Genomic DNA, 42,744 nt, shown 5'->3' with positions numbered 1-42,744 from the left:
ACGTTGTGTTGTGTTTGGGCCTGACGGCCCAACTCCGGCCTGACGGCCGGAAGGTGACGGAACGTCATGCCTGACGGCATGACTGTGGGTTGAGTTGATGTGGAGTTTGCCCCTGACGGGGCAAACGTTGTGTTGTGTTTGGGCCTGACGGCCCAACTCCGGCCTGACGGCCGGAAGGTGACGGAACGTCATGCCTGACGGCATGACTGTGGGTTGAGTCGGCTCCTTTCCCTGGCGGGAAGGTGGGGTGTGTCGGCGCCTGCCGGCGCCACTGATGTCGTACAGGTTTGTTGGGCAGAGGTTTGATTGGGTGTCCTCCCCTGTCGGGGAGGGGCGCTGCCGCTACTGCCGCAGCGGTGTGGGAATTGAGCTATGTGGTTGGTTGCCTGACGGCTTGAAAGGCTAGTAGTACGGCTAACGCGCGAGCGTCACGGTTCCATCGATCGAGTGTCGGCTTGGGTTTCATACCGGGGCTACGCCCCACGGTCGTGGAAACTATCGGTCTCCTGCCTCATCTTGGCGGATTCGTGTGCAGCGCCAGGGATTTGGCTCCAGCCTCCTGCCCTCTCGTTCCTCCTTCGAGCTGCCCTCGGTGACGTGTGGCCGAGGGCACTCTCTTCTTCCTCGAACAGGAGCATCCTCATGTCCCTTGTCCATCCTGAATCGACCGCCCGTGGCTCCTGTCCTCCCGCGCTCGCCGCTACGCGGCGTGCCACCTACGAGGGTCGGCCATCCGCTTCTCCCCGCCTCACCAGCCGGGGCCTCCATGTGGCCCATGAGCTGCCGGGTGTGGGAAGCACTGTGGGGGGCAGTGCTGCGCATCGACGATGGCCAGTGGGTTGTCGGCCTCTCCTCAAACCTGGACGCCGGTGATCACGAGCGGTCGCATGGGGGGTGTGCGGCGCTGGACCGCGCCTGCGCGGTCAACTCTGCTCGGTCACGCTGAGATTCTGAGGGACACAAGCGGACACTCATGAACTCAGTGACCGCCCATGCCACCGTCCTGGCTGCGACGTTGCCGCGCTATCTGCTGAGTCCCTTTCCCTCTTATCGGCGGTGCCGAAGACGTAGACGTCTTTGTACGCGGAAAGAATGAGTCGTCCGTCGGGGGCGAACTCCAGGGCGTTGATCGCAACCTGATCGGGCACGGTGAACATGTCAACGGCGGGGCCAGGGGAAGTCAGCGGCCACACCTTGCCGTCCGTCTCCCAGACCATCACCTGTCCAACGCCATTGCCGGTCGCCAGCAGCAGGCGACCCTTGACGATCCGCCCCGCGAGCGTCTTGATCCCAGGCGCCTGCTCAGCGAGGACAATGTCCGTGAGACCGTCCCAGGCTCTGACGGTGCTGTCGTCGCATGCAATCAGGGCGACGGAACGCTCGCCGAGGCGGACGCAGGCCACTGCAGTCGCCGTCCAAGTGCCGCGCAAGATCCTGCCGGGGTCGTTCGTACCGAGACGCCACAGTCCTACGGTTCCGTCCGATCGGGCGGCGGCGACGTCCAGAGGGCCCCCTTGGGGCGCGCAGGCCAAGGCCGTCACCCGCCCTGCGGCTCTGGTCAGGTCGTGCAGCGAGGTGCCACTGATCATGTCCCATACCTGGAGGCAGTGCGCGTAGTCCACCGTCACCGCGACGGGACGGCCTTTGTGGTGACCGACCGCAACCGCCATGCCCCAGCGAGGTCGCTGCCGGTCCATTGTGGTGCCGCTCGTCAGGTCCCACACTTCTGCCGGCCGGTTAGCGGCCAAGGTCAGAGCGAGGGTACGACCGTCGACCGTAGCGGAGACGACTCCTGTGAACCCTGAGACCTCATCAGTAATGGGGGGCAGGGCGGGAGCCCCAGTGTCCATCCGCCAGATCCGTATGGTCGTGTCGCTGCCTGCTGTCACCACCACCGGCTGGTCCCGGTGACTTGCGCAGGCAGCGGCGACGATGGCCCGGCTGTGGCCATCGTTCGACGTCCCGGGCGGCGGGGTGAGGTCGCACACCTGCACGGATCCGTCGGACGTGCCAAGGACGGCAGTGGCGGCGCCGTCGCCGGAGACGTACGTGTGCAGTGAGGTGAACGACCGCTGCAGATGGGGAAGGCTCGAAGTCGTGGCGTCGGTCGGTTGCCGGGGCGCTGATGAGGCGACGAGACGGCGGCTCTCCAGATCGAGCATGTGCACTGAGCCGTCCACGCAGGCCAGGGCGGCGGTGGGTCGACCGCCCGGCGTGGTACAGGAGACGGCGGTCGCTGGGGACGGCAGGGCGAGCGCGCCCACTTCACGTGGCGCACGCAGACGTCGCAGAGACCAGATGCGAACAGCCTTTCGGTCAGCGGTGACGGCAACTGGAACCCCGTGCATGACAGCACAGCCGACTGCGTCCAGTGGCGGAAGGCGCGGATCGGCCGGGGAGGCCACGGTCTTCCCACGAGCCACGTCCCAGATGTGCAGGGAGCCGTGGTGGCCGCCGGCGACGATCACTTCCCGGCCCCGTCGCCCGACCTCGTTGGGTGCGTTAGGGTCCGCGTCCACGGTGACCGTCGCCAGGCCGCCGGGGCAGCCGTCCGGCAGGAGTAGCCGGTGCGGCAGTGGGGTCGCGTCTGCGAGATCCCACGCCTGCTGGGCGCCGTCCTGGGTGGCACTCACCGCGATCCTGCGGCCCCCCAGGTCGAGCGTGACGAGGTGTGTCACCGGCGAGGAATCTGCGGGGGCAGGATGGCCAGCTTCCCTTGTGCGTCCGGTGGTGAGGTCGTGGACGTGCACGGCACCGGTAGCGGTGCCAGTTATAAGGAGGTCGTGACCAGCGGAGGTAGTAGTGGTCAGCGAGGTGAAGGCTGTACTGCAGGCGGGGGCGGGCAGGTCGACCGGGCGCCCGGTCGCCATGGCCCAGGCACGGAGCTTTCCGCCATCGGTTGCAGCGACAATGTCTCGTCCCTCGACGCTGATGCGGCTGGCCGCGGTAATCGGTCCCAGGCCGTCAGCGAGACGTTGCACGGAGAGGGTGGAACGGGAGCTGCCAGCCGCTGCCCACAAGGGACGCCACCGGCCGGCCCGGCCCCCGATGTTCAGCTGGTCGAGCAGCGCGGTGTGCCGGTGCCGGGCGGCATCGCAGGCGAGGATGTGACGGCGGTCTTCCGGGCTCATCCGCTGGTGCAGGTCCAGATGGTCACGGTAGACGGCGGCGGACGACCGAGCTTCCTCCGTGCGCAGCCCGTGCAGCAGGGGGGCCAGCCCCGAGGGGTATGCATGGATCAGGAACTCGCCGTCTGTGACCAGTTCGTCGAGGCGTCCGGCTGCGGCGGCCTTGGCGGGCAGGTGACGCAGGACGTATGCGTCGGCCTCACGCCACGACAGGGCTCCGTCGGTCGCACGCGGGACCGTGCCCCGAAGCCGCCGGTACCAGCGGTCCTCGGCGTCCCGAGGTGCGTCGTGGCGGCGCAGGTCGTCGGCGAGTGCCTGGTGGTAGAGCCGGTAAACCGAGCGCCCGTCCTCGTCGAGGGTTTCGACGAGGTAGGGCCCGACGGCGTCGTTGCGCAGGAGGTCGAGGAGCCGCTCGGCGGTAGGTCCGGTCTGGTGCGGGTGGGGTGCCGCGAGAGCTGCCCAGATGTGTGGGAGGGGCATGCCCTGACCTTCGGCATACGCCAGAGGCAGCAGCAGCGACCTGACCTCCGCCGCCTCCGAGAAGGTGAGCTGCTGTGTGAGGGCCCAGCGGAAGGCACGGCCGATCGCGGTCGCGGGGCTGTCTGATGGATCGAGTGCGGGGAGGATGAGCGGCGAAGCGCTGTGGCCGATCGCGGCATTGGCCGTGGCACGGGCAACGAGACGAGCCACCAGATAGAGGGGATGAGCGGCTAGGGCGATCTCGCCGGCGGCGTGGGCGACGAAGGAGTCGGGCAGGTTCCTGCCGCTGTTGGGGCCGAGCGGCGCTCGCAGCAGGTGCTCGGAGTAGGTTACGAGGTCTTCGATATCGGTCCAGGTAGGTTCCGCGAGGTCCATGATTCGCACCTGCGGTGTCCTCCGCGCGATGGCGCTCACATTATGAGGCCTGGTGCCGATCAGGAGGCGCAGCCGGGGGAATGCGTCCGCCAGGTCGGCGAGGAAGCGGGCGATGCGGCGCTCTTCGTTGTGGGCGACGCCTGACTCGTCGAGCGCGTCGATGACGAAGGTGGCGAAGGAGCCCAGAGAGGCGAGACGTTCCCGTAGGCCGGGCACGGTCGGCTCCGGGGCTCCGACCGCGGCGGCGAGGGCGGCAACGATCTGGTCCAGGGTCAGGGCCCGCGCATGCAGGGCGACCGTGATGGCTCCGGTCGGTGGTTGCGTACCCGGTGCGACGGTGTCGGCGGGGATAGTGTCACGTGTGCCCTCGTCGGACAGAGCGACGAGTCGGCCAAGAACTGCTGACTTGCCTACGCCGGGCGGGCCGGTCACGACGAAGACGCGGGCGTCGTGGTCGTTCTGGCCCCGAAGCCAGCCGGCGAGCCGGCGCAGGGCGCGGGCTCGGCCTGTGAAGTAGTGGCCAATCTCCCTGGCCGTCTGCCGGCCAGTGCCCCGCGGGGAGAAATGCTCGCTCAGGTCGACGTAGCGGCGGCGCTGTTCAGCGATCTCGAAGGCGGAGGCGGCGCCTAGGCTGCGTACGAAGTGGCGCTGTTCGGCGACATCGAGATCGCGTCCGGCCAGGCGTAGTTCGGGTACGTAGTAGGGGTTGGGGAAGAACCCGGTCGCCGGGTCGCCTTGGATGGTGTCGTCGAACAGCTGCGCCCAGTCCGCCTTCTGGTCGACGTCGCGCCGCCGGAACTCAGCGTTGAGCGCGGCAACGAGTTCGGGTAGCGAGATGTGGCTGGCGTGATGGCCGAGCCGGGCCTCGTCAGTGAGGACGTGGGCGAGTGCAGCGCTGAACGCGCCGTCGTGTGCCTCCTCGGTGATCCGGGCGGCGCTGAGTACCCCGAAGGACTTCAGGAAGCGATGGTCTGCGCCTGGTGCGTGGGCGAGCGTGAGCTTGGCTCGTACAGCCTGGTCCATGGCGTCCACCGCGCCGCGGCCGGCATAGCAAGCGTCGAGGACGAGCAGCAAGCGTTGGACGCCCTTGAGGGCTGGGAGTTCCACGAGTTGGTGGGCGGCTAGCCCGCTGAGGCGGACCTCGGCCGGCCCCGGCTCGGAGTCGGAGCACATCAGGTAGTGGGCCGCGCCCTCCTCCTGGCCGTGGCCGCTGTAGTAGATGAGAAGCGTGTCGCCGTCCTGGAAGTCGTTGGTGAGCCAGCGCAGCAAAGGCCGCAGGACGTCGTCGGGGGCAGGGGGGTCCAGCTTTCCGTCGGGGAAGACGGGCACCGGTTCGTATCCGACGCCGGTGAGGGATCCGAGGATGCTCGGCAGGTCCTCGGCAACGCCGGGCAACGCGGGGAGTTCCTCGTGCGTGTAGTGCGCGGCGCCGAAGGCCAGCGCGTACCGTCTCGGCGTCGCCTCTCCCATTAGCCCGCCGCGAGCCCCTCGCCGATCGCCGCTCCGGACTCCCTGGCGGTCAGATGGCGCAGCAGGTCGTGGACCTTCCAGCCGTTGTCGACAGGCACGTCCCGAAGCGCGGGACGGCTGGCGCCGACGGCGGCCTCGGTAATCTGGCCCGCCGCGGTCGCGTGGCCGGTGGGGAGAGGGCTCGGGTGGCGAGGACTGAACAGGTCGGCCAGCTCCTTCACCGACGCAACCACATCGTGCCGGTCGGCGAGATTGGTCCAGCGTTCCAGGCCACCCGGCCACTGCCCGCGCCCTGCGGCCGGAGCCGGGCGCAGCCGGTCGAAAACGAGCGAGGGCATGCCGAGCGGAGAGCCCATAGTCACCAAGGTGCGGACAGGCCACTCAGGGTGCGTGCACAGGGTTTCGTACGCGATGACGGAGCCGAGCGAGTGGCCGACGAGCACGGTCGTGTCGGGGCCGATGCGGGCACCGACGGCCTCGGCGGCACGGGCCCGCACAGCGTCCTCGGTGAAGTAGCGGCGCACCTGCCGCAGGACACCCAGCAGGAACCGCTCAGCCACCGGCCCGGGCAGGAACGGCGAACGCAGCAGGGCGTTCATGGCGCGCTGGAGCGTGCGCGGGGTGGGGGCCTTCGTCGGGTCGGAATCCGCTTTCGTGGGGTCCGGTGCGGCAGCCGCCGCCCAGGCTTCGAGAAGGGCCTGCTCGTACGGGTCGGCGAGGTCGGCGGCGCTACGCGGCGCGGGCTGCGCGCCTTTGGTGCCGGGGGCGCGGAAGACGTCTCCGTAGAAAGCGACGTCGATGTCGTCCGGCGCCGGGGCGGGGCCACCGACGTCCCCGGCAGCAACGGCGATCTCTACTCCGTCGGCAAGTGCGGCGGCGATGGGATCCCGCAAAGACCGTCGCCCCAGGTACTCCTGCCCGACTCCGTGCACCACCACGACACGCGCCATGCTGCCCCCTCGATCATCTTTGGTCGATGACACCATGATCCCCCAAGCGCGTTGCGGGGAACGCCTTTTGAGCCATCGCGTAGATCGTGCTGACTGAACCGGTCCCGCAGTTGCGGTGTAGGCCTACTGCCGGAACTGGCTCTACGGAGGATGGCTCCTGCTGCACGGGATTGTCGCCCGGCTTCCAGCCCGATGACATGCCCGTGTCCCTCACTGGGGCCTGGGATGCTTGCCGGTGTCGGCTCATACAGTCACTACAACGTTGAAGGACCCAAACGTAGCTAAAGAGCGTGACCGAGGCGGTCGCCTCCTTCTCGCTCAACTGCACCATCGCCCGGATTATCGACCCGTCGGGAAGCCTGCCACCGGCCGTATCAAGTCCGGCTTCCTGAGCCACGACAAGGTCGGTTCGGCGATGACCCGCGCTGACATTGCTGCCTTCCTCGTCTCCCAGCTCACCGACACCCGCTACAGCCGGGTCATGCCCGCCATCAGCCACTGACCCCTCGGTCGCCCACCTCGGCCTGTCCGTCGGTGCAGCCACTGATGGAGAGCTCTTTCGCCTGGCAGGCGTGGAGAAGTACGTCCGGGAGGTTACCTCTGGTGAGTTCACCGTCTGCTGCAGTGTGCATAGGCCGAAGCCGTTCGGTGGTGCGGACGAGTAACGCGGCGAGCGCTGGCCGCTCTGCCGCATGCCGTCGCTTTGGTCGTGTGGTGGTGGGCCGCTGCGGCCCCGCGGAGCTGGATCCTCATTTTGGTCGTGTATTGGCGGTCCCCTCGACAGAGTCAACGCGTTGGTGAGAATGGAAGGCCACGTCACGCAATGGGGGCAGCGTGTCAGCGTATCTTCGGCTCGACGGCAGTTGGACTCGGGGCTGGTTGAGGTACCTGACAGCTGTGGGGGTCGGTGGCTCCGCCGTGGCTCTCGCAGCCACGTGGACGTCCGGTCCGCTGGCCACTGGCATCGGTGCGGCCGTCACGACCGTCTACACCCTTGTTACCGACCGCATGCGGCCGCAGCTTACCGACCCGAACAGTGCCGCACTCTTTCGGAATGCGTCGGGCAGCATTCCCAGGGTTGACCAGTTGGACCGTCCTGAACTGGCTGGTGTTCACCCCGCGGACGGACACCGTGATCACCGGTTGGCGCCGCCCTACGTGGAACGCGATGTCGAGCCCCTGCTGCGGCAGGCATTGGAGGAGGACGGTTTCGTACTCATCGTCGGTGAATCGACTGCTGGCAAGACCCGTCTGGCGTATGAGGTTGCGCGGTCCCGTTTTCCTCGCCATGCGTTCGTGCGTCCCATAGCAAGGACAGCACTCCCCCATGCCATTGAGGTTGCCCGGCACCGCCGCCGCGCTGTGCTGTGGCTGGACGATCTCGAGAACTATCTGGGTGCCGACGGGGTGACCGCGTCCGCGCTGGCCGAGCTACTTCAGGGCCGGCCCGGCCGTGTCGTGGTACTGGCGACGATGCGGTCGGAGGAATTCCGCCGCTACGACGCCCGGGAGGAGAGCAGGCTGACAGGGTCGGACCGGGACGCCTGGCGGGTTCAGCGGGAGGTGCTGCACATAGCGGTGAAGATCCGTCTGGAACGCCACTGGTCCATGGCAGAACAGCAGCGTGCTGCCGCACACCGGGGGGATCCGCGGATACGGCTGGCCCTGGACAGCTGCGACCGGTTCGGACTCGCAGAAGTGGTCGCAGCAGGGCCGGAGTTGTTGGCCGCGTGGGAGAACGCCTGGGCACCGGGAGCCAATCCGCGGGGCGCGGCCATTGTCGCGGCAGCCGTCGACTGCCGCCGGTCGGGACTACGGCGGCCGGCGAGCAGGCAGTGGCTCCAAGACCTCCATCTGCCCTATCTCGCTGAGCGTGGCGGGCCGGACCTGCAGCCCGAGCCTTTTGCCGAGGCGATGCAGTGGGCGTGCAAGGCCGCCTACGCCACGAGCGGACTCCTGATCGGGAACTACAGTCAGGGCTATGTCGCCTTCGACTACCTGCTGAACACCCCGAGACTGCCTCCGGTGCCGGACCATCTGTGGGAGGCGCTTCTGTCCCGTGTCGAGCCCGCTGATGCCTACGACATGGGGCTTCTCGCCCATCAGGCAAGTCAGCTGTCGCGGGCGACCACGGCACTCGAACGGGCCCGCGCAGGGGGCGTCTCGGGAGCGGATTTCTTGCTGGCAATAGCGGTCGGCGACCGCGGCCGGCCGCGCCAGGCGGTCAGGGAACTCGAAAGCATCGTTCGGCGCAGACAGGCCGAACTCGGCCCGCATCACCCCGATACGCTGGCTTCCTTCCACCAATGGGCGTTCTTCACAGGCGAAGCCGGCAATGCGCAGGCAGCCTCCACTGCATTTGGTGAACTGGTCATCGAGACCACCGCGGCCCTGGGCCCCGAACACGCCGACACGCTCGCCGCTCGGCACCAGCAGGCCTACTTCACCGGGGAAGCAGGCGACACCCATTCGGCCGTCCAGCAGCTGAGCGTCCTCCTGGAGGACCGGTTACGGCTGGAAGGGCCCGGCCACCCGCAAGTCCTCGCTGTCCGGCGGAGCCTTATCTGGTTCTCCGGCCTGAACGGCAATCTCGCAGATGCCGAACGGCAGCTGCAGCAGCTCCTAGCGGACGCCCAGCAAACCCTGGGGCCGGACGACCCTCACATACTCGCCATCCGCAGTACCCAGGCGAGCTTCGCCGCCCGGGCCGGCCGGACCCTCGAAGCGACCGCAGTGTTCACAGAGCTGGTGGTCGAACGAAGCCGCGTCCTCGGACACGACCACCCTCATACCATTCACACCCGCCTGCAACGAGCCCAGGGCCTGGTGACAGCGGGCCGCAGCGAGCAGGCAAGACAAGAGCTGACGCAGATCGTCGACGACGCGCAGCCTGTCCTCGAGCCCAGCCACCGACACCTCGTCCTCGCGCGCAGCATGCTCAACCAGCTGCAGCCGCAATGACGGACGGCAGTCCACGCGGACTCGCCAGATCTGGGGCTGGTGACTCACTGTACTTGCGGCCCTGCCCGCCTCATTCCCATGCCTGCAGTGAGGCGGACGGAAACCGTTGGGCCGGGGACAACAGCGGTTTCTCCGTGCTGATGGTCCTGGCCGTATAGCGCTGTTCTGACTGTGCCGCGTCGTCCTCAGGCTGCTGGAAGCCGCGGTGATGCGGTAAGGGGGTGGAGTGGAGCCCGGACCTTGGGTGGCGTGGCGTGGTGGTCTGCGGCCTGGACGCGGCCGGGTGCACGGGAGCACGGCTCTGCTAGGCCCTGTCCTGAGTTGTGATCAAGGTGTGGGGCGGAGACTGCGTATCCAGATCACCGCCCCGCGCAGGTGTAGGCCGGCGAGGTAGCTCTCGGGTGTCTTGTCGTAGCGGGTCGCGAGGCCGCGCCACGCCTGACGTTGATCGAAGCGCCGTCGTCCATACCCATCCGTTCCTGGTCACCGTGGGAGGAGCGTAGTGCCGGCCACTGACACTGAGGCGGTGGCCTTGGTAAGAAGGCGGGTATTCGGCGGGTCCTCAGCGGCTGGTGCCCGATGACTTCTGCGATGTGGTTCTCACGCGCTGTCCCGAGATGTCAACGCACGATGCGGAACGCCTGCGGGCGAAGGTAGACGAAGCGCTCGAGGGGCACCCCACGGAAGAGTGGACGGTGAGGTTCGCCGACGCGATCATCGACCACCAGTGCGAACCGTTCGCGAAGCCGTTCTTCGACCGGTCCGTCGCGCGCGGGCTGCGCGGGCTGCTCGCGGGTAGCGTCTGGGCGCGGAGGAAACTGCATCCCCGGGCCTCACCTGTGGCACATGGGGAAGATCGTTCGACTGAAGTCCCATGGAGTCCTCCGCCGAGAGCGACCGGCTTCCGCTTCAAGCTCTTTCACGGCCCCGGCCGGCCGGGGCCACTCCTGCTCCAGCACCGTCACCGTCACCGTCACCGAACTAGCGAAAGCCTCCCGTTCGGTTGGGCCCTATGACGACGAGTGTGTCGCTTGCAAGGAATCTATGGACAGGGCGCAGTAGCGCCTTTGAATCTCAGACGTCGGGGCGCAGTGGTGCCTTCGATTGTCTGTCCTGGGTGCTTCGCGCCGGCCTGGCCGACCCGAGCATGTCTGCAGAGGCGCGAGTGGTGGACGTCCATACGGCAGGAGCCACGCTGTGAACCACCCGCAGGCGACCATCGCGAGGCTTTCAGTCCTGGGCCGGCCGGACCGCGCCCCGAGCGGCGAGGGCGCTCGGAGGGCGGGAAGGGTCGGTCGTGCGACTTCCAAGAAATTCATTTGAACCATCCGAGGGCGCGGCGCCTTACCGGAGTGAAGGCAGTCAACAGACACTCCTGGAGCGGACATGGTCTTTGAAGGAATCCAAACAGCGCTGTCGGTCGCGGGCGGCACTCTGAGGGGGCGTACGGGCGGGCTGTGGCACACGATCACGGCTTGGCTTGGGGGGAGAAACGCCGCGAAGTTCGAACGTGAGCGGCGTACGACGCTGCTCACGGTTCCAACGGCTCTTCAGCAGGGCGGCAGGATCTATGATCAGCGGGCTGACGGCAGTGTTCTGGAGATCAGTGTTCCTGCCCCAGGGCATTCGGCTGGTGTCATCATGGGTGGGCTGGCCCGGGAGCGCCTCACCGCTGCGCCTCTGGCTCCTCCCGGTGTCCGGCAGGCCATCGGCCGTGGCACCGAGGAGCAGTGATTCATGTCTGTCTTTCCCCCTCCGCCACGGCATCTGGGCGGGCAGGCTCTGCAAGTTCCCGCGGGCACTCCGCTCCACAGGGTCCACCACGAAAGGCGCGCTTCGACCGCCTTCAATCCTCTGCTCGCGAGTCCCTTCTCGGGCGGGCGTTTCGACGCGACCCCTGAGGACCCCTACCCCTTCCTCTATGCAGCGTTCGCCCCTGCGGTGGCTCTCGCAGAGGCAGTGGTGCGCACCCTTCCCTTCAGCGAGAGTGGTGCACGCATAATCCCCCTGGCAGCAATTCACGGACGCCGCCTGTCCCAGTTGCGGACCACTGAGCCACTGGCTCTCCTTGACCTGACCAATGCCTTCGCTCTCGCGAGCGTGGGGGCGTCAAGTGAGCTCGTCATGTCCGACGGAGGTGCTCCCTCGCGGGCCTGGGCTGCGTTGCTTCGCCGGGACAACCCCTGGGCACAGGGGTTCGTGTGGCCTTCTCGATACGGTCACCCGGAGAACCTGGTTGTCCTGTTCGAGGACCGCTGCTCTTCCGGCCTCCTGGCCGAGGCCGAGTCCTCACCGCTCACGCCGTCGCTCACCAACAGCCTCCTGGAATCGTTCCGCTGTGCCGTCGGCATCCCGGATACACAAGAACCCCTCAGCGTGGCTCCGGAGAAGCCCCGCGACGTGGCCCCGGAAGTCGACGAGCCGCCGCCCCCGCATGCGGAAGTGGGAGATGATTTCGCCCTCTTCTTCAAGACGCACTTTCCATCCGTCTGCCGCATCCTCAACGCACGAGCAAATGACTGGGAGCTGGCGCAGGACGCTGCCAGCCATGCCTTCGAGATGGCCCTCCGCAGCTGGCCAGATCTCTGTGAACACCCCAATCCGGTGGGCTGGGTAGTTCTCACCGGTCGGCGCGTCGTCATCAAGGCACAGCGGATCCAGGCCAAGCGCTCGGCAGGGCCTCTGGGGCCTGCTGCCCTGGATGTGCCATGCGAGGACCTGAACCCGGCGACCGCGACGGTGGAGAAGGTGGCCGTCCACGCCGCCATAGGGAACCTGACCAGGGACAAGCGCGAGTGCTTCGTCATGCACTACGTCCTTCAGCACTCCGTGGCGTACATCGCAGATGTCTTGCAGATCCCACCCGGAACAGTGAAGAGCCGACTCAGTGCCGCACGTAGGGATCTTAAGGACGCGCTCGGTCACGATTTTCGCGAGGGAGGCACACGATGAGGCCCAACGCCGGAGCCCACATCGACGCATACGACTTCGACCGGGACATCTCAGAAGAGGATGTGCTCGTCCATCTCGCCAATCTCAGCCGTCGTGCCGCTACGCGTACGCCGATCCTCGACGATGACGACTACGAAGCAGCCATCGACGAAGCGGCCCACGAGATCGCCGGAGGCTAGCCCGGCGCTGGGAATACAGATCAGGCCTCCGTTGGCAGGTCGGCCCGCGGAGGCCTGGCGCCATGCCGTCCTTCTCGTCATCGCCCAGCCTCGGAATCGGGCTTGGCGGGATCTCCCGCGACCGTCCCGAAGCCGCATGATGCTATGGATTTACTGCCTGGCAGGCTCGATGACCTCGTGCGGATCGCGGAGCCAGACCTGCTGTCCCTGAACGGTCACGGTCAGCCCGAACTGTTCGGCATCCGGGTGCCCGAGTGCCGCGTACTCCAGCCAAGCCTGCTCGATCTCCTCCCACAAGAACCCTGGGCCGTACTGCCAGACGTCTTCCCCGGTGGATGCGGTGGCGGCGGCGCCGTCCTCGCGGCTCGCCCATACCTGTACACCGGCAGAGGTGTCCGTGTGTGTAAGGCGCATGCCGGGCAGTCGGCCCCGGCGTAGAGCGCGAACCCGAGGGAGAGACTCTGTGCCGGGTCCAGCCCTGCGCTGCGAGTGGTGTCTGCCGCCGGGTCGACCTGGTGGGGGCCGACTGTGCGGTGCGAGCGCATCGGCATGTACGAGGCGCCGCCGCGGAAGGTGCCGGCCGCGGTGCCGTCGTCCCGGACGTGGAGCTCGACCAGAGCGCCGGACCAGAAGTCCCGGGCCGGATCATGCCGAAGTCCAGCGATCCAGGGGCGGCACCGAGGTGCTCGTGCAGTCGTGTCCAGGAGCGGGCCATGCCCGGCAGCCTAGAGGCCGGCACCGACAGCACCGGTCGAGCGCAGAGGCCCGGGCTCCACTGGTACAACCAGCCGCTGGCACTCGGTAGCCTGCGGCACCGAGCCGCACTTGCTGAGACACCGGGCACCACCGACCTCGCAGTCGAAAGCGTCATCGCCACAGCCTGGGGCGTGGCTGGGCTGCGTTGAGCATCGTTCTCGGTACAGGTTGGTGTGGCCGGGGAGACGTGCTCATCGGGTGATGATCAGCCCGATGGCCATGCCCATCAGTGTCACGCCCCCCAGGGCGACGACCAACGGCTCGGCCCATGCCGGGTGGTGGTGCACGAGGTAGGCGAGGCCGACGAAGACAATGAGGCCGACCAGCACGAGCAGCAGGACAACGAGAAGCGTGAGCGTGGACACGAGGTGCTCTCCAACGGGTCAGGACCGTGCGGCCCACGCCCGGGATGATCCTGGGCGGTGTCGGCTGGTGCCGGTGTGGGCCGTTGCCCCAGACAGACGACGAAGCCCACCGTCTCGTTACACTCCGGCCCTCTTGAACTGGGCGGCCGTAGATCGTCTCGGGCTCCGCTCAAACTTCGTCACCCGGCGGTGTAACAACCGGGGACCGTGGCGCGTCCACTCCGTATGAGCGGGTCCGAGCGGGCTCCTCCTGCGTGCCCTTCGCGCAGCCGGACCGAGCAACAGATGACGGAGCCAGGGAGCTGTGAGCAATGGAGCGCCAGGGAGGCCCGATGAGTTCGCCGCTTTTTTTCGAGCTTCCTACAACAGGACCCTGCGCCGTCTGATGAGGAAGACAGGCGTTTCGCGGCCGGACGCCGAAGATGTTCTGTCCGTCGCCTACACGGAGACATCCCAGAAGTGGGACGAGATCGAGGATCCGGAGGGCTTCCTCTGGGACCGGGTCTGCAAGCGGTTCCTTGACCACCTACGCCGGGAGAAGAAGCGCGCTCAGGAACTCCTTTGCGACCCTTCAGAGCAGATGGCACATTTGCCGGCCCCGGCACGCGGAGAGCCGGAGAGCGGCGTAGGGCTCGCCCGGATGACCGAACTGATCGCCCAATTGTCGCCGGATGACCAGAAAGTCATCGTCATGGACGCGTGTGGAGAAAGTAGCCAGGACCAGGCCGTCGCGCTCCGTACGTCCCCGGGAGCGGTGCGGGTCCGGCTCAGCCGTGCGAAGAGGAAGCTGGACATCCTGGTGAAGAAGGACGCGGAGGAGCAGTGATGGGCGAGACCTTCATCAACTTCAGGGGCGACGATCAGCCTGGCGGCGTCGGCTACGGAAAAACAGTTGAGTCTGGCTTCCTCCTGTGGCAGCGCCTTCAGTCGGCAGACGACGGTGAAGCGTTTGCCGCGGCCGACGAGCTCGTCACGGACGACGAGCTGGAAGAGCGCCTCGCAGCGCTGGAAGAGGTGACGGTTCCGCCGCTTCCGGACGATATCGAGGGCCTGAGCGACAGCAGCCGGTTCCTGCGTGACGGCAACAACCGGGCCTCTGCCCGTGAGGGTCTGGACCCGGCCGACGTACGGCCCGCGGGTACTGGGATCCGACAGGGATACTTCGCAGCTCTCCCCCGCGAGTTCGCCCAGTTCCACGAGCGGCGGCAGGATTCGTGGGCCTGGTACGCCGAACTGGACCTGCGTGACCCCCACGCCGCGGTACGGGCGGCATTGAGTTCAGCCCAGGAGTTCATCGCCGGCACATCGTACGACGAGTTGCAGTGCCCGAAGGTCCGAACGGCTGCCCGCAGCGCCGGGCGGGCATCGAGTGATCACTCCTTCTGGGTAGTGCCCTGGCGGCAGGAAGAAGGACTACGCAGAAAGAACCGTGCCAAAAAGTGGCGCGAAGTCCCACAGTCGTGCAGTGCCTGGACGGAGCAGCGACCGTACCTCTTCGTGATCTTCGTTAGTCAACTCGCGGGATCAGAACCGGGTGAGACGGGGCCGGTGACGTCGTGGCTGGACTGCTCGGGTCCGTCGATGCGGGAAGTGCCCGCACCTGACGCCATCCGAGGGCACGGGGCGATCGTCGTGAGTTCGGGCTGCAATGTGGAGCGCGACCAAAGTATGGCTATCCGCATTGCAGCCATACAATTGCCTGCAAATCTGTACCCCGTAACTGCTCACAGCGAGGAGCTTCGTCGATCCTGGGAAGAAATGTGGCGTCCCGGGATACTGCAATTCGTGGAGCAGCTTGATTAGTCAAAGCTGAGGAAGCTTCACCGTGCCTGGCAGGCGCGGCTCCTTGCCATATGTTCGGCGACACAGTGCGAGCGAGCAACGAGGAGTGGCTGGGGCCGCCGGGTAAGAACATCTAACGAAATGAGTGGCGGGGAACGTTAGGCTCGGTGGTCATGAGTCAAAGTGGTTCGCAAGCGGCAGCATTCTTCCGAGACGTCCGCCAGAGCCGAGTGGTCTGGCTTGTCCGGGACGACGACGGAAGCCCAACTTCCCTCTCCGCGGACGGCACGCGAAGTCTTCCCTTCTGGTCGACCTCGCCCCGCGCCCAGAGGGCAGCGAAGATCTGGGGGCGTGGGCTCCGCATTGAGTCCATGCCCTTGGACACCTGGTGCGCTCGTGTACTGCCCGATGCCGCCCGAGATGGACTCGTGATCGGCATCAACTGGAGCGGGCCGCGCCTGGTCGGCTGGAGCTTCACCCCCAAGGAAGTTCTTAACCGGCTAGCGGCGGCTAACTAGCCCACGGTATCGGTCCGCAGAGCGCGCAGTCGACGCCAGCAGATGAGTGCGCATCCGAGGGTGAGGAAGGCTTCGTGGATGTCGTCGCGGATCTCCCAGCGGATCCGCAGTCGGCGGAACCAGTGCAGGTGGGCGAACGCGCGCTCTACAACCCAGCGTTGCTTGCCCAGGCCGGTGCCGTGCTCGATGCCGCGGCGGGCGATTAGCGGCTTCACGCCGAGGCCCCAGACGAGACGGCGGCACTTGTCATGGTCGTAGCCGCGATCACCCAGCACCACGTCGGGGCGGCAACGGGGCCGGCCCCGCTTGCCCCGTACGGGCGGCACGGCCTGGAGCAGTGGGATCAGCTGGGTGACGTCGTTGCGGTTGCCGCCGGTCAAGGTGGCGGCGAGCGGGATGCCGGTGGCATCGGTGATCAGATGGTGCTTGCTGCCCGCTCTGCCCCGGTCAACAGGGCTTCGTCCGGTCTTGTGGCCCCTTTTAACGCCCGGATATGGGAGCCGTCGACCGCCGCCCGGGAGAAGTCCAGGGCGTTCGCCCTGCGGAGCCTGACGAGGAGGGCCTCGTGCAGCCGGGGCCACACACCGGCCTCGGTCCACTCGGCCAGCCGCCGCCAACAGGTCATGCCCGAGCCGAAGCCGAGCTCCTGCGGCAGATGTTCCCAGGCGATCCCGGTGTGCAGCACGAACAGGATGCCCTGGAACACAAGCCGGTCCGGATGCCGCTTGCGCCCCGGGTGCCGGGTCCGACGCTCGACCTTGGGCAACAGCGGCTCGATCACCGCCCACAACTCGTCATCGACCTCCCACGGCTTCGGCCGAGCCACCCCACACCCCCGGATCACCAGTCCCGGAATGATCCAACCACCTCGAAGATCATTTCGTTAGGAGTTCTTAGCGAACCACGGACCGATCCTGACGTTCTCGCCGTCCACGGTGATCGTCTCCCGAGCGGTCGGAGCACTACGTTCGCGTTAAAGGAAGCGCTTGAGGAGTTGGGCGGTTGGCAAGAGCCAGCAGATGAGTGGGGCGGGTGATCCCCACGAAGAGCAGCTGAGCCGCTTTGCGCAGGGTGGGCGAGACATCGGCCACGTCTTTCGACTGCGCCACCAGTGCGAGTGTCTCGTACACGTCGTACTTGCGTCCGCGGCTGTCGAGGCATTCGAGGCATTCGAGGATGAGGGTTGCTGCGTGCGTCTCGTCCTTGGCGCGCTGGATGGAGGTGGCCACCGACATCATCGGGGCTGCAGCGTCCATGGCTGGTTCTGCTGGCGGGGCGGGCCGTGGGATGTGGCGCAGGAGGTCGTCAAGGCGGCGCGAAGAGGCGGGCGGAACCTCTGCGAGCTGCGGCACTACCTCTCGCAGGCGCTCCGTCAGAGCATTCCATTCTGCCGGGTCGTCAATGTCGACTCTGAGCAGGTCGTGCAAAAGGATACGCATCCGCAGACCAGTCGATGTGGCGCCGCGTTCGATGCGCTGAATTGCCGGCAGGGCGCCGCCTGCACTTTGCCGGAATGCTCTGCGCACGGCGTCCCACGTCTGGACGGTTGCGGTGCGCCGGCCGCCGGCCGCCAGCCGCCAGGTGGGTACGGGCTGCGCGCACGGTTGTGATCAGTTCAGGGGTGGCTTGTGCGACGGATGGAGAGGTGAAGGTGGGCAGGTAGCAGGTGAGCGACTGTGGGAATGCCTTTAGCTGTTCCTGGGATCAGTCGTGATGCCAGGACGCGTGGTGGCGCTGTGGCCAGTAGATGGTCGGGGACGGTTTCGCGGGCCAGGCGTTCGAAGGCGGGCACGACTCCGGGGACGCAGTCGTCGTCGAAGAGCAGCAGTGCGACGGCTCCCTGGGGGCCGGCGAAGGGGCCAATCCTGACGTGTTCGCCGTCGACGGTGATCGTCTCGCGGGCTGTAGGCGCGCGGCGTTCGGGAAGTGTCTAAGTCAATGACGAGATCTACTGGTCAAGCGTCGGAATTCGGACGTGCTTGGCTGTTCGGAAGCGGACCCGGAGCGCTACTGGAAGACTTGCTGCGTCAGTCAGCCGGTCGGTTCGGGGGATGTGGAGCTGTGGCACAGCAGCGCAAGGGGTACTACCGGGCAGCTCACTATGTGAAGCCATCCTCGGCCTCGAGCCGGTGGAAGAAGCCGTCCGCGGGCGTGATCCTGGTGCTCTGCATCGTGGCCATCGCCGGGTGGAACACCCTGGTCGGGAACGACTCCGACGACACACAGAAAGCCCCTCAGCCCCGCCCGTCGGGAGTTTCGGCTTCGGCTGATCCTGGTCAGTGACCGCGGCCGCGCCAGAAACCAGAGAGCCGCTGCCGTGCCTTTCCGGGTGCAGCGTTGTCTTCGGCGGGCGCTTTGGCACGCGTCTCCTGGGTTGTGGCCGGGTTGCGGCGCAGTTCCTGCCAGGCGCTGTGCCATTGCCGGATCTGGTCGTCGGGTACGCCGCAGGCGGACAGGTAAGCGGCTGTGGTGGTCCAGGTGGCGGGGAGCGTGTCGCGGTTGACCAGTCTGCTGACGGTGCCTGTGGAGATGTGTCCGGCTGAGCGGCGGCTGACCTCCTGCTGGGTTAGCCCGCTTGCCTCTCGCACGCCCGCGAGGCTTGTGAAGAAGCCCGTGACGGTGCGGATCGAGGTTGGGTCGGGCCATAGGCGGTGGTCGGGCTCGGGGCCGGCTGCCGCAGGGACCGGGGCGGCGGGAAGGTCTGCGTGGTTTCGCGCGAGCGCTACCCGGGCGCCGCTGTTGCGGTTCCTGGCCTGAGGAACAGGATGTCCCCGAGCTTCCAGGGTCAGGCGCAGGTGGTGGTAGACGGTCTCCAAGTCGAGCAGCGGCGGGCCGCCGGGGATGCCGTGGCGCAGCGTGTCGAGCAGTGCACTGGTGAAGGCTGTGTGGGTGTCGCCGATTGGTGCCAGGGCAGTGCGGGTCTCGGCGGAGGCTGCGAGGAGGAAGGTGCCTTCGACTGCGGCATGGTCGGCGAGTCCTTGGGATCCGCTCATCCTGCCGAGGGCGAGGCCGCTATAGCAGCAGTCGAGGAGGACGATGTGCCGCTGTGCCCGGGAGTTCAGGAGGATCTGGCGCAGCCAGTCGTAGTTCAGGCTGGTCTCGATCCGGTCCGGCTGCGTGTGCGGCATGGCCAGAGCGAGCGTGTCGTGGGGGTCGATGAGGCCGTGGCCGGCGTAGTAGACGAGCAGCGTGTCGGTGGCCTCGGCAGCCGCCTGGCGCAGCGGGTCCATCACCGTGGCCGGGGCGGGCGGGTTCTCGACGACGGTCACGTGCGAGGCGGGCATGCGCAGGGACAGCGGGCCGGTCAGGAGGCTGGCGAGGGCGGTCAGGTTGTTCGAGACGGCCGGCAGCTGCTCCAGGTGCTCGTAGCGGCTCGTGCCGATCAGGACCGCCCGTGAGGCCCCCGGGTCGGGCAGGACACTCACGCGTCCCGGTCCTCGTCCGCGGCGGTGTCCAGCGCTCGGGTAGCCCGCTCGATCTCCTCGGGCGAGCAGTCGCTGAGGACGATGACCGTGTCACCACGGCGGATCTCCACCTGCGGCCGCTGCGGCCGGGTCTGCCGCCACGCCACCAGCGCCAGCACGAACGATGCCGCGCTCCACCCGTTCCCCGTCACCAACTGCAGCACGTCGAGTGCCGTGCCCATCTCCCCCGGCCGCGGCGTACTCCCCTGCACCTCGGTCACAGCGGACCTGCGCACATCCGGATCCGACCGCAGCCAGCCCTGCAACGAACGCAGCTCCCCCGCACCCGACTCCAAGTGCACCTCTAACCGCATCCAGGCCTCCCTGCCTACGAGCAGAGCCGTCACGTTGACGACCGCCGATGGCTATCGTCCTCTATCAGCACGGCACTTCGCGGCACACTCCGCAAGATCGCGTGCCAAGCACGCCGACACCGCGAAGGCTCCCAACCAGCATTTCCTGCAGCCACCAGGAAAGAAACCGTGAACAGGCCCCCTCCACGCCCGCCCTGCCCTCGTGATGCACGCCAGAGGCGTCCACGTGACTGTCTTCGGCATCGACCCCGTCCGCCCCGCCAGGCCTTCTCGCAGGGCCTCGCCGTCGCTCCCAGCGCGAGCACGCTGACCGGGGCTGTCCTCCAGCGAGCGCCCCACGGCACGCACCGGGGGCGGGCTGCAGATCAGCGGCCTGCCCGGTCGATGTGCGATGGGCTCCCGGGCGGGCTCCGCTTTCCATGCTGCCCCGAGCCCTCCCGTTTCGCGGTGGCAGCGCGGCGGGGCGGGGCGGGGCCTGTCGGCGTACACGTCGAAGTGCCCAGGAAGGCACACGCGAACATGCTCACCGCGTCGCACACCATGACAATCCAGGGCCCCGCCTTGGTCGGCGAAGCCAGGCCTGCCGTCCTACGCCTCCGGCGGTGTGGCTGGCGCGTGAAGGTCGACAACGCGGGCAAGAGCGGCTGTGACGGCAGCGCAGTAGCCAGGCAGGTGCCTGGAGGCCCAATCGGCCGCCAGCGCTAGGAAGTCGGCCAGGTCGCGCTCGGCACCGGCGAGCAGGTTGCGGAGCTCGGCGACGGACAGCTCGATCACCGGACTGTCGCTCTGCTCGGCGTTGACAGTGAGCCGGACGGTGTCGCCGAAGTGCTCCGCAACCGGTGACACGGGGTCGTGGCCGAAACCGAGCAGGCTGCCGTCGTCGATGAACTGGTGCCAGTCGCGCCAGTCCTCCAGTCCATCACAGCAGCCAGGCAGGAAGGTGACGCCTGTGGAGTTGTCGGTGACCCGCAGGCCGCCGGCGGCGAAGAGGTTGTCGAACGTCAGCAGTCCGTGAAGGAACGAATCAAGTGCGTCGGCCGGACGAGGCGGGCGGTTGCCGTCGGGGTCGATGTCATTGCAGCTGGCGATGCGCATCACCGCCGACCCGACCTCAGCGGGTGAGAGCTCACCGCTGAGAGGCAGAAAGCCAAACGACTCGACCTCGGAGACAGGCCAGAGGTCGAAGCCGTCAGGTGCGTATATCTCCAAGACGGGCTGCATCACGATCACCCGGCGAAGTGTTCCGCATCCCCCGCCCGTGTCGCCTCCCGATAAGTAACTGCCCGGTCAGGCGTCGATAGGCAGGAGCTGGACCAAGCCGACCCGGTTCTCCTCATCCGCCTCGGTGTGGACGGCGCGGACCCTCCAACGGCCCGTGGGCAGCGGGATTGGTGCCTGAGCGGGCATCCCACCACCGGGATACTCAACGGTCAACTCGGCTCCCGCCTCTGTGGAGTCCATGAGCACGGCCGGGCCGTCCGACACCCATACGCCGCACTCCTCCCACTTGGTGGCGGGGTCCGCAAGGACAGCCTCGGCGGCTGCCTTCAGCCCGTCCTCTGAGATCCCCGGTGGTCACCGGACGGTGGCCGATTCGCGCTCTGTCCGGCACTTGCTGCCAGGTGGTGGGCTGGGCGTTGTGTCGGGGATCATCGCGGCGGCTATCGCCGTCATCGGAACGCTGCTTGGTGCCGTTGTCGCGCACCGCTACCAGGAGAAAACCGGAGCCCGCGCCGACCGCGAGCGAAGCCACCAGCGTCTCCTGGACGCGTGTGCTGACTTCATTGCCTTGGCGGAGGATTATCGACGGGCACAGTATGACCGGTGGACAAGCCATCATGCGGTCCCCGAATCCGAGGCGACCCTCGCAACCCGGGCCGAGTCGTACCGGCTCTACGTTGAGGTCCGCAGCAGCGCCTTCCGGCTCCGCCTCGTCGCCCTCGGCCCGCAGGCGCAGCGCCTCGGCGAGCAGGCTGCTGAGGTCCAGGCGAAGACCCGAGAGATCTTCTTCGCTGCTGATAAGGCCGACATGCTCGCCCGAGGTGAAGTAGCGGAGCAGGCCTGTGATGCCTTCGTGGCCCGCGCCAGAGAGGTGCTTCGTGGGACGGCCGGGCATTCCTGAAGCGGCGAAGTGAGAAATGCTTCTCCGTAGCCGGACCGGAATCCGCGCTGCCTCGTCCGCTGGCTGGCTCTTCCCCGAGGCAAAGACAGCGGATGGCCCCGCTGGAGACCTGCGGGGCCAGGTTGAGGGTGTTGGGGCCAACGGGTCGAGCAGTGAGGTGCACAGCTCGGTCCAGGGCTGGCAGCAGGTCCGGCCGCCATCCGGTGCGCGGGATGTCGTAGCTCGTCCCGTTGCTCGCCAGTGCCGACTCCTCGTGGCTGGACGTCAGCAACGTTGCAGCGCAACGGTCCAGCAACGAGCAGGTCCGCCACGGCCTTGATCAGCCAGAACGCCCATGGCCGGGTCGGACGGAGCGGTGGCAACAGGAAGCGCTGTTGCTTCTGTTCCCTGTTTACAGGCTGCAACGGTTCCCAGGTCCGTCATCCTGTGATTCCCCTCTTGCAATCCGCTGGATGGGTGATAAGTCCCGTTGCTGTGCGGCGGGTTGGATGAATGGAGGTCTTGGTGGACCGGCCGCTGCTGTCGCTGAGAACGACCCTGGTGTTCCTGCTCGCATTACTCGCCGGCGTGACGGCGGGCGGGCTGACCGCACTCGCGGGTGAAGGCACGCCTCGCGGCCTGCTCGCGGGCCTTGCCGCCACAGGACTGGCGGTTCCCTTCTTCAACCGCCTCATCGACACCGAGAGCAGCGGGAGCCAGCAACGCGAGCACGCGGGTGCCGACGGCGGGGAGGGGGAGGGAAATGGGTGACCTGCGACCGTTGGGGGACGATCTCACGGATGCTTCCCGCGCTCTCGCCCAGGCCCTGCGGGAGCTGTTCGAGGGGATGGAGGTGTCTGTGCGCCGGTACGCGGCCCGGCGCCAGCGTGATCCGGGGACGTTCTCGCGCTACCTGAACGGCACCCGTTTACCCCCGTGGCAGGTGATCACGGACCTTTTCACGGATCTCGCCGAGCACCGTGGAACCGCAGTCACCACCGAGGCCATCGAGTTCGTACGCGGGCTGTATGGGTCTGCCGTCGACGCCGGGTCCTCTCCCAAACACGCGGTGGAGATCCTGGAGCAGCAGCTGGCCGACGCCGACCGGATCTCCCGGCGATCGAGCATCCGAGGCGACGTCCTGGGCGACGCTTTGCTGGACCGCACGCATCGCATCGCGGACCTGGAGGTACGCCTCAGTCAGCTGGAGGCCGACCGTAGTGCCGAGCGGAAGCGGGCGGACGAGCTCGCGGCAGCCCACCCCGACGTCTCCGGCCTCCTGCAAGAGCGCAACGCGCTGCAACTCGAAGTGGAGCGGCTGGGGTCGGAACTCCGCGAGGCACGGGCGCAGAGTGCCGCAGCCGAAGGCCGCTGCAATCTGCTCGAACGCCAGCTGGACGCCGTTGAGAAGTCCACAGCCTCACTGCCCGCCGTCACCGCACCCCAGGACATGCCCAAGATCCTCATCGTTGACGACCAGCCGGGCAACCTGCTCGCGATGACCGCGGTCCTGGCTACGCTCGATCAGGAACTCGTCACCGTCTCCTCCGGGCGAGAAGCGCTCAAAGCACTGCTCGATCATGACGACTTCGCAGTCATCATCATGGACGTACAGATGCCGGAAATGGACGGCTACGAGACATGCGCGCACATCAAGCGCCGCCCCCGGACCCGCGACGTCCCCATCATCTTCCTCACCGCGATGGGCGTGGACTCTGAACACTCCGCCCGCGGATACGCTGCCGGCGCCGTCGACTACATCAGCAAGCCCTTCGATCCCTGGGCCCTGCGCGCCAAAGTTGCCGTGTTCACCTCCATCTACCTGGAACGCCACACCCAACAGTGATCCCTGCACGATGGCGACCGGCATTCACGCCGCGGACCCGCTCTCTCGATCCCGGGCCGCGTGGGCGTGCGGGCGCAGATGCGCCGGGGGTATCCCGTACTTCGTGACAGCCAATGTTCTGGTCAGGTCGGGTCGCTACCGTCACGAGGTGACGCTACTGCTCGTGGACGACACGGGGAACAGAAGGACTGGCCGGCCGCAGCAGCCGGGGTGCTGTCCGCCCTGGAGGGGCAGCTGCCCGTGAGAGGAGTACAGCCGGGTGCTGTCCGCGTTCCACCCGCCCGTCGGACGCGGGTAGGGGTGCTCGCCGCAAGCACGGGGCACCGTTGGTTCGCCGGGCCGAAAGTGGTTCGAAATGTACGGCATGTTCGATCCCATGAAGGGCCCCATGAATCGTCAACGGATTCCGCTCCGAGAGCGTGCCGCCGGACCTGGCAGGACAGTTCCGACTCCACTGCTCTCCGGCACGTGGCAGCCGGAGGACAACTGGGCTGAACGGCACATACTCCTGGAAGCAGGGCGCGGGTCACCGGTGCGGGTGATGCCGGTATCGGAGGCGAACCGGCATCGGGCGACAGACGTCGGATGAGGGCATGGATCCCATCGACGAAGTGCACGTGTCCGAGCCCGGCCTCTGGACCAGGCGTCGGCGGCCGGTGCAAAGCGGTGAGGCCAAGTCAAGGCAGCGTCGCAACCAGCTCTCGGAGCGGCCCAGTCAACTCCGGGTGGTCTCCACGGGATGAGGATTGCAGAAGGTCGGCCGCCGTAATGAGCTGGGCGGTGCGGCCCGTCTCGGTGTCGAGGACGTCGGCGAACGCGGTGTGGATCCGGGCCGCGGTCGCAGGGACGAGAAGCGAGTAGGCATAGAGCAGGGCGGCGTCCCAGCCACGCGGCGCCAAGCCGAAACCCTCCCAGTCGAGGATCAACGCTCCCGTGGTGATGTTGGCAAGGTGCAGGTCGCCGTGGGCGCAGGTCCATTCGGTGATCTGCGGGGCCGGGCGAACGGTGAACTGCGGCACGGCGCGGTCGATCCATTCCTGCCGCACGGCGGCCCGGTCGGTGGCCGTGGCGGCGATGGTGTCGAGGTCCTCGCGCAGCCTCTTGAACCAGACGTCGGGGAGGTCGAGTTCGTGATGGAGGACGGGGCCGTCCGGGCAGAGGACCGGGTCGTCGACGCGGTCGAAGAGCTCAGCGCGGTAGGCGTAACCGTCGAGCGTGGCATCGCGGATCGCGTGCAGGGTCGGCTTCCGCACGGTCGGGAAGAGGTGGGCCGCGTGTTCCTGACCTTCCCAGTGCTTTCCGCCTTCCTTTCCGGCGGGCGCAGCCTGGAGGCGGAGCCAGCAGGCACCGTGCAGGCGGTGAGTGGCGTGGCGGCCGAGGGTGCGGCCCTGGTAGCCCCAGACGGCCGGCCCGGAGGCGGTGGCGCCGAGGGCGGCTGCCGCCCGGGTGTGGGCGGTGGCCATGCGCTCGGCGTCGGTGGGGTCAGGTGGCGGCGAGTACATCGAGGGCCTTCCGCAGGGTGTCGGTGGGAATAGGCGGCTGGTCAAGCGCGTCGAGTGCGGTCTGCCAGTGTTCCGCATCGGTGGTAGACAGCAGAATCTTGGTGACGCCGGGGCAGGAGGCGGCGGCCGTGAGGCACGCTGCTGGGGTGGTGGTGCCGGGTCGGATCAGGTTGGCGAGTTCGGCGTCGTCGTCGAGTCCTGCGAGGGTTCCTCCGTGGAGGGGTGCGGAGGCGTGGACGTGCCATCCGCGGTCGGCGGCTTGGGCAATCGGGCCTCGTCCGCGCAACGCCTGTCGCAGGGCGGTGTGCTCGACGAGGCTGACCGGCATTTGGACAGTGCGGAGGTGATGGTTCGGGGTGCCGGCGGCCTCGCGGGCGATCCCGTCCAGGTCCGTGACGGTGAACAGGGCGTCTTTGAAGCCGGTCCAGGTGGCGACGCCGTACGTGCCGATCTGGCCGGATGCGGCCTGCTCCTCCAGGACCATGAAGGCGTCGCGGAGCTGTCCGTGCAGCCGCCCGAGGTCCGGGGCGCGCTCGGGGTTGTGCACGAAGACCGTGTCGAGGCGGTCGCGGCCGAGTTCGGCCCGGGCCCGCTCGGTCTGCCAGTGCACGTACGCAGCGGCGAGGCTGTGCCGGGCCTGGGCGGCGGGTGGGTCGATGACCCTGGCTTCGAGTGCTGCCTGGGCGGTTTCGGATGTCAGGAACCCCGCCTTGGTCGCCACCCGCAGTTGCGGGTGGGCCCGGAGGGCGGGGGCGAGGAGCCGGTGGGCCTGGCCATTCGTGTAGTTGGGGGCGGTGTCGATCCACGGTGCGGGGGCGGCGGCCGCGCGCTCGGCGGCGGCCGTCAGGTCTGCGGCCGGGATTCGGTGGGTGCCGAGCGCGAGCGTCGCAGTCACCGGCCGCTCCTGCTTCGGAGGGCGGCGATCTGTGCGGCGACGAGTTCCTGGACCACGGTGGCGACGTCGTCGGGTGGCAGTCCGGTGGTGTCGGCGAGCGCGCCGAGTGACGTCCATGTCGGGGCGGTGAGGAGGCTGTCGAGGAGAGGGGCGGCGGCGGGGTCGAGGTCGACCTCGACCCCTGCTCCAGTGAGCCGGACGAGGTGCTCGCCGTCGACGGTCACGTGCTGGGTGCGGGCGCGGGCGGTGGTGAGCCGCACCATGAGCTCCCGGTCCGCGGGTACGACGCCGAGGCAGGGCAGGGAGGGCCGCATGCGTCCGGGGTCCTCGGCGTCCCGGGCGGCCGCGTACGCATCGAGGAGGTCAGGCTCGTCGAAAAAGCCGTCGAGCTCTTTGCGGAGGGCGGCGAGGTAGTCGGCCTGCTCGTCGGGAGCGGCGTGGAGGGGAAGGTCTCCGCGGACGGTCGTACTGGCCCGGAGGCGGTCGGCGGCCCAGGTGATGAGGTCGGCGCCGGTGTGCGGGGTGAGGCCGCAGGTCAGGTGGAGGGAGTGGGTGCCCTGGTCAGCGGTGACGGCGTGCCACGTGCCGCGCGGCAGATAGAGCAGGTCTCCCGCGCAGAGGACGAGTTCGGCAATCGGGTCGCCGGTGGGCGGCTCGGGGGCGGTGACGTCCCGGTACATCGGCTTCTCGCGGGTGGGCCCGTAGATCCGCCACCGCTTGGCGCCTTGGATCTGCAGGACGATCACGTCGTGGTCGTCCCAGTGCGTGCCGAACCCTTCCCGGCCGGTCCAGGAGGCGTAGGCGTTGACCTGGATGTGGGTACGCAGGTGACGCTCCAGGGCAGCTGCGAGGTCACCGATCGGTTCGTGGAGTTCGTCGATCGCGTCGATGACGAGGGAGGCGCCTTCGGCGAGCTGCTCGTGCAGCTCGGCCGGGTGGATCCGCTGCCACACGGTTGCCCGGCGGGTGGTGACCGGGGTGGCGTAGCGGTGCTGGGGCAGGGCCTCGCCGTCGGCGGACAGCCGCAGCCGGGGCGGTTCCAGCCGGTGTGTCGCGATCAGGTCGTTGAGGGTGTCGAAGGAGGCCATGGCGGTCGGTTCCGTGAGGGTGCCGGGCAGGTGCAGGTAGTCGCGGCCCAGTGTCTGGGCCAGGAAGTCCTGGCCCAGACACTCCGCGATGAACGGGACGGTCATCGCCGTGGCTTCTCCTAGTCGTTGCCGTCGGAGCGGCCGGTGCCGCCGCCGTCCGACTCCGACAGGCCGGTGCCGCGGGCGCGGGCGGCCTGGATTGCCCTGCGGGCACGGACCAGGCCGCTGCCCTTCTCCTGGGGTGTGTTGGTGGGCTTCGGGGTCATGGTGGTTTCTCCTTCGTGTCGTACGGCCGGGTCCTTCCCGGTCGTATGTGCATCGCCACCGGGGCGGGCGCCCCGTGGTGGGCGGGGTCCCTGTACACGGGGGTGCAGGGAGCTGGGGCCGTGGGGGCTTGGGGGAACGAGCCGTCCACGGGGGTTCAGGGCGCGGCCGTGACCGCGGGGCGCTGGGCTTCCTCTGCGCGGTCGAGGGCCTGGTTGCAGGGCTTTGACGAGCCGGGCCCTGAACGAGTACGAGCCGGCCGCCGGGTGACTGGCGGTAGTCGAGGCGTCGTAGGGTTTCGCCGCAGGTGATCCGTCCGAGCATCGCCGCTGGGTGGGACGGGGAGAGGTCTGTGCATGCCGTGTTGACGTTCTCCAGGAGCAGACGTGCGTAGCCGGTGAGTTGGAGAGCGATCTGGTCGAGATCGGCCGGTGGCGGAGTGGTGCCATCACCCCGCCACCGGAGCACCGTTTCCACAAGGCACTCGTGAGGCTCCCGTCCAGTGGGGTCTCGGCGTCGAGGATGGCTTCTGGGTCGTGGACGACGCTGCCGTAGCGGGTCATCTCACACCGCCTGGTTCGCGGCGGTCGCAGGCGTACCGGGATCGGCGTCCTCCGGGAGATGCTGTCTCCGTCGAAGCGGGGAGGACTGGTTCGCCGTGCGATCGCGGGCGGCGGGGCTCACCGGTTCGTACACGTCTACGCCTCCAACTCGGTTGAGTGAACGGGACGTTCGGATACGGTGTGATCAGGCCGCATCACCGATCAAAGCCGTCGGCGGGCCCGGTCAGAAGACAGGGCATGGGGCCCTGGTGCACTGGCCCAGCTGACCCCATCGGGGCCATGGTGGAAGAGCCGTCAACGCCCAGCATATTGGGGCGGAGTTCGCGAGGAAGGGCAGGCGCATGGGTCAACGGCCGAGCGAGCTGACGCCCAGGGCCGGCCCGTGGCACCGGTGGGGTCATGAGCTGAGGGAGACCCGGACCGCGCGCCGACTTTCCCAGCAGGACCTGGCTGCGCTCGCGCTGATTGACCGATCTCACCTCGGACGCTTCGAGCGCGCCGAGCGGCCGGTCCCCCGTCACGTCGCCGTCGCCGTCGACCAGGTCCTCGACGCCTGCGGAACGTTGGTCCGTTTGTGGGAGTGGGCGGAAAGGGAAGCCCCCCAGTCCTGCGGTGACAGCACGCCCGGACAGCACGTGCGCAGGCTGTCCAGGGACTGGGCACGGAGCCATGGGGCCGATCCCGCCGCCGATGGGGCCAGCCCGCTGGCGGGTCTGGTCACGGACGTGTTCGAGCAGGCAGGCTCGGATGCCGGCGACACGGACACGGTCGTCGTCCCCTGTCGCATCCACGGAAGGATCCTCTTCGTGCCCGTGCCCCGCCGCGTCGTTCTCGCCTCCGGCCTCGCCGGACTCGCCGCGACCGCACTCCCGACCCCGACGGCGGCCGCCACCACCACCACCGTCGGCGACATGGGCTCCCCCGTCGAGCACTACACGCATCTGCGCCGAGTACTGATCCAGACCGACAACCTCATCGGGCCCCGTCATGTCCTGCCCGCGCTTGAGCAGCACCTTCCCCGTCTCTCCGTCCGCCGACGCGCCGCCCACAGCAGCGAAGCTGTACAGCTTCTCGCGCTCGAGACCCGCTACGAGGAGCTTGCCGGGTGGCTCGCGCAGGACATCGGCGACGAGCGCAGTGCCCACGGGCACACCGCCAAGGCACTGGACGCCTCCCACATCACCGGGGACAGCGACCTGACCGCGTGCATCCTCAGCAGGAAGGCCCAGCTCGCTGTCGACACCGGCCACCCCGCCGATGCCCTCGGGCTGGCGGCCGCCGCCCGGCGCACCGCCCGTTCCGGCAGCCGGCTAGAGGTCATCGCCGTCATGCACCAGGCGCACGCGCACGCCGTCCTCGGCGACGCCAACGAGTCCCTGCGCACATACGACACCGCGCTTGACCTGCTCGGACGCGCGGACGACGACGGCGTCTGGGGTTCCTGGCTCGATGAGGCGTACATCAGTACCGGCCGCGCCCGCTCCCTCGCCACGCTAGGCCAGTACGAGGAAGCCGCCGCCGGCTTCGACACCGCTATCACCGCTCTCCCCGCCGTCTACCGGCGGGACCGCGGCGTCTACCTCGCCCGCGCCGCCCGCGCACACGCAGGGACCGGCAACACAGCGCTCGCCGCCCGGATCGGTCTGCAAGCCGTCACGATCGCCGCCGAGACCGGTTCCGCGCGCATCGTCGGCCAGCTCGACCGTCTCGAGCAAGCGCTCGTCCCCGCGGCCCGCGAGGAGGGCGTGGCGCAGTTCCGTGCCGCGCTCGACCGGATCGTCCTGCACCCAGCCTGACCCCCGCCCGTCCCTGCCCCTTTCTCCGCCCTGTCCCTGGAGTCGCCCCCGTGTCCCGTCCGTACGTCCTGCTGTCCGCCGCCGTGTCGATCGACGGCTACCTAGACACCCGGCCGGGCGAGGACCGGCTCATCCTCTCCAACCCGGAGGACTTCGACCGCGTCGACTCCGTACGTGCGTCCGCCGACGCAATCCTCGTCGGCGCCGGCACTCTGCGCGCCGACAACCCCCGCCTCCTCGTCAACTCCGAGCAACGCCGCGCCGACCGGGTCGCGGCCGGCCTGCCCGAGTACCCGCTGAAGGTCACCATCACCGGCACCGGCGACCTCGACCCGGAGTGGAAGTTCTGGCACCACGGGGGCGAGAAGCTCGTCCTGGCCGTCAGCCAGGCGGCGGGCAACAAGGCACGCGCCAACCTTGGCGGCCTCGCCACGATCCAGGTCGTTCCCACCGACCACACCTGGCCCGTCATCCTGGACATCCTGGGCCAGGTCTACGGCATCCGCCGGCTCATGGTCGAGGGCGGCGGCACCATTCACACCCAGCTCCTGGAACGTGCCCTCGCGGACGAGCTGCAGCTCGTTATCGCCCCGCTCCTCGTCGGCCAGAGCGACGCCGTACGGATGCTCGGCCCCACCCACTATCTCGGCGGGCCCTCCGCCCGCCTCCGTCTCCTGGAGACCCGGCAGATCGGCGACGTGGTACTCCTCAGGTACGCACCCAAGGACATCAGCACGGAGCCCCGATGAACACCAGCCCTGTCCCCGCGGCCGGCAGCAGGCCCGGTCCCGGCCGCGAGCCCAACGCCGCGGACCGATACTGGCTCCAGCTCGCCTGCGAGCTCGCCATGTTGTGTCCGCCGTCAACGACCGCGTTCTCCGTGGGCGCGGTCATCGTCGCCGCCGACGGCACCGAACTCACCTGCGGATACTCCCGCGAGAACGACCCTCACGACCACGCGGAGGAAGGCGCGCTCGCCAAGCTCCCTGCCGACGACCCGCGACTCGGCTCAGCCACGGTCTACAGCTCACTCGAGCCGTGTGCAAAGCGCGCCTCACGGCCCCGGCCATGCGCACAGCTCATCCACGAGGCCGGGATCCGCCGCGTCGTCACCGCCTGGCGCGAACCCGACACCTTCGTCCCAGGAGCCAACGGCACCGAACTCCTCGAGAACGCAGGCGTCACCGTGATCGAACTTGTCGAGTACGCCGACGCCGCAAAGACTCCCAACCAGCACCTTCTGCAGCCACCAGGAAAGAAACCGTGAGCAGGCCCGGCCTTCCACGGCCCACCATCGTGGCCAGCTCCTGCACGCCAGAGGCGTCCACGTAACCGTCTTTGGTATTGCCCCCGTCCGCCCCGGCAGGCCTTCTCGCAGAGCCTCGCCGTCACTCCTGGCACGAGCACGCTGACCGGGGCCGTCCTCCAGAGAGCGCCCCACGGCACGCCCCGGGGACAACCTGCAGAACAGCGGCCCGCCCGGTCGACGTGCGAAGGGCTCCCGGGCGGGCTCCGCTTTCCATGCTGCCCCGATCCCTCCCGTTTCGCGGTGGCAGCGCGGCGGAGCGGGGCCGAATGAGCACGGAGCTGCTACACGGCGGGGTGGCACTGAACAACCATGCTGAGCACGGGCCTGCGTCCTGATCGGCTGTATCTCTGCGCCTGGCATTCTTGAGCGCATAGAGCGGACATTGGGTCGCTTCCTCCAGCGGCGGGGCAGGTGCCCTCGCCGCCACCGGATCGCGTGGGAGGTGGGATGCCCAGATCTCTCAGCGCGAGCTGGCGTTCAGGGGGGAAGTCGGTTCCACCGGCGTCGGACCCCTGTACGCCGATGACGACTACGAGCAGGTCGTGGCCCAGTTCAGCGAGCGGATACGGGAGTTGGGCGGCTGGGCCGCCACAGGGAGGAGCCCAAGTCGGGCGGGATCGTGTGGGGCTCGTAAAGTCATCGCTGCAGGTGAGCAGCTGTGTCCATGGTTGTCGGTGGTGGCTGGGACCCTGTCCGGATGATCGTGTCGCTGTTGTACCGTGCTGCTCGCACGATGCTGTCCATACCGGCTGTCCTGCTGCGCCGGGACACTGCCAAGGACGCCGAGTTGTTGGTGCTGAGGCATGAGAACACTGTCCTGCGCCGTCAGCTCAAGGGCCCGGTCCGCTACGAGTCGGCCGACCGGTTCTGGTTCTCCGCGCTGTCCTCGCTGATACCGCGGCGCCGCTGGGCCGGCGTCTTCCCCGTCACCCCCGGCACCGTGCTGGCCTGGCACCGCAAGCTGATCGCCAAGAAGTGGGACTACTCCGCCCGCCGCAGCCGTACCGGCCGACCCCCGACTGTGGCCGCGCTCAGGAAGCTGGTGCTGCGCCTGGCCGGCGAGAATCCCCGGTGGGGGCACCGAAGGATCCAGGGCGAACTGGCCCGGCTGGGCCATCCGATCGCACCGTCCACGGTCTGGGGGATCCTGAACGCCGCGGGCATCGACCCGGCTCCACGCCGGTCCGGCCCCAGCTGGCGCGAGTTCCTCACCACCCAAGCCCAAGGGATCATCGCGGCCGACTTCTTCCACGTGGACACCATGCTCGGAAAGCGCCTGTACGCCATAGCGTTCCTGGAACACAGCACCCGCCAACTGCACATCACCGGCGTCACCGCCCGCCCCACCCGGGCCTGGGCGACGCAGCAGGCCCGCAATCTCGCCGACCAACTCGACACGCGCATAAAGTCCCTGCGCTTCGTGCTGCGCGACCGCGACGCCAAGTACGACCAGTCCTTCGACGCCGTCTTCGAAGCCGAGGACATGGAGGTGCTGCTCAGCGCGCCACGGGCGCCTCGGATGAACGCGCACTGCGAGCGGGTGATCGGCACCGTCCGCCGCGAGGCGCTCGACCACCTCTTGCTCATGAATGAGGCCCACGCCCGGCAAGCCCTTGCCGACTTCGAACGGCACTACAACACGCATCGACCTCACCGGGCCCGAGATCAACGGCCCCCTCACGCCTCCAGGCAGCCAGCCACCGTCCACGGCCTCGACGGCCGCAGACTCCTGCGCACCCGCATCCTCGGCGGTGCTATCAACGAATACCGGTACGCCGCTTGACCTGCGCCGATGACTTTTCGAGCCCCACAGCCGGTGATCTGGTCCCAGATGGCTAAGCGGATGGTCATTTCGGCGCGGTGGTCGGGGGCGGTCATCAGGTGGCGGTGGGGTCGGAAGTGGGGTGAGATGCCGCTGAAGGCGGACAGGAACCGCTGGGCCGCGCCGACGCTGCGGAAGCCTTTCATCGCGCGTTCACGCCGGCGGGTGGGCTGGTGGCTGTTCTCGGCCCGGTTGTTCAGTCCCTTGTGGGAGCGGTGCTCGACGGAGGGCATGACCTCGCGGTGGGCGGCGCCGAAGGAGCGGAGCTTGGCGGTGACGACCACCCTCGGCACCGACCGGGTCTTCTTCACCAGGCGGCGGAAGAATCGTCGGGCGGCGGCCTTGTCCCGCCGGTTCTGCACGAGGATGTCGAGCACGTTGCCGTCCTGGTCGACGGCCCGCCACAAATACTTCTGCTCGCCGTTGATCTTGATGAAGACCTCGTCCAGGTGCTTCCCAATGCTGATGTCAAGCCGCCGTCGTCACTGGGGGTGTGACCTGGTAGCACCGTCGGTCACGAATCAGGGCCCACAGGACGTTGACGCGACGGCGTGCGAGCGCGAGGACGGCCTGGACGTGGCGTTTCCCCTCGGCGCGCTTGCGGTCGTAAAACTTCCGTGAGTTGGGGTCTCGTTGGACGCTGACCAGCGCGGAGATGTAGAAGACGCGCTGCAGGCGACGGTGGTATCTCGTCGGTCGGTGGTCGTTACCGCTGACCTGGCCGGAGTCGCGTGGGGCGGGGGCCGTGCCGGCGAAGGCCGCGAGCCGGTCGGCCGTGGGGAAGGCGTCCAGGCTGCCGCCGACGGCAACGAGGAACTCGGCACCGAGGATCGTGCCGATGCCGGGCAGGGACTGGATCACGTCGGCCAGTTCGTGTTCGCGAAACCGGCCCTCGATGAGTTTGTCGGTCTCGGTGATCTTCTCGTTGAGGGTCATCACCTCCTTGGCGAGGGTGTGCACCATCTTCGCGATGGCCTTCTCACCCACGACGGCGGTGTGCTGGCGCTCGGCGGCCTCAACCACCTTCTCGGCGAGGGCAGCAGCGTTGCAGACCTTGCGGTTGCGCAGCCAAGCGGTCAGCCGCCGGCTGCCCACGCGGCGGATCGCTGCCGGTGTCTGGTAACCGGTCAGCAGCACCAGCGGGCCGATGTTACCGAGGTCGAGGGCCCGTTCCAGGGCCGGGAACATGCTGTTCAACAGGGCCTTGAGCCGGTTGGTGGTGCGGGTGCGGTCGGCGACCAGATCGACGCGGCGGTCGGTCAGCAGCCGCAGCTCGAGTGTGGCTTCATCGCCGGGGCGGATCGGCTGGAGGTCGCGGCGCATCCGGGCCTGGTCGGCGATCACGCGGGCGTCACGGGCGTCCGTCTTGCCCTGGCCGCGGTAGCTGTCGGTGGCCCGGTTGACCGCGATACCGGGGATGTAGACGAGCTCCTGGCCATGGTTGACCAGCAGGGCGATCAGCAGGCCGGGCTCGCCGCCGGTCATGTCCAGCGCCCAGGTCGTCTTGCCACCGTCGGCGAGGTCCAGGACGTCACCGATCAGCTTCAGTAGTTCCGGCTCGTCGTTGGCCACCCGACGCGACAGCAGCGTGTCGCCCTCGCTGTCCAGGACCAGGCAGTGGTGGTGGGTCTTGCCGCAGTCGGTTCCCGCCCATATCCGGCTCATCGTGCTCCATTCGGTCGTACATGCCTTGCGTACCACGGACGACCTCGCCGGCATTGCTCTACACAGCGACTTGTTCGCACTTCCCAATCGGCGGCCGAGTCGTCGTGGGGAGCCGGGCGGCCAAGCACCTGAAGCCACGAACGGCAGCCACTTGTCAGCCACACCCAGCTCCCCTGGGTGTCCTCACCCTACGAACGGGAGGACCAACCCGTTCAAGAAGGTAGAGCCACTTGTCCCCGGGCCGGGGCCGGCGGCGGCGCAGTCCGTTCGGGTAGGCCTGGCCGAACTTGGCGCACCACCGCCGCACCGTCTCATACGAGACGATGACGCCGCGCTGGAGCATCAGCTCCTCGACCTCGCGGAAGCTGAGCGGGAAGCGGAAGTACAGCCACACACAGTGCGAGATCACCTCGACCGGGTACCGGTGCCCCCTGTACAACGGCGACGCACTCCCCACGGACGATCCCCCTCCAGCAGATCAACCCGAAGATCATCCCATCCGGTCAGCCAACGTGACAGCGCCCACATCTCCATTGCGCGGCTCTTGCGCTGGCGAAGGAGGCCCGATCGTGACGTTGGTCAGGCTGCGCTCCGGTGCAGTGCCGGCTTGTCCGGCCACCGGCACGGGGGCGTGGAATTGAGTCGGCGACGGTCGGCTCGCCAAAGGGCAACTCTGTTTCTGGATGCTGCTGCGGCACTGTCCCGCCCCTTTGCGCGGCAGGGCGCTATCAGCCCCCTTGCCCAGCTGGCGGTGGTCCCGCTCCTGCGTATCGTCGTGCGGCACCACCTCCGGCTCGCCGCCCTACACCAGAAGAGATCGACCCGGCGTCAACACGGCTTACGCAGGGGCCTGCTTGCCAACCAGTGGCGTTTCGCACCTTCACCATGGCGGTGTGGGTACGCGCGCCCACACTGTCTTGGTGCCAGCTGGGCTGAGCGACCATCCCCACGCTGTACTGAGTCGGGTGACGAGGAGCAGCCCGCGGCCGGTTTCGTCGAGCAGTTTGGGTGGCTGGCGTTGTGGGAGTGAGGGGCTGGGGTCGGTGACGGCGCAGACGACAGCGCCGTCTTTGCGGACGAGCCCCAGCCATGCTCTTCCCCGTGTGTGGCGGGTTGATGTTCGCAGTGCGTGCTGGATGGCGTTGGCGGCGAGTTCCCAGGCTACGGCGAGGATCTCGTCACGGCCTTGGCGTCCGGTCACGTCCCATTCGGACAGTGTTGCGTAGGTGAACTTCCGTACATGGGTGCGGGCGTCGAGGGTGTCTGTGAATGTGCTGGCGGCGAACCGTGCGGTGCTGACGCCGAGTGCCAAGCCCCAGTCCGGGGGGTGGGAAACGGCGAGGTTACCGATTTCGAGTGGGATCATTTCGGCCAGACCCGGCTGGATCCGGTCACTGCTTTCGCAGCAGTGTGTAACCGATGCTGGTGCGCGCACTGTTCATCCCCCGATAGGCGCTCAGTTGCTCGGAGCCCTCACGGCCTGCCGGTCGCTAGTATCCAGCCCACTCCCCTCTCGTGCAATTGCATGGACGGTTACTGCGCAAAAGAGAGATGGGGCACCCTTGCGACGGTCTTCAGGCCTCAGCAAGGGGATTGGAACAACAGGAGAGGGGCTATCCGTCATGGGCATCTTCCACAATGGGATTTCCGCTGATTCACTCGAAGGAGTGGACTGGAGGAAGAGTAGGCGCAGTGGGCCACAGGGGAACTGCGTAGAGTTGGCAGCGTTGCCTGATGGGGACATCGCCCTGCGCAATTCCCGTGATCCGCAGGGACCGGCGTTGATCTACTCACGTGAGGAGATTGATGCCTTCCTCGGTGGCGCCAAGGATGGCGAGTTCGACCTCCTCGGCACGTAAGAGGTCTGGCCGGTCGGGGGTGTTGCCCTCTCCTGCTGGCTTCCGCGTGGGATAATCCGAATTTAGTGACGTCCCGCAGGAGCCCGCATGTTGGCTGTCCCCAGTGATCAGTTCCCGCAACCCCCGCTCGGACGCTATTTGTCCCTGCGGGGGTTCAGTCCTACCGCGCTGAGTATGGCGCTGGGGTCGAGGCTGCGGGCCTTGCGTACGGCAGCCGGGGTGAGTGCGAAGGAAGCTGCCACGGAGATCCGCTGTTCCGAGGCCAAGATCAGCCGGCTCGAGCGGGGGCAGTCTCCTCCTCAGCCCGGCGATGTGAGCTGCCTGATGCGGCGTTACGGCGCGGTCGACGAGATCGAGGACGCGTGCGAGCTGGCCAGGAGGGCGAACGAGCCGGGCTGGTGGGAGGAATTCGGTTCGGTTGTCCCCCCGTGGTTCGACAAGTTTCTCGGTCTGCAGGAGGCTGCGGATTTGATCCGCACCTATGAAGTGCAGTTGGTGCCAGGGCTGTTGCAGACCGAGGAGTACGCCCGTGCGGTGACCATGAGCGGTGTGCCACTGGCCGGACCGGAAGAGGTCCGGGCCAGGGTCGGCCTGCGCACGCGCCGCCAGGAGTTGCTTCACCGGGAGTTCAGTCCGAAGTTGTGGGCGGTGGTTGACTGGCCGGTGCTGCACAGGCCTCTCGGTAGCTCAGGGCTGATGTGCCGCCAGCTGGAACACCTCATCGAGATGTCGCACTCACCCAACATCAAGCTCCAGGTGCTGCCGCCGGACTGTCTGGCCATCGGCACCCCGGTGACGTTGCTGCGGTTCGGGCTGCCGGACTTGCCGGACGTCGTCTACCTGGAGCATCCGACCGGGGCGAATTACATCGACAAGCCTGAGGACACAGCGCAGTACCGGTCCATGCTGGACCAGCTGTCCATGAAGGCGCTCTCGCCGGCTGAGACTCTTGTCGAGCTGAAGAAGACGGCTCTCAGTATCCGTTAGCCAGTCTTCTGACCGATTCCGCCGACCTCGTGCAGAGGTCCGGGAACAGGCCTGCCCTGCAGGTCGTCGGGCCGCCACAGGGACACGTCCGTCACGCCGGGCTTGAGCAGTTTCAAACCGTGGAAGAACGTTCCGGCCTCGGGGGCGGAACCCACGTTTCCCCATTGCCCGCCCGTCACCTCATGCATGACTGCATCGATCCGGCTCGCCAGTTCCGGTTCGTGGCTGGTGAGTTGACTGGCAACCAAGAAGCTCCCGACCGGCAGGGCATCGATCAGACGGGCCATGGTTCTCCGGCCGCCCGCCTTGTCGGGAAGGGTGTGCAGGAGGGATACGGCGAGTACGGCAACGGGCTTGGTGAGGTCGACCAAGCCGGTGATGTCGGGGTGCCTGAGGATCCCGGGCGCTTCCGTCAGGTCCCCATGGACCACCGCAGTGCCGGCCTCTTCCAATAACGCCCGCCCGTGGGCGACCACCATCGGGTCACGGTCCACGTAGACGAACTTGCTTGTGGGCCGCGCACGGCGGGCGGCCGTATGTGTGTTCTCCCACGACGGCAGTCCACACCCGAACTCGACGAACTGGTCGATTCCATGGGTGAGCGCCAGAGCCCGGACGGCTCGAAGCCGGAACTGGCGCTGGGCGCGGGCTAGGAGTTGGGTCTGCGGAGCCTGGTCCAGTAGGCGTCTGCACGCCTCCCGGTCGGCGGGGTAGTGGTCCTTGCCGCCAAGAAAGTAGTCGTACATGCGGGGAACGCTCGCCACGTTGAGATCGATTGCCTCCGACAGGAATCCGCGTCCTCGCACCATAAAAACTCTCACCCGTAGCTGTGCATCGTCTACCTGGTAACGAGCATGTCACGAGCACCTACGGTGGCGCGGGGGAAGTCGGATGCTGCGGCGGTCCACAGCTCAACTTCTACATGCCTTTGGCATATGTCGGTGGAGTCTGGTGGTCAGCGGAATACTGGTGTCGCGTCCAGGCGATGACGATCCTGGGTCTGCAGAATGTCGACGGCCTTCGCCAGCTCCAGGGCCACCTCGCTTTCTTTTATGCCCATCAACTCCGCTGCTTCGGCGCGGCTCAGGCAGAGCCGGTAGCGCAGGAGGACAAGATCGGCCTGCCCTTGGGGCAGTGCAAGGTGCGCAGCATCGCCGGGCCAGCGCCGGCGCCCCTGGCCTACGTCGTCCAGTGCCCACGCCACTTGGGCAGTGAGCATCTTCCACGCCATGCGAGCAGGCCGGTCGCTTGCGATCACGCTGGGCCAGACGACGACCAGTGCACTGAGCACCGACTCGACGATCTGCCGGGCTCGGTCGGCGTCAAGTGACCTTGCCTGTGCGTAGCTCAGGTAGCGCTCCTGGAAGCGCAGGCAGAACGCGGTGAATTCGACTGGCAGAGTGAGGGTCAGGGGCGGGCGGGGGTGGGTACCGAAGCCGTCGGCTGAGGCGGGAACCGGTGCGGGCCAGGTCAGCGGGCTCACTGCGGATCCTCGCAGTCGTACCGCACACCGTCATTGCGGATCGGTTCGGGGTCGCAGGCATTGAGGAAGGCGGTATAGACCGCTTCCCACAGGGGGCGGATGTCTGCGGGGCAGCCGCCGACTGCGGTGACGAAGCGGCCTGTCTTCTCCCACGTCGGAATGCGTCCGCCGTCCAGGATTCGCTCTGCAGTCTCGACGTCGATCTCGCCGCCGGACAGTTCACAGATTCGCTTGGCGTCGGGGCGGCCCGCCACGAGGTGCAGGCCCTGCAGCGCGGCGTACAGGCGGGCGTTGGACTCGAGGAGGTCCTGCGGCGTGGCGGCCATGCCGTTCGCGCTCTCCCACATCGCCCGCAGGGCCCTGGGGTCTTCGCCGAATACCTCGACCAGCTGGCACACCACAGGCCAGGAGGGGGTGCGCTGCACCGAGAGAATGCGCGAGACGTAGGAACGGGAGAGGTCGGTGGAGTCGGCGACCTCCTGGATACTCAGACCGCTGGCCTGATGCAGGTGGGCCAATGCTTGGGCAAGCTGACGGGCAGCCCGGCTCGTAGTAGCGAGAGCAGGTTCAGCCTCGCGTACGGCAGAGGCCGGTGTGGTCTGGGCCTGGCGGGCACGCTGGCGGTCCACGGACCTCTGCGCGATGCGGCGCATCACTTCACTCTCACCCCAACGGGTGCGGGCGGTGCTCTCGCTCACGCATGCCGCACGTGCGATTTCTTCCCAGCTGGTCCCTCTGCGGCGGGCGTCACGGGCGGCTGCCCCCATGTAGTACTCCGCCTCCTTCGTGACTGCCGCGGCACGGGGCAGCAGTTCCGCGACTCCTTGCCCCTCGTACTCCGCGTCAAGCAGGTCTGAGGCCAGGGTCAGTAGCTCTTCGGCAATCACCCGCGCCAGTGGCCGCCCGGCGTGAGCAGTCGCTGCGCCGGCAGAGCCCCGCCCGTCGCGGCCCTTCTGGGCCCGCTGCCTGCACGTGGTCGTGCAGTAGATCTTCTTGCGGCCGCGCCCGGTGCGCTGTTCGATGCCTTGTCCGCAGTACCGGCATTGCGAACTCTGTTCGGCCGTCCCGACCGTCATTTCTCCCACCCGCCTGATCGATCCGTTTTCTTTCCTGACTGCGCAATCCACACCCCCACCGAAAGAGGAATACACGCCTCCGGTCGGTGAGGAGTGCGGTCGGTCCCGCTGCCGGCGGTTGCCGCACCCCCACAACGGGGGGGGCGCGGCAACCGGACTTGGGTCAGGTCAGAGAAAGGCGCTGGTAGCGGAGGCAGGAACGGCGCGCGCCCATGAACAGGGCACCGATGAGTGCCGCTGCGGCGGGGTCCTGCCAGGACTCGGTGATCAGGACGACGGCGACGACAGGGACAGCGAGGAAGGCTCCCAGCTGGGCCGTGACATCCCAGGCGACAGCTGTGATGGTTTCGCCCGCCGTAAAGCGCGGAATGTTAGCGTCGGGACCTGCCGCGAGCTGGAAAATTCTCGCGGCAGCAATGAAGCGGTCGAGGTGCATGTCTTCCTTCTGTGGAGATGCGTACTCGGTCGTGGAACACGAGGGGCCCTGGAGTTGCTGGGTAGGCGCCTGGGGCCCACTCGCGTCACGGAACGCTACAGCCCCGCATCAGCCGTTATCCATTTGATCGGCTAAAAGTCGCAAATCCCCGGCACGGCGGGATAGAAAATACGGGGCGCCTCTGGCGCACACTCCATAGAAATCGATCATTCACCGACCATGGTCGCTCACGGTTGCCCATTCCTGACCGTTTCGGAAATCGTTTCGGTACCTCATGCAATTGTGCGGATACAGAGGCCACTTGCCGGAGCGAGTGACCAAGATCTCTCGCGGCACTCGGTGCCTACTCGGTAACGCATTCGCGGAACCCTGGCCTGCGGATTCACTACCCGACCGGCACTGCGTGTCTTCACGGACGGCTGTTTTTCATTTCCGCATTCAACCTGTTTGGCGCCTAGCACACATGCTTCGCAGCGCCGGGCGGTTGTGACGACCCAGTCACGCGGCCGTCATCGGCCTGAGGCGGGGCGCCGGCGCCCGGTTGATCAGCGAGGTGCCAGACGTGACGGGAAGCGCAGAGGTGCCGGAGCCGCTCCTTCGACACACGGTGAAGCTCTTACGCTCCGGCAGATGCGCCTCGGTACTCCGTCCGCAAGGAACTGAGCCGGACGCCGATGACCAGCACGTAAGCCGGCACTGTCACGTTGGCGGGCGGCGTGGGAGGATCCTCGAAGTTGGTCATGCTGGAGGGGGATCGTCCGTGGTGAGCGCGTTGCCGTCGTATAAGGGCGTCCGCCAGTAGGCGGTAGCAGGGCAGGCACGGTTCACCCGATCATGGAGTTCTCTACGCTTCATGATCACCGGGGGATCCGTGCCTGCCGTCCCATCATGCATTCTCGACCCGATCCGCGACCAGTTCCTCGCCCTGCTGCCCACTCGTGTGGAGCGTCATCCCTGGGGCTGCCACAACCCGCGGATCAGCGATGCGGTGGTCTTCGACCGCCTGGTCCAGGTCTTGGTCTTCGGCTGCGGCTACGAACGCGCCGCGGACGAGCACTGCTCGGCCACCACCTTGCGCCGTCGCCGCGACGAGTGGATCGCCACCGGTGTGATGGAGACCCTGCGACTGCTCGCGCTCGCCGCCTATGACCGCATGGTCGGCCTCGAACTCGAGCAGCTGTCCGCCGACGGCTGCATCACCAAGGCACCTTCGGGCGGTGACTGCGCCGGAAGGAGCCCGGTCGACCGGGCCAAACTCGGCTTGAAACGCTCGCAGTTGACCGACCGGTACAGCATACCGCTGGTCACTGAGCCGGCACCGGCCAACACTCGCGACCACACCCTGCTGCCCGCTACCCTCGACCGCTTCACCGCCCTGGAGACAGCCCTCGGGCCACTGCCCGAGCGTCCGCGCCTCACCCTGGACGCCGGCTACGACTACCGGATCGTCCACGACGACCTGGCCGACAGGAAGATCACCGCCCGGATCGCCGAGCGCGGGGCGAAAACCCCGATCCAGAGACGCTGGGTGGTAGAACGCACGAACTCCTGGATGAACAACTTCGGCAAGCTTCGCCGCTGCACCGAACGGCGAAAGGACGCCGTCGAGTTCTTCATCGCCATGGCCAGCGCCATCATCACTATCCGCTGCCTGATCCGACGCGCCTGGCCCCTCTACCGCTGGGACACCCGCCCTCGAAGCCCTCGCATCCGCTGACCTACTGGCGGACGCCCTTATTAGTCGAAAACCCATCTACCACCAGTTGTCGTAGGTGCCATTGGGCTTGGCACGGTATGGGTAGCGGCCGAGTTTCCGGCCGCGCCGCACTCGGCGCCCGCACAGCAGCACCACGGCGAAGATGCTCAAGAAGAGCAGTGCGACCCCGCTGCCGCCGAGTATCAGTGCTATCTCCATCGGCTGAGTGTATGAGACACAGGGACAGAGGGCAGCCGAAGGGCAGCCGAGATACAGCCCGATGGGGCAGCCAGCCCCCAAGTGGTGCCAAAACTCGGGGCTGGCGTGGGACGGGGGCGGGGTGCTAGGGGAAGCCCCCCAGCCCCGCCGCCCGCGATGTCCAGGGTGAAACCGCTCGTCACCGGACTCGTACGATCTCGCGGTGAAGATCTGGACGGAGCACCCTGCTAAGACCGACGTCGAAGCGGTCGTTCGCGGCTACTTCAGCCTGGTCCGGGCCGGGAGGATCCCTGAGGCCGAACAGCTCATCGATCACCACCCGGTCCGGCATGTGCTCAAGTCGCTGCTGACTGTAGGAGACGGTACTGACAATCACTCTGGCCTGCGGAGCTACAGCGCCCCGCCTCCCGCGCCTCGGCCAAACGCGGCGAACACCCGCCTCA

The 42,744-nt window shown here is 67.7% G+C and carries 37 protein-coding genes and 6 pseudogenes; 18 read left to right on the top strand and 25 right to left on the bottom strand.

Annotated features, from left to right (window positions below; translation table 11 throughout):
• Positions 1–971 precede the first annotated feature (971 nt).
• Together ACIPEK_RS38545 and ACIPEK_RS38540 are read right to left on the bottom strand one after the other, a co-directional pair.
• A complete protein-coding gene (locus ACIPEK_RS38545) occupies positions 972–5,453 on the bottom strand; it encodes a caspase family protein (RefSeq protein WP_402006273.1) in 4,482 nt (1,493 codons plus the stop codon).
• Complete coding sequence (locus tag ACIPEK_RS38540) at positions 5,453–6,403, bottom strand: hypothetical protein (RefSeq protein ID WP_402006270.1); 951 nt, start codon at positions 6,401–6,403, stop codon at positions 5,453–5,455. Before ACIPEK_RS38540 ends, ACIPEK_RS38545 begins: the two co-directional genes overlap by 1 nt.
• Positions 6,404–6,665: 262 nt before the next feature.
• On the opposite strand from ACIPEK_RS38540, the gene ACIPEK_RS38535 reads away from it, so the two are divergent.
• Positions 6,666–6,905 carry a hypothetical protein gene (locus tag ACIPEK_RS38535; RefSeq protein ID WP_402006267.1) on the top strand — a complete coding sequence of 80 codons (240 nt, stop codon included), beginning with the start codon at positions 6,666–6,668 and terminating at the stop codon, positions 6,903–6,905.
• A 794-nt stretch (positions 6,906–7,699) separates the two neighbouring features.
• On the top strand, positions 7,700–9,364 hold the full coding sequence (locus ACIPEK_RS38530) for a tetratricopeptide repeat protein (RefSeq protein WP_402006264.1): 1,665 nt from the start codon (positions 7,700–7,702) through the stop codon (positions 9,362–9,364).
• A gap of 327 nt (positions 9,365–9,691) precedes the next feature.
• Here the strand turns inward: ACIPEK_RS38530 and ACIPEK_RS38525 are convergent.
• Positions 9,692–9,805: pseudogene (locus tag ACIPEK_RS38525) on the bottom strand (IS5/IS1182 family transposase); the annotation flags it as partial.
• Positions 9,806–11,101: 1,296 nt separating this feature from the next.
• Between ACIPEK_RS38525 and ACIPEK_RS38520 the strand changes: the two are divergent.
• Positions 11,102–12,316, top strand: a complete 1,215-nt coding sequence (locus ACIPEK_RS38520; RefSeq protein WP_402006261.1) for an RES domain-containing protein — start codon at positions 11,102–11,104, stop codon at positions 12,314–12,316.
• Positions 12,313–12,495 carry a hypothetical protein gene (locus ACIPEK_RS38515; RefSeq protein ID WP_402006258.1) on the top strand — a complete coding sequence of 61 codons (183 nt, stop codon included), beginning with the start codon at positions 12,313–12,315 and terminating at the stop codon, positions 12,493–12,495. Before ACIPEK_RS38520 ends, ACIPEK_RS38515 begins: the two co-directional genes overlap by 4 nt.
• A gap of 150 nt (positions 12,496–12,645) precedes the next feature.
• Here ACIPEK_RS38515 and ACIPEK_RS38510 read toward each other — a convergent pair.
• Positions 12,646–13,136: pseudogene (locus ACIPEK_RS38510) on the bottom strand (methyltransferase); the annotation flags it as partial.
• 72 nt (positions 13,137–13,208) lie between these two features.
• On the opposite strand from ACIPEK_RS38510, the gene ACIPEK_RS38505 reads away from it, so the two are divergent.
• Entirely contained in the window at positions 13,209–13,400 is a 192-nt protein-coding gene (locus ACIPEK_RS38505) for a hypothetical protein (RefSeq protein ID WP_402006255.1), read from the top strand.
• Positions 13,401–13,442: 42 nt separating this feature from the next.
• On the opposite strand, the gene ACIPEK_RS38500 is transcribed toward ACIPEK_RS38505, so the two are convergent.
• Positions 13,443–13,616: a hypothetical protein gene (locus ACIPEK_RS38500; protein WP_402006252.1), complete on the bottom strand. Its 174-nt coding sequence runs from the start codon at positions 13,614–13,616 to the stop codon at positions 13,443–13,445.
• Positions 13,617–14,001: 385 nt separating this feature from the next.
• Here ACIPEK_RS38500 and ACIPEK_RS38495 point away from each other — a divergent pair, with 385 nt between their 5' ends.
• The 3 genes from ACIPEK_RS38495 to ACIPEK_RS38485 all read left to right on the top strand — a co-directional run bounded on the left by ACIPEK_RS38495 (position 14,002) and on the right by ACIPEK_RS38485 (position 15,916).
• The gene (locus tag ACIPEK_RS38495) at positions 14,002–14,442 is read left to right on the top strand and encodes an RNA polymerase sigma factor (RefSeq protein ID WP_402006250.1); all 441 of its coding nucleotides are present in this window, start codon (positions 14,002–14,004) and stop codon (positions 14,440–14,442) included.
• Positions 14,442–15,419, top strand: a complete 978-nt coding sequence (locus tag ACIPEK_RS38490) for a hypothetical protein (RefSeq protein WP_402006248.1) — start codon at positions 14,442–14,444, stop codon at positions 15,417–15,419. The genes ACIPEK_RS38495 and ACIPEK_RS38490 overlap by 1 nt, the downstream gene beginning before the upstream one ends.
• A 152-nt stretch (positions 15,420–15,571) precedes the next feature.
• Entirely contained in the window at positions 15,572–15,916 is a 345-nt protein-coding gene (locus ACIPEK_RS38485) for a DUF2750 domain-containing protein (protein ID WP_402006245.1), read from the top strand.
• Here the strand turns inward: ACIPEK_RS38485 and ACIPEK_RS38480 are convergent.
• The 7 genes from ACIPEK_RS38480 to ACIPEK_RS38450 form a co-directional block, all read right to left on the bottom strand.
• A protein-coding gene (locus tag ACIPEK_RS38480) for an IS5 family transposase (protein ID WP_402006242.1) occupies positions 15,913–16,742 on the bottom strand; the annotation gives its coding sequence in 2 pieces (ribosomal slippage) (positions 15,913–16,413 and positions 16,416–16,742; 828 coding nt in all). The genes ACIPEK_RS38485 and ACIPEK_RS38480 overlap by 4 nt on opposite strands.
• Positions 16,743–16,878: 136 nt before the next feature.
• On the bottom strand, positions 16,879–17,172 hold the full coding sequence (locus tag ACIPEK_RS38475) for a hypothetical protein (protein ID WP_402006239.1): 294 nt from the start codon (positions 17,170–17,172) through the stop codon (positions 16,879–16,881).
• Positions 17,173–18,015: 843 nt separating this feature from the next.
• Complete coding sequence (locus tag ACIPEK_RS38470; protein WP_402006236.1) at positions 18,016–18,138, bottom strand: hypothetical protein; 123 nt, start codon at positions 18,136–18,138, stop codon at positions 18,016–18,018.
• A 54-nt stretch (positions 18,139–18,192) separates the two neighbouring features.
• Positions 18,193–19,341, bottom strand: coding sequence for a caspase family protein (locus ACIPEK_RS38465; RefSeq protein ID WP_402006233.1), 1,149 nt, complete (start codon positions 19,339–19,341; stop codon positions 18,193–18,195).
• Complete coding sequence (locus ACIPEK_RS38460) at positions 19,338–19,694, bottom strand: hypothetical protein (RefSeq protein WP_402006230.1); 357 nt, start codon at positions 19,692–19,694, stop codon at positions 19,338–19,340. The genes ACIPEK_RS38465 and ACIPEK_RS38460 overlap by 4 nt, the downstream gene beginning before the upstream one ends.
• A 588-nt stretch (positions 19,695–20,282) precedes the next feature.
• Entirely contained in the window at positions 20,283–20,915 is a 633-nt protein-coding gene (locus ACIPEK_RS38455; RefSeq protein WP_402006282.1) for a hypothetical protein, read from the bottom strand.
• A 66-nt stretch (positions 20,916–20,981) separates the two neighbouring features.
• Positions 20,982–21,245, bottom strand: coding sequence for an Imm21 family immunity protein (locus tag ACIPEK_RS38450; RefSeq protein ID WP_402006279.1), 264 nt, complete (start codon positions 21,243–21,245; stop codon positions 20,982–20,984).
• An 88-nt stretch (positions 21,246–21,333) separates the two neighbouring features.
• Here ACIPEK_RS38450 and ACIPEK_RS38445 point away from each other — a divergent pair, with 88 nt between their 5' ends.
• The 3 genes from ACIPEK_RS38445 to ACIPEK_RS38435 all read left to right on the top strand — a co-directional run bounded on the left by ACIPEK_RS38445 (position 21,334) and on the right by ACIPEK_RS38435 (position 23,641).
• Complete coding sequence (locus ACIPEK_RS38445; protein ID WP_402006227.1) at positions 21,334–21,816, top strand: hypothetical protein; 483 nt, start codon at positions 21,334–21,336, stop codon at positions 21,814–21,816.
• A 504-nt stretch (positions 21,817–22,320) separates the two neighbouring features.
• Positions 22,321–22,566, top strand: a complete 246-nt coding sequence (locus tag ACIPEK_RS38440) for a hypothetical protein (protein ID WP_402006224.1) — start codon at positions 22,321–22,323, stop codon at positions 22,564–22,566.
• Positions 22,559–23,641 (top strand): response regulator, encoded by a 1,083-nt coding sequence (locus ACIPEK_RS38435; protein WP_402006221.1) that lies wholly within the window; start codon positions 22,559–22,561, stop codon positions 23,639–23,641. The genes ACIPEK_RS38440 and ACIPEK_RS38435 overlap by 8 nt, the downstream gene beginning before the upstream one ends.
• 677 nt (positions 23,642–24,318) lie before the next feature.
• Here the strand turns inward: ACIPEK_RS38435 and ACIPEK_RS38430 are convergent.
• The 4 genes from ACIPEK_RS38430 to ACIPEK_RS38415 are packed head-to-tail and all read right to left on the bottom strand — an operon-like array spanning position 24,319 to position 27,392.
• The gene (locus tag ACIPEK_RS38430) at positions 24,319–25,104 is read right to left on the bottom strand and encodes a hypothetical protein (RefSeq protein ID WP_402006218.1); all 786 of its coding nucleotides are present in this window, start codon (positions 25,102–25,104) and stop codon (positions 24,319–24,321) included.
• 19 nt (positions 25,105–25,123) lie between these two features.
• Positions 25,124–26,038 carry an aldo/keto reductase gene (locus ACIPEK_RS38425; protein ID WP_402006215.1) on the bottom strand — a complete coding sequence of 305 codons (915 nt, stop codon included), beginning with the start codon at positions 26,036–26,038 and terminating at the stop codon, positions 25,124–25,126.
• Positions 26,035–27,231, bottom strand: a complete 1,197-nt coding sequence (locus ACIPEK_RS38420; RefSeq protein WP_402006212.1) for a cupin domain-containing protein — start codon at positions 27,229–27,231, stop codon at positions 26,035–26,037. Before ACIPEK_RS38420 ends, ACIPEK_RS38425 begins: the two co-directional genes overlap by 4 nt.
• A 14-nt stretch (positions 27,232–27,245) precedes the next feature.
• On the bottom strand, positions 27,246–27,392 hold the full coding sequence (locus ACIPEK_RS38415) for a hypothetical protein (protein WP_402006209.1): 147 nt from the start codon (positions 27,390–27,392) through the stop codon (positions 27,246–27,248).
• A 902-nt stretch (positions 27,393–28,294) separates the two neighbouring features.
• On the opposite strand from ACIPEK_RS38415, the gene ACIPEK_RS38410 reads away from it, so the two are divergent.
• The 3 genes and pseudogenes from ACIPEK_RS38410 to ACIPEK_RS38400 all read left to right on the top strand — a co-directional run bounded on the left by ACIPEK_RS38410 (position 28,295) and on the right by ACIPEK_RS38400 (position 32,841).
• Entirely contained in the window at positions 28,295–29,749 is a 1,455-nt protein-coding gene (locus ACIPEK_RS38410; RefSeq protein WP_402006206.1) for a helix-turn-helix domain-containing protein, read from the top strand.
• A 50-nt stretch (positions 29,750–29,799) separates the two neighbouring features.
• A pseudogene (locus ACIPEK_RS38405) lies at positions 29,800–31,016 on the top strand (dihydrofolate reductase family protein).
• Positions 31,017–31,755: 739 nt separating this feature from the next.
• A complete protein-coding gene (locus ACIPEK_RS38400; RefSeq protein WP_402006276.1) occupies positions 31,756–32,841 on the top strand; it encodes an integrase core domain-containing protein in 1,086 nt (361 codons plus the stop codon).
• 17 nt (positions 32,842–32,858) lie between these two features.
• Here ACIPEK_RS38400 and ACIPEK_RS38395 read toward each other — a convergent pair.
• The 4 genes and pseudogenes from ACIPEK_RS38395 to ACIPEK_RS38380 form a co-directional block, all read right to left on the bottom strand.
• Positions 32,859–33,332: pseudogene (locus tag ACIPEK_RS38395) on the bottom strand (IS6 family transposase); the annotation flags it as partial.
• Between the two features lie 16 nt (positions 33,333–33,348).
• The gene (locus tag ACIPEK_RS38390) at positions 33,349–34,545 is read right to left on the bottom strand and encodes an IS110 family transposase (RefSeq protein WP_402006204.1); all 1,197 of its coding nucleotides are present in this window, start codon (positions 34,543–34,545) and stop codon (positions 33,349–33,351) included.
• 226 nt (positions 34,546–34,771) lie between these two features.
• Positions 34,772–35,002, bottom strand: a pseudogene (locus ACIPEK_RS38385) (IS6 family transposase); the annotation flags it as partial.
• Between the two features lie 423 nt (positions 35,003–35,425).
• Positions 35,426–35,911, bottom strand: coding sequence for an ATP-binding protein (locus ACIPEK_RS38380; RefSeq protein ID WP_402006201.1), 486 nt, complete (start codon positions 35,909–35,911; stop codon positions 35,426–35,428).
• A 256-nt stretch (positions 35,912–36,167) separates the two neighbouring features.
• Between ACIPEK_RS38380 and ACIPEK_RS38375 the strand changes: the two genes are divergently transcribed.
• Together ACIPEK_RS38375 and ACIPEK_RS38370 are read left to right on the top strand one after the other, a co-directional pair.
• Positions 36,168–36,404 carry a DUF397 domain-containing protein gene (locus ACIPEK_RS38375; protein WP_351199071.1) on the top strand — a complete coding sequence of 79 codons (237 nt, stop codon included), beginning with the start codon at positions 36,168–36,170 and terminating at the stop codon, positions 36,402–36,404.
• Between the two features lie 87 nt (positions 36,405–36,491).
• Positions 36,492–37,391 carry a helix-turn-helix domain-containing protein gene (locus ACIPEK_RS38370; protein WP_402006197.1) on the top strand — a complete coding sequence of 300 codons (900 nt, stop codon included), beginning with the start codon at positions 36,492–36,494 and terminating at the stop codon, positions 37,389–37,391.
• Here ACIPEK_RS38370 and ACIPEK_RS38365 read toward each other — a convergent pair.
• The 4 genes from ACIPEK_RS38365 to ACIPEK_RS38350 all read right to left on the bottom strand — a co-directional run bounded on the left by ACIPEK_RS38365 (position 37,388) and on the right by ACIPEK_RS38350 (position 40,386).
• Entirely contained in the window at positions 37,388–38,200 is an 813-nt protein-coding gene (locus tag ACIPEK_RS38365) for an SAM-dependent methyltransferase (RefSeq protein WP_402006194.1), read from the bottom strand. The genes ACIPEK_RS38370 and ACIPEK_RS38365 overlap by 4 nt on opposite strands.
• A 146-nt stretch (positions 38,201–38,346) precedes the next feature.
• Complete coding sequence (locus tag ACIPEK_RS38360) at positions 38,347–38,874, bottom strand: sigma factor-like helix-turn-helix DNA-binding protein (protein ID WP_402006191.1); 528 nt, start codon at positions 38,872–38,874, stop codon at positions 38,347–38,349.
• Entirely contained in the window at positions 38,871–39,950 is a 1,080-nt protein-coding gene (locus tag ACIPEK_RS38355; protein ID WP_402006188.1) for a helix-turn-helix domain-containing protein, read from the bottom strand. Before ACIPEK_RS38355 ends, ACIPEK_RS38360 begins: the two co-directional genes overlap by 4 nt.
• A 163-nt stretch (positions 39,951–40,113) precedes the next feature.
• Positions 40,114–40,386 carry a hypothetical protein gene (locus ACIPEK_RS38350; RefSeq protein ID WP_402006185.1) on the bottom strand — a complete coding sequence of 91 codons (273 nt, stop codon included), beginning with the start codon at positions 40,384–40,386 and terminating at the stop codon, positions 40,114–40,116.
• An 871-nt stretch (positions 40,387–41,257) separates the two neighbouring features.
• Here ACIPEK_RS38350 and ACIPEK_RS38345 point away from each other — a divergent pair.
• Positions 41,258–42,103, top strand: a complete 846-nt coding sequence (locus ACIPEK_RS38345; RefSeq protein WP_402006182.1) for an IS5 family transposase — start codon at positions 41,258–41,260, stop codon at positions 42,101–42,103.
• Positions 42,104–42,139: 36 nt separating this feature from the next.
• On the opposite strand, the gene ACIPEK_RS38340 is transcribed toward ACIPEK_RS38345, so the two are convergent.
• Complete coding sequence (locus ACIPEK_RS38340; RefSeq protein ID WP_402006179.1) at positions 42,140–42,301, bottom strand: hypothetical protein; 162 nt, start codon at positions 42,299–42,301, stop codon at positions 42,140–42,142.
• 202 nt (positions 42,302–42,503) lie between these two features.
• Here ACIPEK_RS38340 and ACIPEK_RS38335 point away from each other — a divergent pair.
• Positions 42,504–42,744: pseudogene (locus ACIPEK_RS38335) on the top strand (hypothetical protein); the annotation flags it as partial.

It is taken from the genome of Streptomyces sp. NPDC088246, assembly GCF_044741025.1.
GTDB lineage: Bacteria > Actinomycetota > Actinomycetes > Streptomycetales > Streptomycetaceae > Streptomyces.
Note: the sequence above shows the minus strand (reverse complement) of the source record. Positions and strands in the feature narration are given on the sequence as shown.

Bases quoted from the DNA above. Each gene is read 5' to 3' on its own strand.
- ACIPEK_RS38545 (WP_402006273.1), bottom strand. From the start codon at position 5,453: ATGGGAGAGGCGACGCCGAGACGGTACGCGCTGGCCTTCGGCGCCGCG.
- ACIPEK_RS38540 (WP_402006270.1), bottom strand. From the start codon at position 6,403: ATGGCGCGTGTCGTGGTGGTGCACGGAGTCGGGCAGGAGTACCTGGGG.
- ACIPEK_RS38520 (WP_402006261.1), top strand. From the start codon at position 11,102: ATGTCTGTCTTTCCCCCTCCGCCACGGCATCTGGGCGGGCAGGCTCTG.
- ACIPEK_RS38515 (WP_402006258.1), top strand. From the start codon at position 12,313: ATGAGGCCCAACGCCGGAGCCCACATCGACGCATACGACTTCGACCGG.
- ACIPEK_RS38505 (WP_402006255.1), top strand. From the start codon at position 13,209: ATGCCCGGCAGCCTAGAGGCCGGCACCGACAGCACCGGTCGAGCGCAG.
- ACIPEK_RS38495 (WP_402006250.1), top strand. From the start codon at position 14,002: ATGAGGAAGACAGGCGTTTCGCGGCCGGACGCCGAAGATGTTCTGTCC.
- ACIPEK_RS38490 (WP_402006248.1), top strand. From the start codon at position 14,442: ATGGGCGAGACCTTCATCAACTTCAGGGGCGACGATCAGCCTGGCGGC.
- ACIPEK_RS38485 (WP_402006245.1), top strand. From the start codon at position 15,572: ATGAGTCAAAGTGGTTCGCAAGCGGCAGCATTCTTCCGAGACGTCCGC.
- ACIPEK_RS38475 (WP_402006239.1), bottom strand. From the start codon at position 17,172: ATGGACGCTGCAGCCCCGATGATGTCGGTGGCCACCTCCATCCAGCGC.
- ACIPEK_RS38460 (WP_402006230.1), bottom strand. From the start codon at position 19,694: ATGCGGTTAGAGGTGCACTTGGAGTCGGGTGCGGGGGAGCTGCGTTCG.
- ACIPEK_RS38455 (WP_402006282.1), bottom strand. From the start codon at position 20,915: ATGCAGCCCGTCTTGGAGATATACGCACCTGACGGCTTCGACCTCTGG.
- ACIPEK_RS38435 (WP_402006221.1), top strand. From the start codon at position 22,559: ATGGGTGACCTGCGACCGTTGGGGGACGATCTCACGGATGCTTCCCGC.
- ACIPEK_RS38430 (WP_402006218.1), bottom strand. From the start codon at position 25,104: ATGGCCACCGCCCACACCCGGGCGGCAGCCGCCCTCGGCGCCACCGCC.
- ACIPEK_RS38420 (WP_402006212.1), bottom strand. From the start codon at position 27,231: ATGACCGTCCCGTTCATCGCGGAGTGTCTGGGCCAGGACTTCCTGGCC.
- ACIPEK_RS38415 (WP_402006209.1), bottom strand. From the start codon at position 27,392: ATGACCCCGAAGCCCACCAACACACCCCAGGAGAAGGGCAGCGGCCTG.
- ACIPEK_RS38410 (WP_402006206.1), top strand. From the start codon at position 28,295: ATGGGTCAACGGCCGAGCGAGCTGACGCCCAGGGCCGGCCCGTGGCAC.
- ACIPEK_RS38400 (WP_402006276.1), top strand. From the start codon at position 31,756: ATGATCGTGTCGCTGTTGTACCGTGCTGCTCGCACGATGCTGTCCATA.
- ACIPEK_RS38390 (WP_402006204.1), bottom strand. From the start codon at position 34,545: ATGAGCCGGATATGGGCGGGAACCGACTGCGGCAAGACCCACCACCAC.
- ACIPEK_RS38380 (WP_402006201.1), bottom strand. From the start codon at position 35,911: ATGATCCCACTCGAAATCGGTAACCTCGCCGTTTCCCACCCCCCGGAC.
- ACIPEK_RS38375 (WP_351199071.1), top strand. From the start codon at position 36,168: ATGGGCATCTTCCACAATGGGATTTCCGCTGATTCACTCGAAGGAGTG.
- ACIPEK_RS38370 (WP_402006197.1), top strand. From the start codon at position 36,492: ATGTTGGCTGTCCCCAGTGATCAGTTCCCGCAACCCCCGCTCGGACGC.
- ACIPEK_RS38365 (WP_402006194.1), bottom strand. From the start codon at position 38,200: ATGGTGCGAGGACGCGGATTCCTGTCGGAGGCAATCGATCTCAACGTG.
- ACIPEK_RS38355 (WP_402006188.1), bottom strand. From the start codon at position 39,950: ATGACGGTCGGGACGGCCGAACAGAGTTCGCAATGCCGGTACTGCGGA.
- ACIPEK_RS38350 (WP_402006185.1), bottom strand. From the start codon at position 40,386: ATGCACCTCGACCGCTTCATTGCTGCCGCGAGAATTTTCCAGCTCGCG.
- ACIPEK_RS38340 (WP_402006179.1), bottom strand. From the start codon at position 42,301: ATGGAGATAGCACTGATACTCGGCGGCAGCGGGGTCGCACTGCTCTTC.